Raw genomic sequence first — 55,644 nt, 5'->3', positions numbered from 1 at the left:
AAGCGGTCAAGCAAACCCTGAAAGCGGCTGGCGATGTACCGGCTGCCAAGGCTTCTGCGGCGCTGAAACAGCAACTGAAGAAGCCTGTGGTTGCCGCCAAGGCCAAGGCCGCTTTGGGGGTAGAAAACCGCACGGCAGCGGCCCCGGTGACTAAAGTTACGAAAGCCGACGCTCAACAGGCGAGTGCCGTGCAGGCGGCGCTGGTCCAGGGCTGTGAGACCACTCTGGATGTGAACCAGTTGTACACGGTCAACGGTGTGCAAACCGGCGACTTGCTGTGCTACCACTTCAACCTGCCGCAGAAGGCGCGGATCAATGCGCTGTTGGTCGGCCAGACGGCGGGCACCAACATGTCGTTGACCCTGTTCCAGGACGACGGCCAAGGCAACCCGATTCCCCTGGGTACTTCCGACAACCCTGGCACCGGTGATGAAAGCCTCGGTGGTGTGCTGCCGGCCGGTGATTACTACTGGTTCATGGAAGCCAATGCGGCGGTGGCGGGGTCGAGCTTCCAGTTCGGCGTGGCGGTGGATGCCAATCTCGATGCATTCGAGCCCAATGACACGCCGGACACGGCTTTCCAGCTGCCGGACACGCTCAACTACCTCAGCGGCAACGCCGACAGCGTCAACGATGTCGACTACTTCGATTTCAAGGCCGTACGTGGCCAGAGCGTGGGCTTTGCGTTGACTGCCGATGCCCGCAACAAGTGGATCCTGGAACGCCTGAACGGTAATCAGTGGGTCGTGGTGGACCCCAACCTCAAGTCGGACTCGGTGTCCAACCCGGGCGTTGGCGGCGTGGTCAAGTTGCGTGTGCGGCCGAACCCGAATGCCGCCTGGAGTGCGACGGGTAAATACAACCTGTCGTTTGGTTCCAACCCACGCATCAATACCTCGGATGTGAAAGGCGAGCCGAGCGTGATCCGCATCCCGTATTCGGCTTCCGATGTGGGCTACGGCTACATGACCACCCAGGCCTATCGGAACCTGACCTGGAACATGAGCCTGTCGGACAGCACCGGCATGCCACTGGTGGGGCTGCACCCGATTGTGTTCCTCGACCAACGTATCGACCCGGACAATGGCGACATCGTCTACCAGGCGTATTCGGCAGCCACCGACAGTGCCGGCGAGGCCGCTGGGACGATCAACGTGGGCACCTGCTCCGGTGATTTCCAGACCACCTTTGTCGATTACGCCCAGGGCTACAACAACACCTGGCGGACCTACTTCAACTACGGCGTATGGCGTATGGAAGTGCTGGAGTATCCAGGGATCGGCGTTGGTGGGGACAATGTTCCGTATGTGAGCTTTGGCCACTTGTGCACACAGACCTTGCTGAGCAGCAGCAAGGCCTAAGGCACTGACGCGTTAGACCCCAGGGCATACAGGCCTCGCGCCTGTATGCCCTTTTGGCGTTATGGCTCCAATGCCAGCGCCAACGGCAGGCGCGCCATGCTCGTACTCTTCAACGAGCCCAGGTACAGCCAGTTGCCATACTCGCGGGCGGTGGTGATCGGTGAGTAATTGCCGGCGCTGCCATCCTGCAGATTGGCGATGACCTTGCCCTCGGTATCCAGCCCCAGCACAAACGCTTTGCGCTCGATGGGCTTGGGCAGCACGAGCAGGGCGCGCACCATCACTTTGCGTAGCAGCGGGTAGCCGGCAAAGCTGTCCAGCAGTGGGTTGCGGGGTGAATACAAGGCCACCCAGAAGCGGTCCTGGCCGTTGAAACTGAGGTTGTCCGGCAGGCCGGGCAGGTTGTCGATAAACAGGTCGTGCTTGCCTGCGCGCTCGCCCTTGAGCCAATAGCGGCTGATGCGATAAGCGCCGGTTTCATTGACCAGCACGTAGTTTTCGTTCGGGCCGAGGGCCACGCCATTGGCGAATTGCAGCTGTTCCAACAGCACTTCGGTGGTGCCATTGCTGAAGTCATAGCGCAGCAGCCGGCCATCGCCGCCATGTTCGATCACCGCTTCGCCATCCTGGCCATACCCCCAGCGGCTCGACGCATCGCTGAAGTACGCATAACGCCCGGCGGCGTCCACGACCACATCATCGGTAAAGCCAAACGGCACGCTAGCGGCGGCGGTGCTCAGGGTGGTGATTTGGCGGCGGGTATCCAGCGCGAGCAGGCCTTTGATCCCGTCGGCAATGATCAGGCGCCCATCCGGGTGCAGAGCCATGCCCAGCGGGCGCCCACCGGTATTGGCCAGCACTTCCAGGCTGCGGCTGTCGGGCGAGGTGCGGATGATGCGTCCGTCATGCAGGCCGCTGATCAGGAACCCCTGGGCATCCAGCAGCAACGCCTCGGGCCCGGGGATGTCCTGGGCGCCGATTTTCTGCACGCCCTTGAGGCGTTGGTTTTCGGTGTAGGGCCCGTGCTTCATCGACGGCGCCTTGGGCGGCGTCCAGTTCACCGGTTGCACCTTGGTGGGCATCAACAACAGAAACGCGATCACGCCAAGCAGCAACACAAACATCAGGTGACGCAGTTTTTTTGGACGGGTACTCATGACGATTCCTGGTTGTCGTGGGGGCCCGGCTCCCAGTGCAGGGTGCCGAACAGGTAATCCATCAGCGGGAGGACGATATTGAAATTGCGCCCCTGCATCAGCTCGCGGCGATGATGCAGGGCATGCAGGTGGTGCATCTGGCGAATCCACGGCAGGCGCGCCACCGGGTGCGTGGCGGGCAGGTGTTCGCAGGCGTGGAAGACTTCGTAAAGCAGGTAGCCGAGGATCATGCAGCCGGCGAACAGGCCGGCTACGTTGGGGTTCAGGTGCTGGAGCAGCCACCAGGCGGGCAGGGTGATTACCAGGCTGTGGATCACGATGAGCCAGGCTGGGAAGAGGATCACGCGCCAGTCCTTGGGGCTGTCGAACGTCATGTGGCCGGGGGTAAAAAAGCTGTGGTGATCGCCGGTGTGGCGCGCATAAAACAACCGCGCCACGCGGTGTTTGTGATGGCCGAGATGGCGGTGCACGAGGTAAATGCACAGGTTGAAGAACACCAGGGTCACGGGCACGGTCAGCCATTGCAGGGCAGTGATCTGCGCCGTGGTGGACCAGGCCAGTGCGATGCATACGATGCCATAACCGAGCACGAAACCGGCGTGCAGCCAGGGGTTGTAACGGCGGCTGACGGCGGCGCGGTAGCGGTCGCGAAAGGTCTCGGTGGGGTGGGCCATGGCGGGTTGCTCGGTATTTTTTTGTTGGAGGGTGAGCTTAGTTGGTGGTGGGGAATGTGCGAGTTTTTACGCTGCGCATGAAACCCCTGTGGGAGCTGGCTTGCCTGCGATGCAGACACCGCGTTGTGTCAGGCACAGCGAGTGGATGCCATCGCAGGCAAGCCAGCTCCCACAGGGACCGCGTAACTTGAAGTGACCAGTGGGGGCTTGCACACCCCTCATTTCCTTGCTAGCTTCTCGCAAAATGTTAACGATAACATTTGCTCTAAAAATAAAAACAAAACAGAGACCCACGCCATGAAAATGCTCCCGAAAACCCTGTGTTTATTGGCTGTAAGCATCACCCTCGGCTCAACAACCGCTGTCTTTGCCGACGCCGCCAAACCGATCCGCATCGGCGCCTCGTTCCAGGAAATCAACAACCCCTATTTCGTCACCATGAAAAACGCCCTCGAAGAAGCCGGCGCGACCATCGGTGCGAAACTGATCATCACCGATGCCCGTCACGACGTGTCCAAGCAGGTCAGTGACGTCGAAGACATGCTGCAAAAAGGTATCGATATCCTGCTGATCAACCCGACGGATTCGGTCGGCGTGCAATCGGCCGTCAAATCCGCCCACGCTGCCGGCGTTGTGGTGGTCGCCGTGGACGCGCAGGCCGAGGGCCCGCTGGATTCCTTCGTCGGTTCGAAGAACTTCGACGCCGGTTTCCAGGCCTGTGAATACCTGGCCAAGAACATCGGCGACAAAGGCAATATCGCCATCCTCGACGGCATTGCCGTGGTGCCGATCCTGGAGCGTGTGCGCGGCTGCAAAGAGGCCGTGGCCAAGCATCCGGAGATCAAGATTGTCAGCATCCAGAACGGCAAGCAGGAACGTGACCAGGCGCTGACCGTCACCGAAAACATGCTGCAGGCACAGCCCACCCTCAAGGGCATTTTCAGCGTGAATGACAACGGCTCCCTCGGCGCCTTGTCGGCCATCGAAGCCAGTGGCCTGGACGTGAAACTGGTGAGCGTCGACGGCGCGCCGGAAGCGATCAAGGCGATCCAGAAACCCGGCAGCAAGTTCATCGCCACTTCCGCCCAATACCCCCGCGACCAGATCCGCCTTGCCCTGGGTATTGCCCTGGCCAAGAAGTGGGGCTCGCAAGTGCCCGCCACGATCCCGGTCGACATCACCTTGATCGACCAGGCCAAGGCCAAGGATTTCAGCTGGTAAATCGCCCAGGCCCCGCGTTACGCGCGGGGCTCAAGGATTCCTACTGAATACGAGGTCGGCGGTATGAGCAGTCTTTTGCAGCTGGAAAATATCTGTAAGCGTTACCCCGGGGTACAGGCCCTCAAGTCCATCAACCTGCAAGTGGAGCGCGGCGAGATCCATGCCTTGCTCGGGGAAAATGGCGCGGGCAAGTCCACCCTGATGAAGATCCTCGGCGGCGTCGAGCATCAGGACGAAGGGCAGATTCTGATCGATGGCCGGGCGCAGCACTTCGCAACTTACCGTGATGCGATTGCCGCCGGTATCGGCATTGTGTTCCAGGAGTTCAGCCTGATTCCCTACCTCACGGCGGTGGAAAATATCTTCCTCGGCCATGAGCTGAGCAACCGCTTCGGTCTATTGCGCAAGCGCGAGATGGTCGACGCCAGCGAGGCGTTGTTCAAGCGCCTGGGCGTGAGCATCGACCTGCAGTGCGCGGTCAAGCACCTGAGTGTGGCCGAGCAGCAATTTGTTGAAATCGCCAAGGCCCTGGCCCTGGATGCGCGCTTGCTGGTACTCGATGAGCCCACCGCAACCCTCACGCCGAGCGAAGCCGAGCTGCTGTTCGAGATCATGCGCGAACTCAAGCGCCAAGGCGTGGCGGTGATTTTTATCTCCCATCACCTGGAGGAAATTTTCCAGGTATGCGACCGCATCAGCGTGCTGCGCGACGGCGGCAATGTGGGGGTTACCGACGTGGCCGACAGCGATATCGATCGCCTGGTAGAAATGATGGTCGGCCGGCGCCTGGAATGCAGTTTTCCGCCCAAACCCAGCGCCGAAAAAGGCCAGTTGCTGCTGGAGGTAAAGGACATCCAGCTGGTGCGTAATGGCCCCCACAACAGCTTTAAATTGCACCAGGGCGAAATTCTCGGCTTTGCCGGGCTGGTCGGTTCCGGCCGCACCGAACTGGCCTTGGGCATGATGGGCGCGCTGCCGTCGGTGAGCAAAGACGTGTGGCTGCGCGGCGAGAAAATCACCCTCGACGACCCGGCCCAGGCGCTCGCCCATGGCATCGGCCTGCTGCCGGAAAGCCGCAAGAGCGAAGGGCTGATCACCGATTTCAGCATTCGCGAAAATATCTCCCTGAACAACCTGCCCAAGTACCAGAACGCCAGCGGCCTGATCGACAAGGCCAAGGAGTGCGCCAGCGTCGAAGACCTGATGCGTCAGCTGTCGATCAAGGCCCCGAGCGGCGAGAGTCGGGTGTTCAACTTAAGCGGCGGCAACCAACAAAAGGTGGTGATCGCCCGCTGGATCAACCACCACTGCGACGTGCTGGTGTTCGACGAGCCCACCCGTGGCATCGACGTGGGTGCCAAGGCGCAGATCTACGCCCTGATGCGCAGCCTTACCGAACAGGGCTACGCGATCATCATGATTTCTTCCGAACTGCCCGAAGTCATTGGCATGTGCGACCGCGTCGCGGTGTTCCACAAGGGCGCGATCGTCAAGGTTCTGGAAGCGTCCGCCGTCAATCCTCAAGAGGTCATGCGCCATGCAACAGGGGGCTCAAGTGAATACGTCCATTAACCGTGTCGACGCCAGCCGGCTGCGCCTGAACCTGGCGCGGCTGGTGCGCTCGCCGGCGTTTTACCCCTTTGTGGGGCTGGTGGTGGTGACCCTGGTGATGATCCTCGCCAGCGACACCTTCCTCACCGCCAGCAACCTGTCGAACATCGCCCGCCAGGTGTCGATCAACGCGATTATCGCGGTGGGCATGACCTGCGTGATCCTTACCGGTGGCATCGATTTGTCGGTGGGGCCGGTGATGGCGCTATCCGGCACCTTGACCGCCGGCTTGATGGTTGCCGGCGTGCCGCCCGGCCTGGCGATTGGTGCCGGGATGCTGGTGGGCGTGGCCTTCGGTATCGGCAATGGCTTGTTCGTCGCCTACCTGCACATGCCGCCGATCATCGTGACCCTGGCGACCATGGGCATCGCCCGTGGCTTTGGCCTGATGTACACCGACGGCTACCCGATTTCCGGGCTGCCGGACTGGTTCGCCTTCTTCGGCCGCGAGAGCGTGTTCGGCATCCAGGTGCCGATCCTGATCATGCTGCTTACCTACCTGGCGGCCTATGTGCTGCTGCAACACACGCGCATCGGCCGCTACATCTACGCCATCGGTGGCAATGAAGAAGCGGTGCGGCTGTCCGGGGTGCGCGCGGCGCGGTTCAAGTTGCTGGTGTATGGCATCAGCGGCTTGACCGCTGCGATTGCCGGGCTGGTGCTGACCTCACGGCTGATGAGCGGCCAGCCGAATGCCGGCGTGTCGTTCGAGCTGGATGCCATTGCCGCCGTGGTGCTGGGCGGTGCCTCGATTGCCGGTGGGCGCGGGGTGATCGTCGGCACCTTGCTCGGCGCCATGCTGCTCGGCGTACTCAACAACGGCCTGAACATGCTCGGCGTTTCGCCCTACGTCCAGAGCGTGATCAAGGGCGGGATCATTTTGCTGGCGATTTTTATCAGCCGTCAGCGCCATCGATAATTTCCTCTCAAGACAGGACCCAACACCATGGACAAGCACACCGAAATGCAAGCCGTCGTCTGCCACGGCCCGAAAGACTACCGCCTGGAACGCATCGGCAAACCCCAGGCGCGCCCGAATGAATTGGTGATCCGCATCGCCGCCTGTGGCATCTGCGCCAGTGACTGCAAGTGCCACTCCGGCGCGGCGATGTTCTGGGGCGGCGACAACCCCTGGGTCAAGGCGCCAGTCGTACCGGGCCATGAGTTTTTCGGCTACGTGGAGCAAGTCGGCGAGGGTGCCGAGGAGCACTTTGAGGTCGCGGTAGGCGACAAGGTGATCGCCGAACAGATCGTGCCGTGCGCCAAGTGCCGTTTCTGCAAGTCCGGCAAGTATTGGATGTGCGAAGTGCACAACATCTTCGGCTTCCAGCGTGAAGTGGCCGAAGGCGGTATGGCCCAGTACATGCGCATCCCCAAGACTGCCATCGTGCACAAGATTCCCGAGTCGGTGTCCCTGGAAGACTCGGCGCTGGTGGAGCCGATGGCCTGTTCGATCCACACCGTCAACCGTGGCGACATCCAGCTCGATGACGTGGTGGTGATCGCCGGTGCGGGCACGCTGGGGCTGTGCATGGTCCAGGTCGCGGCGCTGAAAACCCCGAAAAAACTGGTGGTGATCGACATGGTTGACGAGCGCCTGGAGCTGGCGAAAAAGTTTGGCGCCGACGTGGTGATCAACCCGTCCCGCGATAACGCTCGCGAGATCATCAACAGCCTCACTGACAGTTACGGCTGCGACGTGTACATCGAGACCACCGGTGTGCCGGCAGGTGTGACCCAAGGCTTGGACCTGATCCGCAAATTGGGGCGCTTCGTGGAATTCAGCGTGTTCGGCGCCGAGACCAGCGTGGACTGGTCGATCATCGGCGACCGCAAGGAACTCGATGTACGCGGCGCGCACCTCGGCCCGTATTGCTACCCGATTGCCATCGACCTGTTCGAGCGTGGGCTGGTCACCTCCAAGGGTATCGTCACCCATGACTTCCCACTGGATAACTTTGCCGAAGCGTTTGAGTTGGCCAACTCGACCAAATCGATCAAGGTGCTATTGAAGCCGGTGCTGTGATCATGGAATACGTGATGGGTGTCGATATCGGAACCCAGAGCACCAAGGCGCTGCTGGCGGATGGTCAAGGCCGGATCATCGCCCAGCACAGCCAGGGGTATCGCGTGGATACCCCCAAAGTGCGCTGGGCCGAGCAATGGCCACAGGTGTGGCTGGAGGCCGTGGAGGCGTGCGTGGCGCACTGCATGGCAAAGGCCGGGGTCGATAAAAACCAGGTCAAGGCGCTGTGCATCAGCAGCCTCTACGGCGGTTCGGGGATTGCCGTGGATGCGCAGATCACGCCGCTGCACCCATGCCTGATCTGGATGGACCGCCGTGCCGGCGAGCAGGTCGCGTGGGTGCGCGAGCATGTCGACCTGGAGCGGCTGTTCGCGGTCACCGGTAACTCGGTGGACAGCTACTACGGCTTCACCAAGATGCTCTGGCTTAAGCAGCATCAGCCGCAGGTATGGGCCGACGCGCGCTACCTGCTGCCGCCCAACAGCTACATCAACTGGTGCCTCACCGGTGAGTTGGCGGTCGACCATAGCAGCGCCGGCAATATCGGCGGCGTGTATGACGTGGCGGCACGCAGTTGGTCGGGGGAGATGCTCGAGGCCTTGGGCATACCGCAGGCGATGATGCCTGAGCGGCTGGTGCATTCCGGCGAAGTGGTCGGTGGGCTGCTTGAAAGCTGGGCCACGCGCCTGGGCTTGCAGGCGGGTATGCCGATCCTGGCGGGCGGGGTGGACGCGGCCATGGCGACCCTGGCGGCGGGCGTTACGCGGCCGGGCAACCATGTGGCGATGATTGGCACCAGCATGTGCTGGGGCTACCTGAACCAGCACGTGGATGCACACCATGGCCTGGTGAGTTTCCCCCACGTCTATAACGGCCATCAGGACCTGTATATCTTCGGCGGCGCGATCACCGCCGGGGCGTCGGTCAGCTGGTTTCGCGAGCAGTTCTGCCAGGCCGAAGAACAACAGGCCAAGGCCAGCGGCCAGGACAGCCTGGTGTTGCTGGAACAGAGCGCGATGCAGATCCCGGCGGGCAGCGAGGGCTTGCTGTTCCTGCCGTACCTGATGGGCGAACGCAGCCCGGTGTGGGACGACCGCGCCAGCGGCAGTTTCGTCGGGCTCAACCTCTACCACAGCCGCATCCACCTGTACCGCGCGGTGCTCGAAGGGGTGAGTTTTGCCTTGCGCCATAACATCGAGGCGGGTACGCGTGGCGCACATTCCCTCGACCCGCGGCTGATCGTGGTGGGCGGCGCGAGCCATTCGGATCTGTGGATGCAGATCATCGCGGATGTGACCCGGTACCCGGTGTACACCATCGTCCAGGAGGTCGAAGCGGCCTTGGGCGCGGCGCTGCTGGCAGCGCATACGGTGGGGTTGGTGAGTGACGGGGAGATGGACAAGGGTTGGGTGCAGCTGGCCTTGCGGGCTGAGCCGAATGCGGAAAATGTCGAGGCGTATGAGCGGGCGTTTGCCGAGTACCTGAAGCTGTACCCGGCGCTGAAACCGATCATGCATAACTTGCAAACCCACTGATTCAGCACCGTCCAAAAAAGTGGGAGCGGGCTTGCTCGCGAATGCGCAGTGTCAGTCACTGGATGCATGGCTGAACCACCGCATTCGCGAGCAAGCCCGCTCCCACAAGGGATCTTCATTGTTTTTGAGAGTGTCAGCCATGAACCCAGCCTTCACCTTCACCCACCAGCGCATTCTCGTCACCGGCGCCAGCAGCGGCATTGGCCGGGAAATCGCGCTGCAATTGATCGCCAGCGGCGCCGAAGTCTTCGCCTTGGGCCGCGACGCGCAGGCCCTGGCCCAACTCGGCTGCCACAGTCTGTGCGTGGACGTCGCCGACAGCGCCGCCCTCGATACCGCCCTGCAAGCACTGCCGCCGTTGCACGGCCTGGTCAACTGCGCCGGCATCTCTCGCCTGGAACCGGCGGCGGCGATCAGCGCCGAGGCGTTCGACCAGGTGATGCGCGTCAACGCCCGCGCTGCCGCGCAAGTCGCCAGCCGGGTGGCGGCCAAAATGATCGAAGCGAAGATCGCCGGCAGCATCGTCAACGTCTCCAGCCAGGCCTCGCTGGTCGCTTTGGACGATCACCTCAGCTACTGCGCCTCCAAGGCCGCGCTGGATGCGATCACCCGCGTGCAATGTGCCGAGTGGGGCCGCTTCGGGATTCGCGTCAACAGCGTCAACCCCACGGTCACGCTGACGCCGATGGCGACCATGGCCTGGTCCGACCCGGCCAAGCGCGACCCGGCGTTGGCGGCGATTCCGCTGGGGCGCTTCGCTGAAACCGTGGAAGTCGCACTGCCGGTGCTGTTTCTACTGAGCAGCGCCGCCAGCATGATCAGCGGCGTGAGCCTGCCTATCGACGGCGGCTACACCAGCCGCTAGCCGTTTTCCAGCTGACCGGCGATCACCACTTTGTCCCGTGGCTTGTACGGGTCTGCCAGGCGATCAAGCAGCAGGCGCACCGCGCTGCTGCCGGCCAGTGACGCATCGTGGGCCACGCAGGCGATGGGCACGCCGAAGATATCGGCAAAAGGCAGGCGGTCGATGCCGCAGATGGTCAGGCTGTCATGGGCAATGTTGTGCATGCGCAAGGCGCGCAGGGCACCCAGGGTGATCAACTGGTTGAAGCCCATGATCGCGTCCGGCGCCGAGTGTTCGGCCAGGTAGTCGAGGGTGTGCAGGTAGGACGGCATCAGCGTGTAGTCGCCGGCCTGGACTTCGAGGTGCACTTGAGGGTGTTCGGCGAACACCTCGCGCAAGCCCTTGAGGCGTTCCACCGTGATGCGTGAATGCTCGGGGCCGGTCAGCACCAGCAGGCGCTTGAGGTCGGGCGTCTGGCGTAGCAGGTAGTGCGCGGCCTGGATGCCACTGTGGTAGTTGTCGAGCACGACACGGCTGAACGGGCTGTCGTGGATTGTGCGGTCGAGCAGCACCACCGGGGTCTTGCCGTTGCCCAGGCGCTCCAGGTAGTCGGGCTGGTAGCTCGGCTCATCGGAGACCGGCGACAGGATGATCCCCGCCACGCGGTAACCCAGCAGGGTGTCCACCGCCTTGCTTTCCAGCTCCTCCAGCTCATCGGTGTCCACCAGCATGATGGTGTAGCCGTGCTGTTTGGCCTCGCGGGAAATCGCCTTGATCATCTCGCTGTAGAACGGGTTGTCGACTGACGCAGTGATCACGCCGATGATCAGGCTTTCACTGCGCTTGAGCCCGCGCGCGAACGCGTTGGGCACGTAATCCAGCTCCCGCGCCACTTCAAGGATGCGTTCCAGCGTGGCAGGCTTCACCAGGTCAGGTTTGCTCAGCGCACGGGACACGGTGATGGTGGTCATGCCGACGCGTTTGGCGATGTCGCTGATGGTGACGGATTTTTTCTTGTTCATCGGCAGGGGAAACCAGAAGAAAACAGTAGCAGGCTAACATGTGCCCGGCCTCAAATCACCGGATCCCAGCGCTGCGACCAATCCTTTTCCGCTTCGACGACCGTGCGCAGCAACCCCAGGGCCTGCTGCAAGACCGCCGAGTCCCGCGCCCGCGAATACACCAGGTACGTCGGGAAACTGAACTCCGGCGCCTTGGGCACGCGTTGCATCACGCCGCTGTCGAGGTAGCTTTGCACCACCCGCGTGCGGAAATACCCCGCCCCGCCATGCTCCAGGATGTACTGCAATGCCAGCGGCCCCAGGTTGAAACTCAACGCCGCACGAGCCCGGTCGGGCAGGGCGGCGTCATGCTGCTGGCGAAAGCCCTGGCCCCAGTCGATATACACGTAGGGTTCCGGCTTGCTCACCAACTGCACCAGGATCAGCTTTTCTTCGAGCACCTGCTCCACCTGCAACCCCGGCCAGTATTGCGGCTGGAACACCAGCGCGGCGTCGAGCACGCCCAGTTCCAGTTGGCGCAACAGGTACTCGCCCTCGCGGATTTCGGTGCGCAAGGCATGCCCGGGAATGTGTTCACGCAGGGCCTGGGCCCAGCCGAGCATCAGTGGGTTGCACAGGCTGACTTCGCCACCGATATGCAGCACATTGCGGTAGCCATCGGGCAGCGGCAGGTCGCGGCGCGCGGCTTCCCAGGTTTGCAGCAATTGGTTGGCGTACACCACGAAGGCCTCGCCGTCGGCGGTCAGGCGCGCACCGGCGCGGTTGCGGATGAACAGCGTGCTGCCGAGTTGGGTTTCGAGGTTTTTTACGCGGGCGGTGATGGCGGTTTGGGTGACGTGCAGTTTCTCGGCGGCGGCGGCGAGGCTGCCGCAACGGGTGATTTCGAGGAAGGTGCGTGCCAGTTCGATGTCCATGAAGCCCCCGGGGATGAATGCGGCATTCTAATCCCAACTGCCTGAATCAAGACAGCGCGTAGACGGCGGTGGCTGTTTACCGTAAACCAGAAAATCCCCGACCCATTGGTTGACGCACCCGGCACCGACAGTTGCAGGCCGAGTCGAGTCTTTGAGGCGTAATTGTTCAATGCCGAGACTGGCTGGCGCACCGCGCCCGGCGTTGACCAACACCATGCGTGCGACGTTCTCTGAGAACAGCGTGGCATAGCGGCTGCCCAACCGCGCGGCGGTGTCGTTGCCGAGGTAATAGAGCCGTGCCTCGCCCAGCTGCGCACGCACGAATTCCATATCGCGCGCCGCCTGCTCGATACCGTTTTCCTGGCTCAGGTCGCGAGGGCTCAGCTCGATGACGTCATACCGGTTGGTGAGTGTGCGGTAGGCCGGGGTGGCGTAGGACTTCCAACGGCTGACTAGGTGGATGACGAACGTTGCAGCCTGGCCTTTTTGAGGCTCGCCGCCCTGAATGAACACCACGCCTTCGCGGCTGAGCGGTTCACGCGCACCGACACGGGTCATGGCCAGGCGCACGCTGCCGCGCTTAGGCGCGGCATAGTCGCGGGGCACGCTCACACTGGCGCACTGGGTGCGTTCCAGCACCTCGGGGTCCGGTCGTGCGAAGCCGGAGAAGGGGCAGTCCAGCAACCAGTCAATCGCGGTGGGTGCAATCAGTGGGTTGGCAGGGGCGGGACTTGCTGTCAGCCACAGGCAGACAAACGTCAGGCTTTTTACCAGAACGCTGGGTTTCATCACGAGGTACCGGGCAGCCGTTTAGGGACGGCTTTTTACCAAGGACCTCGGGTCAAAGAATGTAGGATTTTAAGGCACGATTCGTGGGAAATCCGATTTTTTGTTAGGGCGTATCGGCACTCCAGCCCCCACCCAGTGCCTTGTACAGGGCAATGCTGGCCTGGAGTCGAGACAAGCGCAGCTGCACGTTCATATCCTGGGCCGTATACAGCGTGCGCTGGGTTTCCAGCACGCTGAGCAGATCTTCTGCCCCCGCCTGGTAGCGGCTTTCGGCGATTTCGAAGGCGTCCTGGGCGTGCTGCAGTTCTTCGGCCTGCCATTGGCGCTGCTGGTCCAGGCGCGTGATGCTGCTCAGCGCCTTTTCGACGTCGGCGAAGCCGTTGATGATCGCGCCGCGATAGGTTTCCAGCAGCTCGTCCTGGCGGGCGCGGGCCTTGTCGCGCTCGGCGCTTAGACGGCCATTGTTGAAGATCGGCCCGACCAGCCCGGCGGTCAGCGTGTAGTAAGGGCTGCGCAGGATTTCCACGGCCTTGTAGGCGTCGGAGCCCAAGGTGGCGCCCAAGGTGACGGCTGGCAGCATGGCGGCCCGCGCCACGCTGACGTCAGCCTGCGCCGCCGCCAGTTGCGCTTCGGCCTTGGCGATGTCGGGGCGGCGGCTGAGCAACTGGCTGGGCAGGCCGGCACCGATGCCCGGCCAGGTCAACGCCTGGAACGGCTCGGTGCCCAGGTCCAGCGCTTGCACCGGCTGGCCGAGGAGGGCGGCGAGGGTGATCGTGGACTCTTCGGCCAGTTGCTGGATCAACGGCAATTGACGCTGCTGGCTGGCCACCAGGCTTTTCTGTTGGGCCAGTTCCAGGGCGGTGGCCGACCCGGCGTCATAGCGCGTTTGCACCAGCCCGAGTACGTTGCGCGCGTTGGCCAGGTTCAGTTCGGCAATCTGCTGGCGCTGGCGCGCGGCAAGGGTTTGCGCGTAACGGTCGGCCACATTGCCGAGCAAGGTCAGTTCCACGGTCGCCTGGTCAAACTCGCTGGCGCGTAAACTGTGCAGGGCGCTATCACGCGCGGCGGCGCGGCCGCCCCAGAAGTCCACTTCATAACTGGCGGTAAGGTTGGCGCCGAAGCTGTCGGCCACGTCGTCGCTTTGTGTCGCATCCAGGTCCGGCCCGCCTTTGCCGCGCAGCAGTTTCTGGCGGCTGGCGTTGAGATTGAAATTGACCTCCGGCAACAACGGTGCGCCGGCGATCACCGCACTCGCCTGGGCCTGGCGCACCCGGGCTATGGCTGCGGCTACGTCGAAACTATCCCGCCGGGCCTGGTCGACCAGACGGTTGAGCTGCGGGCTGCCAAACTGCGTCCACCAGCGTTGGTTGGTGGCTTGGGCGGCGTCACGCTCGGCAAACTGCCAGGCGGTGGGCGGCGCGATACCACTGTCGACGCTGGCCGGGGGTGCGGCACAGGCACTGAGTAACAGGCACACGCTGAGCAGGGTCAGGTGCGTGGGCATGGATCGTTTATTCACTGGTCAACGCCTTAACCGGATCGAGCCGGGCAGCTTTACGGGCCGGCATAAAGCCGAATACGACACCGGTGACCAGCGCACAAGCAAATGCGCCCAGCACCGCCACCAGGGAAAACTGCACCGCCACCTTAGCCAACACGAGCACGCCGCCCACCAGCAGGGCCAGGGCGATACCGCACAGGCCGCCGACCACCGAGAGCATCACCGCTTCGGTGAGGAACTGACGCAGGATGTCGCGCTGCCGGGCGCCGGTGGCCATGCGGATGCCGATTTCGCGGGTGCGCTCGCGCACGGTCATCAGCATGATGTTCATCACACCGATGCCACCCACCAGCAGGGAAATCGCGGCAATCGAGCCGAGCATCAGCGACAGGGTGTTCTGGGTGTGGGCTTCGGCCTGGATCATCGCGGCGTTGTTGGTCAGTTCGTAGTCGCGCTTGCCGTTGTGCAGCCTTTGCATCAACTGGTCGATCGCCACTTCGGCTTCGTGGACCCTGCGCGCATCCGCTGCAGCAATCACCACGTACTCCGGGTCGTAGCTGCCGAACAGGCGTACGCTGGCGGCGGTGTAGGGGATGGCGATGCGGTCGTCGCTGTCCTTGTCGCCGGAGGCCGCGCCTTTTTCAGCGAGCACACCGATGACCTGGAACGGCACGTTCTCAATCAGGATGTATTGGCCGATCGGGTTGACCTGGCCCTTGAACAGTTTCTCGCGGATACGGTGGCCGATCACCGCCACGGTGGCGCCGCTGCGCTCGTCGGCGGCGGTGAAATAGCTGCCTTCCACCACCGGCCAATTGAAGATGTCCGGGAAGTTGGTGTCGTTACCGCCCACATACGCCAGGTAGTCGAGGTTGCCATAGCGCACGCCGGCCTTGCTGCCGTTGACCGGCATGATGCGCTTGACCTGAGGCAACGTCGCCAGTGCCGCGACATCGTTGAGGGTGACGATGCCCAAGGGGGTGCGCGGGTTGGGCGAGGCGCCGCTGAGGTAGAGGATATTGGAGCCAAAGGCGCCCATCTGCGCCATGACCTGGCGCTTGCTGCCTTCACCCACCGCCAGCATCACCACCACCGACGCCACGCCGATGATGATCCCCAGCAGGGTCAGCGCCGTGCGAAAACGGTTGATCCACATTACCCGCCAGGCCGCTTGCACCGCGTCTACCAGTTCGGCTTTCCACGCGCCGTTGTGTTCGGCGCCGTCGACCAGGCGCTGGCGCAGGTCCACGGCTTGCAGCGCCTGGCTATTGGCAGGGGCGGCAACGTAGGTTGCATGTTCGGCCGAGTCGCTGATGATCAAGCCATCGCGGATTTCGATGATGCGGTTGGCCCGTGCCGCCACTTCGCGGTCGTGGGTAATCAGGATGACCACGTGGCCCTGGCTGGCCAATTCGTCGAGCAGGGTCATGACCTCGGCACCGCTGTGGCTGTCGAGGGCGCCGGTGGGTTCATCGGCGAGGATGATATGGCCGCCGTTCATCAGCGCGCGGGCAATCGATACGCGCTGTTGCTGGCCGCCGGACAACTGGTGCGGACGGTTGGCGGTACGCTCGGCCAGGCCCAGGCGGGTGAGCAGGGCGCTGGCGCGGGCATGCCGTTCGGTGGCGCTGATACCGGCATAGATCGCCGGCATCTCGACGTTTTCCTGGGCCGAGCCCGACGGGATCAGGTGGTAGCCCTGGAACACGAAACCGAACGCTTCGCGGCGTAGCCAGGCCAGTTCGTCGCTGCCCAGGTGCGCAACGTTTTCCCCGGCGAACAGGTAGTCGCCGGTGCTCGGGCGATCGAGGCAGCCGAGGATATTCATCAGCGTGGATTTACCGGAGCCGGAGGCGCCGACAATGGCTACGAATTCCCCGGCATGGATCGACAGGTCGATGCCACGCAATACGTCGACCTGCGGGCTGTCGCCGCCGCCGTAGGATTTGCGGATGTGCTTGAGTTCGATCAGGGGCGTGCTCAACTCAGCCCCCATTGCCGTCGGCCGGGCCGATCAACAGGTGATCGCCTTCGTGCAGGCCGTCGAGCACTTGCACGCGCAGGCGGTCGCTGATGCCCAGGCGTACTTCGCGGGTTTCGATACGGCCGTTTTGCGCCACCACACGGGCGATCTGCCGGTCGGCATTCGCCGTCCCCTGCAACGCGGCGACCGGCACCGTAAGCGTGTCCCTGGCCTGGTCTGCGACAAAAAACACCTGGGTGGTCATTTCCGCCATCAAGGCGTTGTCGCTGTTGTCCACATCCAGCAGCACGGTGTACAGCACCACCCGGCCAGTGCCGCTTTTGCTGGAGCTGGTCGGGCTGCCGCTGCCCTGGGTCTCATTGAGCGGCTTGGGCGGGATCGGCAGGATCTGCCGGACGGTACTGGTCCAGCGCCGGTTGCCGCCGCTGAGGGTGGTGAAGTAGGCGGTCATGCCGGGTTTGACATGGCCGATATCGGCTTCGGAAACCTCCGCCCACACGGTCATCGGCGACAGTTTGGCGATACGCAGGATCAATGGCGTCTGCTGCTGGGCATTGAGGGTCTGGCCGACCCGCGCATCCACCGCCACCACGGTGCCGGTCATCGGCGCATAGATGCGCGTATAGCCCAACTCCGCCTCGTCACTGCGCAGGCTGGCTTGGGCCTGGAGGATCTGTGCACGGAACATCTCGACCCGGGCCTGGGTGGCGCTCAACTCGGCCTTGGCGGTTTGCACGTCTTCTTCGCGGGTCGCATTGCCGGCGGCCAGGCGCTGCTGGCGCTGGTATTTCTGGCGCGCCAGTTCGTGCTGGGCTTGCTGCTCCTGCAATTGAGCCTTGAGGTTTTCGATCGAATAGCGGCTGGCGTCAAGCTTGGCCTTTTGCGTAGAGGGGTCGATCTCGACCAGCAGTTGGCCTTCCTGGATCTGGTCGCCGGCCTCAACGTGGATCTTGCGGATCTGCCCGGACGCCTGGGCGCCCACATCGACATAACGGCGCGGTTGCAGGGTGCCCAGCGCGGTGACGCTGTTTTCGATATTGCCGCGGGTGACGGTGACGGTGGTCAGGCTGTCACGCCCGGGCGGCAGTACCTGCCAGGCAGCGACGGCGATGATGGGGACAAGGCACGCGACAACAAGCAGGGCGCGTCGGGCAGGTCGAGGGCGTTTCATGCTTAGGTTCCAGCCAGGAAAGTTCGGGCCGCAGGTGCGGGGAGCTGACTGTTAAACGAGAGAATAGTCCGGGGATTTAGGCTGTTACACACTGTGTAACAGGTGCAATACGTAAAAAAAAAACCACCGTTGACGCAAGACTTCTTTAAAAGTAGATGAGAATTACTATAAATTGCACTTACCCAAACTGCCACTATGCAATGGGCTGTCATTTTCAGACATTTAAGGAACGGATACCGCCCCTCTCCGGCGGTCGGGAGTCATGTTGGAAAACTACTATCGCGAGCTGGTGTGTTTCCTGAACGCCAAGCTGGGCAACCGCCAGGTCGCCGAAGATGTGGTGCATGACGCTTATGTCCGAGTGCTTGAGCGTTCCAGCGATATTCCCATCGAACAACCCCGCGCATTCCTGTATCGCACGGCATTGAACCTGGTGATCGACGGACACCGGCGCAACGCGCTGCGCCTGGTCGAACCGCTGGAGGTGCTGGACAGCGAAGAGCGCTTTGCTGCCTGTTCACCCCACACTACCCACGATCACGGCCAGCGCCTGGAAATGCTCGAGCGCGCCCTGGCCGAGTTGCCAGCGGTGTGTCGCGACAGCTTCCTGCTGCGCAAACTCGACGGTTTGACTCATCTGCAAATCGCCGAGCGCCTGAGTATTTCCCGCGCCCTGGTGGAAAAACACATCGTCAATGCCATGAAGCATTGCCGGGTACGGATGCGCGAGTGGGACGCGCACTGATCAGCGATTGGCTAAATTTTATTTCATTGTCCTCGTTTCCTATCAACACACGACCTGTTGTGCAGGTCTTGAAGGTATTCCCGCCCCACCGCCAAGGGGCTTATCCAGAGGACACTGGAATGACACAGGCAATTGCTTCGCCCGCGGTTCACGACCTTATCGGTATCGGTTTCGGCCCATCGAACCTGGCGCTGGCCATCGCCCTGCAGGAACGAGAGAAAACCCACGGCAAGCTGGACGCGCTGTTTCTCGACAAGCAGGCCGACTACCGTTGGCACGGCAATACCCTGGTGACCCAGAGCGAGCTGCAGATTTCGTTTCTCAAGGACCTGGTCACACTGCGCAACCCCACCAGCCCTTACTCGTTCGTCAACTACCTCAAGGCCCACGACCGCCTGGTGGACTTCATCAACCTGGGCACCTTCTACCCGTGCCGCATGGAGTACAACGATTACCTGCGCTGGGTCGCGGCGCAGTTCCAGGGCCAGGGTCGTTATGGCGAGGAAGTGCTGGCGATCGAGCCGATCCTGCATCAGCAGCACGTTGAGGCGTTGCGCGTGATTTCCCGCGATGCCGAGGGGGAGCAACATGTGCGCACCACCCGCTCGGTGGTGGTCAGCGCCGGCGGCACGCCGCGCGTACCCGAGGCGTTCAAGGCGCTCAAGGACGATAGCCGTGTGTTCCACCACTCCCAATACCTGGCGCGCATGGCACAGCAGCCGTGTGTCGAAGGCAAGGCGATGCGCATTGCGATCATCGGCGGTGGCCAGAGCGCGGCCGAAGCCTTTATCGACCTGAACGACAGCTACCCATCGGTGCAGGTCGACATGATTTTGCGCGGTTCGGCGCTCAAGCCCGCCGATGACAGCCCATTCGTCAACGAAGTGTTCTCGCCGGCCTTTACCGACCTGGTGTTCCAACAGGTCGGTGCCGAGCGTCAGCGCCTGGTCGCCGAATACCAGAACACCAACTATTCGGTAGTGGACCTCGACCTGATCGAGCGCATCTACGGCATTTTCTATCGCCAGAAGGTTTCCGGCATCGCCCGCCATGCGTTCCGCACCATGACCGTGGTGGAAAAGGCCGTGGCAGGCCCGCTGGGTATCGAACTGACCCTGCGCAACAATGCCACCGGCGAAATCAGCGTCAATCATTACGACGCGGTGGTACTGGCCACCGGCTACGAGCGCCAGATGCACCGTGAACTGTTGGCGCCGTTGGAAACCTATATGGGTGACTTCGAGGTGGCGCGTGACTACCGCATCGTGACCGATGAACGTTGCAAGGCGGGTATCTATATCCAGGGTTTCAGCCAGGCCAGCCACGGTTTGAGCGATACCTTGCTGTCCATCCTGCCGATTCGCGCCGATGAAATTGCCGCGTCGCTGTACGAAAACGACCGCCGCCACGGCAAGGGCCGTTCGGTGCAGGACCTGCTGTTGGCCACCGCCAGCTGACAGGCTGCACTTGTGACGCGGGGGGCTGCCTGATACTGTACAAAAAACCAGTATCGGTAGCCCCCCATGCAGTTGATTGAAAAACTCAGCATTCTCGCCGACGCCGCCAAGTACGACGCCTCCTGCGCCAGCAGCGGCGCGCCCAAGCGCAGCTCGGAGGGCAAGGCGGGGCTTGGCTCCAGCGATGGCATGGGTATTTGCCACAGCTATACCCCCGACGGGCGCTGTGTGTCGCTGCTCAAGGTGTTGCTGACCAACTTCTGCCTCTACGACTGCCAATACTGCGTCAATCGCCGCTCCAGTGACGTGCCCCGCGCACGCTTCAGCCCGGAAGAGGTGGTCAGCCTGACCCTGGATTTCTACCGGCGCAATTGCGTCAGCGGGCTGTTCCTCAGCTCCGGCATCATCCGTTCACCCGACTACACCATGGAGCAGCTGGTGCGAGTCGCCAAACTGCTGCGTGAAGAACATGACTTTCGCGGTTACATCCACCTCAAGACCATCCCCGAAGCCGACCCGGCGCTGATTGCCGAGGCGGGGCGCTATGCTGACCGCCTGAGCGTGAATATCGAACTGCCCACCGATGCCAGCCTGCAAACCCTGGCGCCGGAGAAGCAGATAGGCTCGATCAAGCAAGCGATGCACACCATCTATACCGGCGAACAGACCGTACTGAATGAACCGCGTGGCCCGCGTTTCGCGCCGGCCGGGCAGAGCACGCAAATGATCGTCGGCGCCGACGACACCGACGACAGCACCATCCTCCACGGTGCCCAGGCGTTGTATGGCAATTTCAAATTGCGCCGGGTGTATTACTCGGCGTTCAGCCCCATCCCCAATAGCCCGAAAAGCGTGCCCCTGGCCGCGCCGCCATTGATGCGCGAGCACCGCTTGTACCAGGCGGACTTCCTGCTGCGCAGTTATGGCTTCAGCGCCGGCGAACTGTTTGACGGCCCCGGTCACCTGGCCCTGGACATCGACCCCAAGCTGGCCTGGGCCCTGGAACACCGCGACGTCTTCCCCCTCGATTTGAACCGTGCCGAGCCGAACCTGATCGCGCGTATCCCGGGCATTGGCCTGCGCACCACCGAGCGCCTGGTGGACCTGCGCCGCGAACGCAAGATCCGTTTCGAAGACCTGGCCCGCATGCGTTGCGTGCTGGCCAAGGCCAAGCCGTTTTTCATTACCAGCGACTACCACCCGCAGCAGGCCGAAAGCACCAGTGTGCTGCTGCGCGAACAACTGCGTGACCGCCCGCAGCCGCAGCAGATGGGGCTGTGGGGATGATCAGCCTGGAATGCGACAACCTGTTCAACACCTGGCGCGAACAGGCGCGCTGGCTGCTCAGCCATCAGGTTGACCCCAGCCAGGTGAGCTGGGGCGAAGCTGAGGTGGCCGATCTGTTTGCCACCGACGAGCCGATACCTGCCGGGCTTGGCCCGTTCCAGACGCGAGTTCCCAAGGCATTGCTGGCGTTGCTGGAAGCGGCCGCCGGTTACCACGGCGACCAGCGCTGGAGCCTGTTGTATGAAGTGTTATGGCGCGTGAGCCATGGCGACCGCACTGCGATGCTGGCGGGCGACAAGCTAGGCAGCGAGTTGCAGCGGCGGATCAAGCAGGTGCGCCGCGAAGCCCATCACTTGCATGCGTTTGTGCGGTTCATTGCGTTGCCGGCCGAGGCGGGGCCGGAGCTGCCGGAGTACGTGGCCTGGCATGAGCCGGCCCACGATATTTTGCACTCCGCCAGCCAACACTTTATCGGGCGCATGGGCCGCCATCGCTGGATGATCGCCACGCCGCTGGATGGGGTTTATTACGATGGCGAACAGTTGATTCACCAGCGCGAATGCCCCGAGGCCTGGCAGCAATTGGCGCAAAATGTCGAAGACCCCCACAGCGCCATGTGGCTGACCTACTACAGCCACATCTTCAACCCGGCGCGGCTGAACCCCAAGGTGATGGAAGGGCATTTGCCGAGTCGGTTCTGGAAGAATTTGCCGGAGGGCAAGTTGATTCCGGGCTTGATCAGCGAAGCGCGGACGGGGAAGCAGAAGGATGGGCAGGCGAGGCTGATTGGGGCCAAGGCCGGTAAAAGAATCTCAAGCGGGCACGGTTAAAAATGTGGGAGCGGGCTTGCTCGCGAATGCGGTGTGTCAGTGAAACATTAAGTGACTGACACACCGCATTCGCGAGCAAGCCCGCTCCCACAGGGGTTATGCGGTGTTTGGTTAGTCGAGTTTCAGGCCAGCTCTGTGGCAGTGTTCTTGACGACCGCCAGTTCCGGATGCGCCACCAGCTTATCAATGTGCAATTCATCGTTGTTCAGCCAGGTTTCCGTCAGCACCCGGTAGTGCTCCATATCCCGGCAGCGCATGCGCAGGCTGTAGTCGAACGGCCCGCTGATCAGTTGGCATTCAAACACCTGGGGGCAGGCTTTTACGCACGCTTCGAAGGCCTTTTGCGCCGAACGCCCGCTTTGGTTGGACAAGGCCACCAGCACCAGCAGCGACAGGCCCGGTGAGACCATCTGCACATCGATGATCGCGCCGTAGCCACGGATTACCCCGCGCCGTTCCAACTTGCGCACGCGCTCCAGGCAGGGCCTGGGGGTCAGGTGCACCAGCGACGAGAGCTTTTCGTAGGTGATCCGCCCCTGGTGGCGCAACACATCGATGATCGCCTCATCGATGCGATCCAGTGCGGGGGAGCTATGGGGTCCGTTGGCCTTGGTATCCATGGGTTTCACTTCAAACGGTTGGAAAGAAATTGCTGCAAGCGCTCGCTGTTGGGGTGGTCAAGAATCTCGGCGCCGCCTTGTTCCTCGACCCGGCCCTGATGCAAGAACAGCACTTGGCTGGACACCTGGCGGGCAAAGCCCATTTCGTGGGTGACCATCAACATGGTACGACCTTCTTCGGCCAACGTCTGTATGACTTTAAGCACTTCTCCTACAAGCTCCGGGTCCAGCGCCGACGTCGGTTCATCGAACAAAATGATTTCCGGCTCCATCGCCAACGCTCGCGCAATGGCCACGCGCTGCTGTTGGCCGCCGGACAGGAACGCCGGGTATTGATCGGCCACTCGGCCTGGCAGGCCGACTTTATCCAGGTACAGGCGTGCACGCTTTTCTGCCTCGGCGGCGCTCACCCCCAGCACCCGGCGCGGGGCCATGGTGATGTTTTCCAGCACGGTCATGTGGCTCCACAGGTTGAAGTGTTGGAACACCATGGCCAGGCGTGTGCGCAGGTTTTGCAGTTGCGCCTGGTGCGGCGCGCGCGTGCCGGCGCGGCCTTGCTGCATCTCGATGCTGATACCGTCCAGGGTGATCACCCCGGCGTCCGGCTGTTCGAGGAAGTTGATGCAACGCAGCATGGTGCTTTTGCCCGAGCCGCTGGCGCCGATCAGGCTGATCACATCACCGTTGCGGGCATTGAGGGACACGCCCTTGAGTACTTCGTGTTCGCCGTAGCGTTTATGGATGCCTTCAACTTGCAGCTTGATGGCGGCCGTTGCGGTGTTGGCAGCGGGGATATCCACCGGATAAGGGGCCAGGGCCTGCGCGGACTGGTTCATGGGTTAGCCTCGGGTAGGAACAAGAAAACGCATCCAGCGACGTTCGGCCAGTCGGAACAGGCCCACCAGTGCAAAGGACAGCAGCATGTACAGCAGGGCGGCGATGCCAAAGGCCTGGAACGTCAGGAACGTCTCGGCATTGGCGTCGCGGGCCACCTTGAGGATGTCGGCGACGGTGGCGGTAAACGCCAGCGAGGTGGCGTGCAGCATCAGGATCATTTCATTGCTGTAGGCCGGCAGCGCACGGCGCAGCGCGGCGGGTACCACCACAAACAGGTTGAGCCGCCAGCCATGCAGGCCATAGGCGCGCGCTGCTTCGATTTCGCCGTGGGGGATATTGCGGATCGCCCCGGCAAAGATTTCCACGGTGTACGCGCAGGTGTTGAGCACAAACGCCAGCAGGGTGCAGTTGAGCGCATTGCGGAAAAACTGGTTGAGCAACACGTTGTCCTGCACCAGCTCCAGGCTGTAGAGCCCGGTGTAGCAAATCAGCAGTTGGATATACAGCGGCGTGCCGCGGAACAGGTAGGTGTAGACCTCCACCGGCCAGCGCAGCCAGAAGTGTTCGGATACACGGGCCAGCGCGAGTGGGATCGACAGAAAAAAGCCGAACACTACCGAGACAATGAACAGCCACAGGGTCATTGCCACGCCGGACAGCCCCACGCCATCGCTGAACAGGTAGGCCAGGCCGTATTGCTGGAACAGTTCGATCATCGCGCCATCCCCTTGATGCCGAGGTTATAGCGCCGTTCGAGGCGCTTGAAGATGCGGTTGGAGAGGGTGGTGATCACCAGGTAGACCAGGCCCGCGAGGATCAGGAAGTACAGGGGCTCGTTGGTGGTCTTGCCGGCGTTCTGCGCGGCTTTGACCAGGTCGGACAAACCGATGATCGACACCAGCGCCGTGGACTTGAGCAGCACCAGCCAGTTATTGCCCAGGCCCGGCAGGGCGAAGCGCATCAGTTGCGGGAACAGCACCAGGTGAAATCGCTGCCAGCGGCTCAGGCCATAGGCCGTCGCGGCTTCCAGCTGGCCGACCGGCACGCTGAGGATGGCGCCACGGAAGTTTTCGGTGAAATACGCCCCGTAGATAAACCCCAGGGTGATCACCCCGGCGGTAAACGGGTCGATTTCAAAGTAGTCCCAGCCGAACACTTCGCTCAGGTCGTTGAGCCACAGTTGCAGGCTGTAGAAAATCAGCAGGATCAGCACCAGGTCCGGCACGCTGCGGATCAGCGTGGTGTACAGCGTGCCCGGCACCCGTAGCCATTTGGCGCTGGAAAGCTTGGCGCCGGCGGCGATCAGGCCCAGGGACAGGCTCAGGGCCAGCGCGAGGAACGCCAGCTTGAGTGTCATCCAGGCACCCTGGGCCAGCATCGGGCCGTAGCCTTGCAGGTTGAGGAGTTCGTTCATGGGTGGAGATCTCTAAGGAGCGCAGATCTTCCCCTGTGGGAGGTGCTTTTGTGGGAGGGGGCTTGCCCCCCGATTGCGGTGGGTCAGTCAATAAATGTGTCGACTGGCTCGGCCTCATCGGGGGCAAGCCCCCTCCCACAAAAGCACCTCCCACAGGGGCTGGCGTTGGCTTACTCGTTGTAGATATCTTGGTCGCCGAAGTATTTCTGCTGGATCCTGGCATAGGTGCCATCGGCCTGGACGGCGGCGATGCCCTTGTTGATCAGCGCGCGCAGTTCCTGGTCGTTCTTGCGCAGGCCCATGGCGATGTCGAGCGGCAGGGTCGGGTCCTTGAAGGCCGGGCCGGTCTTGAAGTCGGCGCCTTCCGGCTTGGACAGGAAGTTGAGCTGGGCTTCGAGCTTGTCGGTCAGGGTGGCGTCGAGGCGACCGTTTTGCAGGTCGGCGTAGTTCTGCTCCTGGGACTGGTACGCCTTGATCTGGGCGCCGAGCTTGGCCAGGTGCGCGCGGGCATAGGCTTCCTGCAACGAGCCTTGCAGCACACCGACCTGCTTGCCTTTGAGCGATTCGGGGGTGTCGCCGAATTCGGCGCTCTTGCGGGTGATCACCGAGGTAGGGCTGAGGAACAGGCGGTCGGTGAAGTCGATGACTTTTTCGCGGGCCGGGGTCACGGCCATGGACGACATGATGGCGTCGAACTTGCGCGCACGCAGGGCCGGGATCATGCCGTCGAATTCGTTATGCACCCAGGTGCATTTGACGTCGAGCTTGGCGCAGATCGCGTTGCCCAGTTCGATATCGAAGCCTTGCAGGCTGCCGTCGGCGGCCACGGATTCAAAGGGCGGGTACTCGGGAAATACGCCGAAGCGGATCTCTTTCCAATCCTGGGCGTGAGCGGCGCTGGCGCACAGTGGCAACAGCAATGCAGCGAAGAGTGATCGCAATGGAGTCATCTGTAGGTCCCTATATTTTGTAATTGATGTCAGGGCAGTAAAAGGGTGCAGCTTGCATTCATATGCTGACTCTTTGGTCGGGCTCAGAATGCTTCATGGTGGTGCGTTTTTTGTGTCGTTTAGCGGGTAGCCAAAGCGCAAATTGCGCTGTTAAAAACGCCAATGCAGCGGAATCGGCTGTGACACCCGCTGAATCGGCTTTTCATTCACAAAAAACTGGCCTGCCCTCGACGCAAAGCGGCAGGCCAGAGCGGTTTCAAGCGCGCTTTTTCTGCTGTACGGCCGGCGCCTGGGCCAGGCGTGCAAACAGGTCTTTGGGGTCGGCGAGGTCCGGTACCAGCTCAAGGGTGCTGCCGATATCCAGAGCCTTGGCCACGTCCAGCACATAGCGCAGGGCCGAGTAGTCTTCGATGGCGAAACCCACCGAGTCGAACAGGGTGACCTGGCGCGCGTTCTCGCGGCCGGGTTGCTGGCCGTTGATCACCTGCCACAGCTCGGTCACTGGCGAGTCTTTGGGCATGTGCTGGATTTCACCTTCGATGCGGCTTTGCGGTTCGTACTCGACGACCACTCGCGCCCGCTCGACGATTCGTCGGTCCAGCTCGGTCTTGCCCGGGCAGTCGCCGCCGACGGCATTGAGGTGCATGCCGGGTTCGATCATGTCGTCGGTGAGGATGGTGGCGTAGGCCTTGTCGGCGGTCACGGTGGTGACGATATCCGCGCCTTTGACCGCTTCGGCCACGCTGCCGGCCAGGACCACCTTGATCGCCGGGAAGGCCTTGAGGTTGGCGGCGAGCTTGGCGGTGGCCTTGGCGTCGATATCGAACAGGCGGATTTCGTCGATGCCGAGCATGGCGTGGAAGGCCAGGGCCTGGAATTCACTCTGCGAGCCGTTGCCGATCAGCGCCATGCTGCGGCTGTTTTCGCGGGCCAGGTAGCGGGCAACCAGGGCCGAGGTGGCCGCGGTGCGGATCGCGGTGGTCAGGGTCATTTCCGCCAGCAGCACCGGCTTGCCGGTGTCCACATCGCCCAAGGCGCCGAAGGCCATCACGGTGAGCATGCCGGCCTGGGTGTTTTTCGGGTGGCCGTTGACGTATTTGAACGCGTACAGCGCGGCGTCGGACACGGGCATCAGCTCAATCACGCCGTCCGGCGAGTGGTTGGCCAGGCGTGCGCATTTTTCGAAGTCCTGCCAGCGCAGGTAGTCGGCACGAATGTATTCGGCCATTTCGCTGATGCAGGTTTGCAGGCCTTTTTGCGAGACCAGGTAGCTGAGGTCGTTGACGTCGATGTAACGGGTCATGGCAAGACTCCTTATTGAAATGAGGGGCGGGCAGGCAGGTGCACTTCCGCCAACATGCAGCGGGCACTGCCGCCGCCGATGCGTTCGATGTTGTCGATGTTCACCACCACCGGCCGGGTGTGGCGCTCTACGTGCTGGCGCTGGGCCGGTTGCAGGGCGGCCCAGGCGCTGGCGGACATCACCAGCAGCGGCTGGCCATCGCGGTCGTGGACTTCAAGCATGTTGCCGGCGAAGGCTTCGAGCTGGTCGAAGTCGAGGGCCAGGATGTCCTTGCCGGTGTCACGCAGGGAGCGTTCCAGGGCCTGGCGTTCATCGGTATCCGGCAGGGCTTGCAGGCACACCACCGAGAGGTCGCGGCCGACGCTCATCATCACGTTGCTGTGGTAGATCGGCGCGTGGTGGCGGTCGACGGCGTGGAACACGCAGAGCTGGTAGTCGAGGCGTTCGGCGAACTGGCGCAGGGCGTCGTGGTGGGTGCGCCCGGAATGGCAGGCGTAGCTGATGCGGTGCTGGCGGTCGAGCACCATGCTGCCGGTGCCTTCGAGGAAGATGTTTTGTTGTTCCAGGTGGCTGAGGTCGATGGTGCTGTTGATCGCAAAGCGTTGCTCGAGTACTTGCAGCACGCCCTTGTCTCGTTCCAGTCGGCGGTTCTGGCCTTCCATCGGGTACAGCACCAGGCTGCCGTCGGCGTGGCTGCTCCACCAATTGTTGGGGAAGATCGAGTCGGGGGTGTGGGGCGCCGGGGTGTCTTGCACCACCAACACTTCGACGCCGTGCTTGCGTAGGGTGTCGACATAGCCATCGAACTCTTCCAGCGCTTTCTGCTGCGCCGCGAGCGGGTCGAGCGGTTGGCGCTGGAAGCGGTTGTTGATCGCGGTGTCCGGGTTGAAGGCAAAGCGCGCCGGGCGAATCATCAAGACGGTGTTGGTGGTTTGCATGGGGGCACGGGTCCATGGGTAGGTCGGTAAAGAACGATGCAGTGGGGCTATTTTGTGCGTTGTGGCGGGGGAATCCCGGCTGAAACAGCGAGGTGGCTCAGCCGGGAAAGCTGAAAAGGGGGGCAGGGCAGCCGAATCGGCTGCTGGCGTGAAATGCATTCAAAATGTAGGAGGGGGCTTGCCCCCGATAGCGGTGGATCAGCCAGAAAATCTATATCTGAAAGATTGCTATCGGGGGCAAGCCCCCTCCTACATTGGTATTGTGGTGGTTGGGGAATGTGTTTCTGCCAGGAGGAATTATGTCTACCGTCGTTCGTCTCGCCCAAACCGCCGATGCCGAGGGCATCAGCCAGGTCATCCTGGCGGCCTTGCACAGCAGCAATGCACGGGATTATCCGGCGGAGGTGATTGCGCGGGTGGCGGGCAACTTTACCCCCGAGGCGGTGCTGGAGTTGCTCACGCGTCGCGTGGTGCTGGTGGCTATTCAAGGCGAGGAGATCGTTGCCACCGCTGCCCTCGACGCTAATGTGGTGCGCTCGGTGTTCGTCAATCCGACGCTGCAAGGGCTGGGGATTGGTCGGCTATTGATGATTGAAATCGAGTTGCGCGCCCGTGAAGCCGGGGTAACGGTGCTGAGTGTGCCGTCTTCGCTGACTGCCGAGCCGTTCTATACCAAATTAGGTTTTCATACGGTGCGCGACGTTTACCACGGCAGCGAGCGCACATTGGTGATGGAGAAGATCTTGTCTTCTCGCCATCCCATCGGGCCGTATCGCGACCGCCAACATCGCGCGCAAGTGGTCGCGTTGTGGCAGCAGGCGTTTGGTTATGACACGGCGCATAACCTGCCGAGCCTGGCGATCGATAAGAAGTTGGCGGTGAATGACGGGTTGTTCTTTGTCGCGACGGATAAAAAAACCGTGATCGGGACAATTCTTGCCGGCTACGACGGCCATCGCGGCTGGCTGTATTCGGTGGCCGTACACACTGACTATCGGCGCCATGGCCTGGGTTCTTCGCTGGTGCGGTATGCGGAACAGGCACTGACGGCGTTGGGCTGCATGAAAATCAATCTGCAGATCACCAGCGGCAATGATGCGGTGGCGGGGTTTTACGAGGCATTGGGGTATGGGGCGGAGCCGAGGATCAGCATGGGCAAGAAGATTGTCGTGAATATCCCCAAAGATGCTTGAACACATCGCAAAGCAAATGTGGGAGGGGGCTTGCTCCCGATGGCGGTGGCTCAGTCAACAGATTTATTGACTGATCCACTGCCATCGGGGGCAAGCCCCCTCCCACAGGGTATTGCAGTGTTGCTGGATTAGACTTTTACGATCCAACCGGCTGGCGCTTCGACGTCGCCGGTCTGCACGCCGGTCAGCTCTTTGTAGAGCTTCTGGGTGATCGGGCCCACTTCGGTTTCGCTGTGGAACACGTGCAGCTTGCCGTTGTACTGGATGCCGCCGATGGGCGAGATCACGGCGGCTGTACCGCAGGCACCGGCTTCCTTGAAGTCGGCCAGTTTGTCGATGAACACTTCGCCCTCGACCACTTCCAGGCCCAGGCGGGTCTGGGCCAGTTCGATCAGCGACAGGCGGGTGATGCCTGGCAGCACCGAAGGCGACTTCGGCGTGATGAACTTTTTGTCGTGGGTGATCCCGAAGAAGTTGGCCGAGCCGACTTCTTCGATTTTCGAGTGAGTCATCGGGTCCAGGTAGATCGCGTCGGCGAAACCAGCTTTTTTCGCTTCCGACCCCGGCATCAGGCTGGCGGCGTAGTTGCCACCAACCTTGGCCGCACCGGTGCCTTGTGGCGCGGCGCGGTCGAAGGTGGAGATCTGGAAGTTGTGCGGCACCAGGCCGCCCTTGAAGTAGGCACCGACCGGGATTGCGAACACCGAGAAGATGAACTCCGGCGCGGTACGCACGCCGATATTGTCACCGGTGCCGATCACGAACGGACGCAGGTACAGCGCGCCGCCACTGCCGTACGGCGGGATGAACCGCTCATTGGCCTTGACCACTTGTTTGCAGGCATCGATGAACACGTCGGTCGGCACATGCGGCATCAGCAGGCGCGCGCAGCTGCGTTGCATGCGGGCGGCGTTCTGGTCCGGGCGGAACAGGTTGATCGAGCCGTCCTTGCAGCGGTAGGCCTTGAGGCCTTCGAAGCACTGCTGGCCATAGTGCAGGGCAGTGGAGCCCTCGCTGATGTGCAGCACGTTGTCGTCGGTCAGGGTGCCTGCTTGCCACTCGCCGTCTTTAAAGGTCTGGATAAACCGTTTGTCGGTCTTGATGTAGTCAAAACCCAGCTTGTCCCAATTGATGCTTTCGTTACCCATGACACCCTCTATCGTTGGTCAAGTCGGTTTTTTTCTGGATGGGCGCAACAATACTTCATTCTTGGCTTGTGTGGGAGCCACTGGGTGGACGCCTTCAGCCTCTATATTGACCGATCCACCGCTATCGGGGGGCAAGCCGCCTGCCACATTTGCAATGCATTGCCCTGTGGGAGGGGCGGTGCGACGATTCGACTTGCCCCCGATGGCCTCACCGCGGTTTTACAGGTGCAACGCGTGGCCCAATGCGCGCAACGCAGCTTCCTGCACCGCCTCGCCGAGGGTCGGGTGGGCGTGGATAGTGCCGGCCACGTCTTCCAGGCGCGCACCCATTTCCAGGCTCAGGCCGAACGCGGTGGACAGTTCGGACACGCCAACCCCCACGGCCTGCCACCCGACGATCAGGTGATTATCGCGCCGCGCCACCACGCGCACGAAGCCGGTTTTCGACTCCAGGGTCATGGCCCGGCCATTGGCCGCGAACGGGAAACTCGAGACGATGCAGTCCAGGCCCGCCGCCTTGGCGTCGTCCGGGGTCTTGCCGACCACCACCAGTTCCGGGTCGGTAAAGCACACCGCCGGGATCGCTGCCGGGTTGAATTCGCGGGATTTACCGCTGATCAGTTCGGCGACCATTTCGCCTTGGGCCATGGCGCGGTGCGCCAGCATCGGCTCGCCGCTCAGGTCGCCAATGGCATACACGTTGCGCATGCTGGTTTGGCAACGGCTGTCGATCCTGATCGCCGCGCCGTTCATGTCCAGGTTCAGCGCTTCCAGGTTCCAGCCTTGGGTATTGGGTTTGCGACCAACGGCCACCAACACCTGATCGGTGGCCAGCGACACGCTGTCGCCATTCGGGTCGCGTACTTGCAGGCTGCCATCGGCAAACCCGGTGACGCTGTGCTTGAGGTACAGCTTGACCCCCAGTTGCTTGAGGGATTCATGCACCGGCGCCGTCAGCTCGGCGTCGTAGGCGGGCAGGATGCGATCCTGCGCCTCGACCACGCTGACCTCTGCGCCGAGCTTACGGTAGGCAATCCCCAGCTCCAGACCGATATAACCGCCGCCCACCACGATCAAGCGCTTGGGCACACGTGTGGGCGCCAGCGCTTCGGTGGACGAGATAATCGGCCCGCCAATCGGCAGCATCGGCAGGTTGACGCTTTTCGAGCCGGTGGCCAGCAGCAGGTGTTCGCATTGGATGCGCTGGTCGCCGACGTCGACGGTCTTGCCGTCCACTACCTTGGCCCAACCGTGGATCACCTGCACTTTATGCTTCTTCAGCAGTGCAGCGACGCCGGTGGTCAGCCGGTCGACGATGCCGTCTTTCCATTCCACGCTTTTGCGAATGTCCAGGGTCGGCACATCCACTTCGATGCCCAGTTGCGAGCCCTGGCTGTGGTGGATGGTTTGCTGGAATTGCTCGGCCACATGGATCAAGGCCTTGGATGGGATACAGCCGATATTCAGGCAGGTGCCGCCCAGCGCCTGGCCTTCGACCAGGATAGTGGGGATGCCCAGTTGCCCGGCGCGAATCGCCGCGACATAGCCGCCAGGCCCGCCGCCGATAATCAGCAGAGTGGTATTCAACGTCATGACTTACTCCAGGAACAGGCTGGCGGGTTGTTCGAGCAGACCGCGTATGGCCTGGATGAATTGCGCCGCGTCCATGCCATCGACCACGCGGTGATCGAAGGAGCTGGAGAGGTTCATCATCTTGCGCACCACGATCTGCCCCTTGATCACCATCGGCCGCTCAACGATGCGGTTGACGCCGACAATCGCCACTTCCGGCAGGTTCAGCACCGGCGTACTGACGATGCCGCCCAATGCACCCAGGCTGGTCAGGGTGATGGTCGAACCGGACAACTCATCACGGCTGGCCTTGCCATTGCGTGCGGCTGTGGCCAAGCGTGCGATTTCCTCGGCATTACCCCATAGGCTGCGGGCTTCGGCGTGGCGCACTACCGGCACCATCAGGCCCACGTCGCTCTGGGTGGCGACGCCCACATGCACCGCGCCGAGGCGGGTGATGACCTGGGCTTCGTCGTCGTAGCGCGCGTTGATCTGCGGGAAGTCACGCAGCGCCACCACCATGGCGCGCACGATAAACGGCAGCAGCGTCAGCTTGCCGCGCGTGGCTCCATGCTTGTCGTTGAGGTGCACGCGCAGCTCGTCCAGTGCGGTGACGTCGATTTCTTCCACATAGCTGAAGTGCGCGGCGCGGCGGGTGGCGTCCTGCATGCGCTGGGCGATCTTGCGGCGCATGCCGATCACTGGGATCTGTTCTTCGCTGTTGCGTTCGGCGTAGGGGTTGGCGGCGGTTGGGTTTTGCGTCGGACTCTGGAGCAAGAAAGCCTCCAGATCTTCGTGCAGAATCCGGCCCGCCGGGCCAGAACCCTGCACCAGGCGCAGTTGAATCCCGGCATCCAGCGCATGCTTGCGCACGGCCGGGGAGGCCAGCGGGCGTTCATCGGCCTCGCGGGCAACCGGCGCAGCCGCCGGTTTAGCCGCCGGTTTCGCCTGCGGTTTTGCTTCGGCAACCGGCGCCGGCTTGGCTTCCACCACCGGGGCAGGCGCGACCTCTACAGGTTCAGCCAGCGCCGGCGCGTCCTTGGCGTTACCGGCGCCTTCCACTTCAATGCTGATTAAAATACTGCCCACGGCCATGACTTCACCCGGCTCGCCGCCGAGGGAAATGACTTTGCCGTGCACCGGCGAGGGAATATCCACCATCGCCTTGTCGGTCATCACATCCGCCAGCACCTGGTCCTCTACCACCAGGTCGCCGACCTTGACGTGCCATACCGACAATTCAACTTCTGCGATGCCTTCGCCAATGTCCGGCATCTTGATAACGTGCGTGCCCATTCAGACCTCCATAACCCGTTTCAACGCCGCGCCCACTCGGGTCGGCCCTGGGAAATACGCCCATTCCTGCGCGTGCGGGTAGGGGGTGTCCCAGCCGGTGACGCGTTCGATCGGCGCTTCCAGGTGGTGGAAGCAATGCTCCTGCACCAGCGACACCAGCTCGGCCCCAAAGCCGCAGGTGCGCGTGGCTTCATGCACGACCACGCACCGGCCGGTTTTTTTCACCGACTTGACGATGGTTTCCAGGTCCAGCGGCCACAGGCTGCGCAGGTCGATGACTTCGGCGTCGATGCCGGTTTCTTCGGCGGCGACTTGGGAGACGTACACGGTGGTGCCGTAGGTCAGCACGGTCACGGCCGAGCCCGGGCGCACGATGGCCGCCACGTCGAGGGGCACGGTGTAGTAACCGTCCGGCACTTGTGCTTGCGGGTGTTTCGACCATGGGGTGACAGGGCGGTCGTGGTGGCCATCAAACGGGCCGTTGTACAGGCGCTTGGGCTCGAGGAAGATCACCGGGTCGTCGTTTTCGATGGAGGCAATCAGCAGACCCTTGGCGTCATAGGGGTTGGACGGCATCACCGTGCGCAGGCCGCAGACTTGGGTGAACACCGCTTCGATACTCTGGCTGTGGGTCTGGCCGCCGTAGATGCCGCCGCCGCACGGCATGCGCATGGTCAACGGCGCGGTGAACTGGCCGGCCGAGCGATAACGCAGGCGTGCCGCTTCGGAGATGATCTGGTCGGTGGCGGGGTACACGTAGTCGGCAAACTGGATTTCGGCGACCGGGCGCAGGCCATAGGCGCCCATGCCCACGGCCACGCCGACAATGCCGCTTTCCGAGATCGGTGCGTCAAACACCCGCGAGCTGCCGTACTTGGTCTGCAAGCCTTCGGTGCAACGGAACACGCCGCCGAAGTAACCGACGTCCTGGCCAAACACCACCACGTTGTCGTCACGCTCAAGCATCACATCCATGGCCGAGCGCAGGGCCTGGATCATGGTCATGGTGGTGGTGGTCATGGCGGTTTCCACTTCAATGCTGTTGTTGTGATCGTTCATGTCAGATCCCCAACTCTTGACGCTGGCGCTTCAAGTGCTCCGGCATCTCTTTATAGACGTCTTCGAACATGGTCGCGGCGCTTGGAATCTGGCCGCCGGCAAGGGTGCCGTACTGTTCGGCTTGTTTTTGCGCGGCAATCACTTCGGCTTCCAGCTCGGCACTGACCGCCGCGTGTTCCTCTTCGGACCACTGGCCAATCTTGATCAGGTGCTGCTTGAGGCGGGCAATCGGGTCGCCCAACGGGAAGTGGCTCCAGTCGTCGGCGGGGCGGTATTTGGACGGATCGTCCGAGGTGGAGTGTGGGCCGGCGCGGTAGGTGACCCATTCGATCAGTGTGGGCCCGAGGTTGCGGCGTGCACGCTCGGCGGCCCAGGCGGAGGCGGCGTACACCGCAATAAAGTCGTTGCCATCCACACGCAGGGAGGCGATGCCGCAGCCGACGCCGCGTCCGGCGAAGGTGGTGGCTTCACCACCAGCGATGGCCTGGAAGGTGGAGATCGCCCATTGGTTGTTGACCACGTTAAGGATGACCGGCGCGCGGTACACGTGGGCGAAGGTGAGGGCGGTGTGGAAGTCGGACTCGGCGGTGGCGCCGTCGCCGATCCAGGCCGAAGCGATCTTGGTATCGCCCTTGATCGCCGAGGCCATGCCCCAGCCCACGCCTTGTACGAATTGGGTGGCGAGGTTGCCGGAAATGGTGAAGAAGCCGGCCTCTTTTACCGAATACATGATCGGCAGCTGGCGGCCCTTGAGCGGGTCGCGCTCGTTGGACAGCAGTTGGCAGATCAGGTCCACCAGCGGCACGTCGCGGGCCATCAGGATGCTTTGCTGGCGGTAGGTGGGGAAGCACATGTCGTCGATGTTCAAGGCCAGGGCCTGGGCGCTGCCGATGGCTTCTTCGCCAAGGCTTTGCATGTAGAACGACATTTTCTTCTGACGCTGGGCGACCACCATGCGGTTGTCGAAGATGCGCGTCTTGAGCATGGCGCGCATGCCTTTGCGCATGATCTCCACGGACACGTCTTCAGCCCAGGGGCCGAGGGCCTGGCCCTGGTCGTCGAGCACGCGGATCAGGCCTTTGGCCAGGTCGGCGGTGTCGGCGGGTTCTACGTCGATGGCGGGTTTGCGCACCAGGCCGGCGTCGGTCAGGCGCAGGTAGGTGAAATCGGTCTTGCAGCCTGGTCGGCCCGAGGGTTCAGGGACGTGCAGGCGCAGTGGTTCGTACTGCTGGGTCATGGCTTCTACGCTCGATCTTGTGAATTTCTTGTAGTGGGCGCGCTAGCTGACAGTCAGTCTTCGGGTAGAAGAAATCTTGTCCTACAACAATCATAGGCGTGGCGTAGAAGAATATTTATCTGTGTTTCATTGCACTGGGGACCATTTGCGGATAAAAAAACTGCATAAACATAATAAACAGGTGATTTTGTCTCATGCGCAAACTGGACCGTACCGATATCGGCATTCTCAACGCCCTGCAGGAGAATGCCCGGATCACCAACGCCGACCTGGCCCGCTCGGTCAATTTGTCGCCCACGCCGTGTTTCAACCGGGTGAAGGCGATGGAAGAGCTGGGGCTGATCCGCGAGCAGGTCACCCTGCTCGACGCGGATTTGCTCGGGCTGCACGTGAATGTGTTCATCCATGTGAGCCTGGAAAAGCAGAACGAGCTGGCGTTGCAGCAGTTCGAAGGGGCGATCTCGGACCGGCCCGAGGTGATGGAGTGCTACCTGATGGCCGGCGACCCGGACTATTTGATCCGGGTGCTGGTGCCGACGATCCAGTCGCTGGAGCGCTTCATGATGGACTTTTTGACCAAGGTGCCGGGTGTGGCCAATATCCGCTCCAGCTTTGCGCTCAAGCAGGTGCGCTACAAGACGGCGCTGCCCCTGCCGGCCAATGGCATCAGCCTCGGCTCCTGAATACCACCGAACCCATGTGGGAGGGGGCAAGCCCCTCCCACATTTATTAACTGTATTTCACAGTTGGTTGAGCGGGATCTTGAGGTAAACCACCCCATTCTCTTCCGCCGGCGGCATATTCCCCGCCCGCACATTCACTTGGATCGCCGGCAACAACAACGTCGGCATCCCCAACCCCGCATCACGCTGCGTACGCATCGCCACAAACGCGGCCTCATCCACCCCATCATGCACATGGATATTCCCCGCCCGCTGCTCGGCCACGGTAGTCCGGCACTTGGCCTCGCGACCCTCAGGCGGATAGTCATGGCACACATACAGCTCGGTCTCAGGCGCAAACGCCAACAGCTTGCGCATCGACGCATACAACTGCCGCGCATCACCGCCGGGGAAATCACAACGCGCCGTGCCCACGTCGGGCATGAACAGCGTGTCGCCCACCAGGATCAAGCGGTCGTCGATCAGGTAGGCCATGTCCGCCGGAGTATGGCCGGGCACATGCAGTGCCTGGGCCTTTAGGGTGCCGATATGGAAGATTTCGTCCGGCGCAAACAGGTGATCGAACTGCGAACCATCGGCGCGGAACTCCGGCTCCAGGTTGAACAGGTTCTTGAACACCCCTTGCACCTTGCTGATGGACTCACCGATGGCAATCTTGCCGCCCAAGGTGCGGCGCAAATACGGCGCGGCGGACAGGTGGTCGGCATGGGCATGGGTCTCCAGCAGCCACTGCACCTGCAGGCGGTGTTCGCGCACGTAGGCGATCACTTTGTCAGCCTGGCGTGTGTCGGTGCGCCCGGACGCCGGGTCGTAGTTGAGTACCGAGTCGACGATGGCACACGGGCCATCATCGGACTCATGTAGGACGTAGGTGTAGGTCGACGACGCCTCGTCCAGAAAGGCTTGAATCAACGCAGGCATGGCGGCGGTCCTTGGTGGTGGATTGCGGCTTACATTCGAGATGTTTTCCACATAGGCTTGCGAGCTTAAGGGAAAAAAACGGTCCGCGGCAAAGGATCGACCTGTAACGGGGCGTGACGCCATACGGCAACGACCCTTGTGTGCATTGACCATAAAAGGCAAAAGACCATGACCGACCAACACTGGGGCCCTACCATCAGTGGCGATATCGTAGTCATCGGCGGCGGTTCGGCAGGCATTGGCCTGCTGGCAAGCCTGCTCAAGCGCGACCCGCAGCTGCATATCATCCTGATCGAGCCCAGCGACTATCACTGCTACCAGCCGGCCTGGACCCTGGTGGGCGGCGGCGCCTACGACGTGACAAAGACCCGGCGGCGCCTGGCCGACGTGCTGCCCAACGGTGTCACTTGGGTGCAGACGGCGGTTGCTGAACTGCTGCCCGACGAGCACACCCTGGTCCTCGACAATGGCCAGCGCGTGAGCTGGAACAACCTGGTCGTTTGCCCCGGCCTGCGCCTGGCCTGGGAAAAAATCCAAGGCCTGCAAGACACCCTCGGCCAGCACGGTGTCACGTCCAACTACAGCTATGAACATGCCGCCTATACCTGGCAGCTGGTGCAGCAGTTGCAGGGCGGCAAGGCGCTCTTCACCCAGCCAGCCATGCCGATCAAATGTGCTGGCGCGCCGCAGAAGGCCCTGTACCTGTCCTGCCACCACTGGCTCAAACAGGGTGTTCTGAAAAACATCGACGTCGAATTCAACCTCGCCGGCGCAGCATTATTTGGCGTGGCGCACTTTGTGCCGCCGCTGATGAAATACGTGCAGAAATACAACGCGCGCCTGGCCTTCAACGCCAACCTGGTGAAAGTCGACGGGCCGGCGCACAAGGCCTGGTTTGAGGTGAAGGACGCCGATGGCAACGTCACCGTCGAGGAAAAATCCTTCGACTTGCTGCACGTGGTCCCACCGCAAGTGTCCCCGGAGTTCATCCGCCAAAGCCCGCTGGCCGACGCTGCCGGCTGGTGCGAAGTGAACCCCCACAGCCTGCAACACCTGCGCTACCCGCACATCTTCGGCTTGGGCGATGTGTGCGGTACCAGCAACGCCAAGACTGCCGCCGCTGTGCGCAAGCAAATTGTGGTGGTTGCCGAAAACCTGCTGGCCCTGCGTAAACAGGCGCCACTGCCGCTGAAATACGACGGCTACGGCTCCTGCCCGCTGACGGTGGAGAAGGGCAAGGTGGTGCTGGCCGAGTTCGGTTACGGCGGCAAGCTGCTGCCGACTTTTCCCCTGGACCCGACCCAGGCACGCCGTTCGATGTGGTTCCTCAAGGCCACGCTGCTGCCGTGGTTCTACTGGAACGGCATGCTCAAGGGCCGTGAGTGGCTAACCCGTCTGAGCAAGGTGGACTGAATGCTGCTGGCAAGTGTTTTAGGCCTGTTGATGGGCCTGGTCATGGGCCTGACCGGCGCCGGTGGCGGCATCCTTGGGGTGCCGGCGCTGGTGCTGGGGTTGGGGTTGACGATGACCCAGGCGGCGCCGGTGTCGCTGCTGGCGGTGGGCGCGGCGGCGGCCGTCGGTGCGCTCGATGGGTTGCGCCACGGCCTGGTGCGCTATCGCGCCGCGTTGCTGATCGCCTTGCTTGGGGCGCTGTTTTCGCCGCTGGGGGTGTTCCTCGCCCACCAGATGTCCGAGGCGGTGTTGATGGGGCTGTTCAGCGCGCTGATGGTGCTGGTGGCCTGGCGCATGTTGCAGCGCGAAAAACGTGAGGCCGGGCCAAGTGACCACGGCGCCGCGTCCTGGGGCCAGAAAAACTGCATGCTCGACCAGCAGACCGGGCGCCTGGCCTGGACCGCCAAGTGCAGCGCCACCCTGGCCGCGCTGGGCGCCGTGACCGGTGCGGTGTCCGGGCTGCTCGGCGTGGGTGGCGGCTTCCTGATCGTGCCCGCGTTCAAGCAACTTACCGACGTGCAGATGCGCGGCATCGTCGCCACCTCGCTGATGGTGATCAGCCTGATCTCGCTGATCGGCGTGGTCGGCGCGTTCCATGCCGGCGTGCGCATCGAGCCGCTGGGCTGGGTATTTATCGGCGCGAGCATCGTCGGCATGCTGGTCGGTCGGCGCCTGTGCTCGGTGATCCCCGCGCGCGCCTTGCAACTGGGGTTTGCCAGCCTGTGTGTAATCGTGGCGGCGGGCATGCTGTTCAACGCATTACTCTGAACCTTGTGGGGTGGGCCTGCAGCGCCGCGTGTTGATACCCGTCAATACCTGCTGCGCTGTATTGCCCCATGCTGTCAGCCTGATTTGAAGGCCGACGGAGCCCCCCATGAGCGCCCCCGCAACAACCGCAGCATCCTTCAAATTACCCCTGGGCCTGGTGGTCGCCGTACTGGTGATGGCCGGGGTGCTGCTGTTACCGCTGCCCGCTGATTTGCCGGTGGCCGGGCATCGCATGCTGGCGATCCTGGCGTTTGCCGTGGTGGTGTGGATCACCGAGGCGGTGTCCTATGAAGCCAGCGCGATCATGATCACCTCCTTGATCGCCTTTCTGCTGGGCACCGCGCCGTCGCTGCAAGACCCCACACACCTGATCGGCTCCAGCCCGGCGATCGGCATGGCCCTCACCGGGTTTTCCAACCCGGCGCTGGCGCTGGTGGCGGGCGCATTGTTTATTGCGGCGGCCATGACCCACACCGGGCTGGACCGGCGCATCGCCCTGGTGACCCTCAGCCGTATCGGCACCAGCACCCGGCGCATCCTGTTGGGCGCCATCGCCGTGACCATCCTGCTCAGCCTGGTCGTGCCCAGCGCCACGGCGCGCAGTGCTTGTGTGGTGCCGATCATGATGGGGGTGATCGCGGCATTCGGCGTGGATAAGCGCTCCAATATTGCCGCCGGGATCATGATCGTGGTGGCCCAGGGCACCAGCATCTGGAACGTCGGCATTCAGACCGCTGCTGCGCAGAACCTGCTGACCGTGGGGTTTATGGACAAGATGCTCGGCCAGCGGGTGTCGTGGATCGACTGGCTGATTGCGGGCGCGCCGTGGGCGTTGATCATGTCGGTGGTGTTGCTGTTTCTGGTGCTTAAACTGCTGCCGCCGGAAAGCGATAGCATCCCCGGTGGCAAAGAGGCGGTGGCCCAATCCCTGGTGGACATCGGCCCCATGACCGGGCCACAGAAACGCTTGCTGTGCGTGTCGGTGCTGCTGTTGTTGGCCTGGGCTACGGAAGGGCGCCTGCACAGTTTCGACACCACCTCGACCACCTATGCCGGGCTGGTATTCCTGCTGTTGCCGGGGCTTGGTGTGATGACCTGGAAGGATGTGCAGTCGCGCATTCCGTGGGGCACGGTGATTGTGTTCGGCGTCGGCATCAGCCTCGGCACGGCACTGCTGACCACCCAGGCGGGGCAGTGGCTGGGCGCGCAAGTGGTGGCGCACACCGGGTTGGACCAGGTCGGGCCGCTGGGCGTGTTTGCGATCCTGGGCGCGTTTTTGATCGTGATCCACCTGGGTTTTGCCAGCGCCACGGCGTTGACCTCGGCCTTGCTGCCGATTTTGATTGCGGTGTTGCAGACCTTGCCCGGGGACTTCAGCCGGTTGGGGATGACCATGCTGCTGGGGTTTGTGATGAGCTACGGGTTTATCCTGCCGATCAATGCGCCGCAGAACATGGTGTGCCTGGGGACCGGCACGTTTACGGCGCGCCAGTTTGCCAAGGTGGGGCTTCTGGTGACGTTGATCGGCTACCTGCTGATGCTGGTGTTCGCCGCCACTTATTGGAGTTGGCTCGGCTGGCTCTGAGCTAGGATTTGGTTTTCAGGGCGAGCGCGGTTCAATGTGGGAGGGGGCTTGCCCCCGATGACGGTCTTCCGGTGTGCATCTCCATTGTTCAGGTATTGGCGGCTTATGCTTCCGCTCTTACAACGGGTCACTTTTGGCAAACGCCCGGAATGCCGGCCCAGCGACTGATTTTGATTGGCCCATGCAGGCTTGGTCATATGACCTTGACGACGACCTTACCCTTGGCCCGGCCCCGTTCGACGTAGCTCAATGCCTCAGCCGTTGATTCGAAAGGGAAGACCCGGTCGATGACGGGGGTGATCACTCCTGACTCGACCAGCGCGGTGATTTCCTGCAATTGAACGCCGCTCGCCCGCATGAACACGAACGCATAGCTGATGCCCCGCTTGCGGGCTTTTCTACGTATGCCGCTGCTTAACAAACGCATTACCCAGCCCAGGCCCCAGAACAGTTTTTGCTCTTGTGCAAACTCTGCGGTGGGGGGCCCTGAGATGGAGATGAGTTGGCCACCTGGCTTGAGAATGTTGAGGGATTTTTCCAGCTCGACCGGGCCCAGGCTGTTCAATACCACGTCGTAGTCGCGCAACACGGTGTCGAAGTCTTGCTGTTTGTAATCGATGACCACGTCTGCACCCAACGCCTTGACCCACTCCACGTTACTGGTGCTGGTGGTCGTGGCAACAAAAGCGCCCAGGTGTTTTGCCAACTGGATGGCAACGCTGCCGACACCACCGGAGCCCGCGTGGATAAAGACTTTTTGCCCCGGCTTCACCCGGGCGGTTTCCACCAGCACCTGCCAGGCTGTCAGTGCAACCAAGGGCAGGGACGCGGCGTGTTCCAGGTCGATGTTTTTGGGTTTAAGTGCGAGGGCACTTTCCTCAATCGCAATCAATTCGGCAAAGCCCCCGATACGCGCCTGGGGCGGCCGGGCATACACCTCGTCACCGGGCTTGAAGTTGCGCACGCCTGAGCCCACGCGAACGACCACGCCGGCAAAGTCATTACCCATGATCAGCGGCAATGTGTAAGGCAGGATCAGTTTGAATTCACCTTTGCTGATCTTCGAATCCAGCAGGTTGACGCTGCTGGCATGCACCTTGACCAGGACGTCGTTGATGCCCGGTTCGGGTTCCGGTACCTCGTCAATACGTCCAGGATTTTTGCCGTAACGGTCGATCACGAAGGCTTTCATGGTTCAATTCTCATGGTTTTGCGCGACTGTCACGCCTGGGCTTGATAGCGCTCGGCAACCACCGACTGGCGAATCTCGGCCAGTAAACCCTGGCGGGCAGCCTGCAACGCATCCCAACGGGCGGCGTCTTGTAACGGTGGAATGGTCACCGGCTCGCGACGATCAAAACCAACCAGTGCAGCATCGACCAGATCGTCCACGCCCATGACTTCGCTCAAGGTGTTGATGTCGATGCCTGCGCGTTCCCAGATTTCCGTGCGGGTGGCCGCAGGCAGAACAGCCTGCACGTAGACACCTTTGGGCGAGAGTTCGAGGCTCAGCCCTTGGGATAGAAACAGCACAAACGCCTTGGTTGCACCGTAGACGCTCATGCCGAATTCCGGTGCCAGCCCCACCACCGAGCCAATGTTGATGATCGCGCCATTGCCAGCGTGGGCCAGGCGGGGAGCGATTGCGCTGGCGAGGCGCACCAGCGCGGTGGTGTTGAGCGCGACCAGGTTGGCAACACTGTCGGTGGATTGCTCGATGAAGCTACCGGATTGGGCGGCGCCGGCATTATTCACCAGGATGCCGATACGGGCGTCATCCCGCAGGCGAGCTTCGACGGTGGCCAAATCAGCGGGTTGCGTCAGGTCTGCCTGGATCACGTCGATGGAAACCGCGTGTTTCTCACGCAGTTGGGCGGCGAGTGCGTCCAGCCGGCTTTTGTCGCGGGCAACCAGCACCAAGTTGTGCCCGCGCTGGGCAAAACGCTCGGCGTAGGTCGCGCCAATGCCTGTTGAGGCGCCGGTAATCAGTACGGTTTCTGGGGTGCTCATGAGTAGATGCTCTTGATGGCTGGGGATAAGCAAGGCTGTTCAGTGGTTTTTATGATGTCGATCATAATCAAAACTGTCAACTGTTTTGATTATGATCGACATCAGAGTATAGTCAGGCCATTGTTTATGCGGTTCAGGAGCGCGCAATGAAGATCACCAAAACGCAATCACTCTCCAACCGCGCTCATATTGTGGATACGGCGTCGGAGCTGTTTCGTGAGCGTGGCTATGAGGGTGTGGGGGTAGCAGAACTCATGGCCAAGGCTGGATTTACCCAGGGCGGCTTCTATAAACACTTCGGCTCCAAGGCCGACTTGATGGCGGAAGCGGCCGAAAACAGCCTGGCAAAATCGCTGTCGAGTACCTGCGATGTAGACGTGCCGGGATTTGTAAACCTGTACGTGTCCAGGGACCACCGGGACGGCCGAGGAACCGGCTGCACCCTGGCCGCCCTGTGTGGTGACGCCGCCCGCCAGTCCGGTGATCTGAAGGCGACCTTTGCCAGCGGGGTTGAAAACACGCTGGCAGCGCTTGAGCACAAGTACACGCAGGGTTTGGATGTAACAGAGCAAGAGGCACGCGCGAAAATGATCGATCTGCTCGCCCACGCAATCGGTGCGGTGATGCTGTCGCGGGCGTGTCCGGATGACTCGCCTCTCGCGGATGAAATTCTGGAAACGTGCCGCGCTGAGCTATTGGCATCACTGCAGTCGAGTCAAGCAAGCCGCGTATAAATGGCTGGAAGGGGGCTAACCGATACGCCCAAGATGGCAAGATGAACTCCGCTCAGGTTTACTGTCTCTGAGTAATGGTTTACCGACGTCCCCCGTCGGGTCATCAAGGTCATCGAATGGACAAGTACACCCCCCACGCCTGGGAGCCCCACGAGCGTCCGAGCCTGCCGGGCTCGCCGTCGACGCCGCTGCACCCCACGCACAAGCGCTGGCTGTTCGCGTTGGTAGGCGTGTTGGTGGCAATCACCGGCGGGCTCGGTAATGGCCTGGTCATCGCCAACCTGCAATACCTGCAAGGCGCCCTCGGGGCGACCACCGCCGAAATGGCCTGGCTGCCCGCCGCCTATGTAATGACCAACGTGTGCATGAACCTGCTGTTGGTGAAGTTCCGTCAGCAATTCGGCCTGCGTGCGTTTACCGAGGTGTTCCTGGTGTTGTATGCGCTGGTGACCTTTGCCCACTTGTTCGTCAACGACCTCAATTCGGCCATCGCTGTGCGGGCCGCCCACGGCATGGTGGGGGCCGCGCTGAGTTCGTTGGGTTTGTACTACATGATCCAGGCGTTCCCGGCCAAATGGCGGCTCAAAGCTTTGGTGCTGGGCTTGGGCACGGCGCAGTTGGCCTTGCCGCTGGCGCGGCTGTTTTCCGAAGACCTGCTGCAAATTGCCGAATGGCGCGGCCTGTACCTGTTCGAATTGGGCATGGCGCTGATCTGCCTGGGCTGCGTGTTCCTGCTCAAGCTGCCGCCGGGCGACCGCTTCAAGACCTTTGAAAAACTCGACTTCCTCACCTTCGCGATCCTCGCCAGCGGCGTGGCCTTGCTCTGTGCGGTGCTGTCCCTGGGGCGCATCGACTGGTGGCTGGAAGCACCGTGGATCGGCGTGGCCTCGGCCTGTTCCCTGGTGTTGATCATGGCCGGCCTGGCCATCGAGCATAACCGCGCCAACCCAATGCTGATGACCCGTTGGCTGGGCAGCGGCACCATGATCCGCCTGGCGCTGGCGGTGATCCTGATTCGCATGGTGCTGTCCGAGCAATCCACCGGCGCGGTGGGGTTCATGCAGATGCTGAACATGAGCTACCAGCAGATGCACACGCTGTACGTGGTGATGCTGGCCGGGGCGATCAGCGGGCTGGTGGTCAGTGCGCTGACCATCAACCCGGCGCACCTGTTGATGCCGCTGATCATCTCCCTGGCGCTGATGGCCGTGGGCTCGGTGATGGACAGTTTTTCCAGTAACCTGACCCGCCCGCAGAACCTGTATATCAGCCAGTTCCTGCTAGGCTTCGGTGGCACCTTCTTTCTGGGGCCGACCATGGTGCTGGGGACGAAAAACGTGCTGACCAACCCGCGCAACCTGGTGAGTTTTTCGGTGATGTTCGGGATCTGCCAGAACCTCGGCGGCCTGATCGGTGCGGCGTTGCTCGGCACCTTCCAGATCGTGCGCGAGAAGTACCACTCCAGCATGATCGTCGAACACCTGACCCTGCTCGACCCGAGCGTGGCCGCACGCGTGCAGAGCGGCGGCTCGGCCTATGGCGGTATCATCGCCGACCCCGAGCTGCGCAACCTCGTGGGTATCCGTAGCCTGGCCACGGCGGCGACCCGTGAGGCGAACGTGATGGCCTACAACGATGTCTTCATGCTGATCGCGATCATCGCGATCCTGACCATGATCTGGATCTTTATCCGCAGTCTGTGGCTGATGAGCACCACCAAAGCAGCAGCCACTCCCGTTCAACCCAGCGGCGCAACTTCATGACCGAACCTTCGACAACCACCACTACCGCCATCGCTTCCACCCCTGAAGGCAGCACGCCCCCCGGCGCCGTGCCCACCGAGCTGCGGCCGCTGCGGGTGCGCATTCTTTCGTCCCTGGGCTTTGCCGCGATTGCCATCGTCGGCGTGTTGATCGTGCTGTACGCCTGGCAATTGCCGCCGTTCAGCAGCGCGGTGGAGACCACCGAAAACGCGCTGGTGCGCGGCCAGGTCACGATCATCGGCCCGCAGCTCAGCGGCTATGTGTTCGAGGTGCCGGTGCAGGACTTCCAATACGTCAAGGCCGGCGACCTGCTGGTGCGTCTCGATGACCGCATCTACAAGCAGCGCCTTGACCAGGCCCTGGCACAACTGGCGGTGCAGAAGGCCGCACTGGCGAATGTGGTGCAGCAGCGCAACAGCGCCGAAGCGACGATCAAACTGCGTCAGGCCGCGCTGGTGGACAGCCAGGCCCAGGCGCGCAAAAGCACCGCAGATTTGCGCCGTAATGAAGAGTTGATCAGCGACGGCTCGGTGTCCAGGCGCGAGCTGGACGTGACCCGCGCCGCCAATGCGCAGACCATTGCGGCGGTGGCCCAGGCCCAGGCCAACCTGGATATCGCGCGGCAGGATCTGCAAACGGTGATCGTCAATCGAGGTTCATTGGAAGCGGCGGTAGCCAGTGCCGAGGCGGCGGTGGAGTTGGCGCGTATCGACCTGTCCAATACGCGCATCACCGCGCCGCGTGACGGCCAGTTGGGGCAGATTGGCGTGCGCCTGGGCGCCTACGTCAACTCCGGCGCGCAGTTGATGGCGCTGGTGCCGCCGCAGCTGTGGGTGATCGCTAATATGAAAGAAACCCAGATGGATAACGTGCAGGTCGGCCAGCCGGTGACCTTTACCGTGGATGCGCTCAACCATCGCAAGTTTCACGGCACGGTGCAGCGTATTTCCCCGGGGACCGGGGCGGAGTTCGCCCTGTTGCAGGCGGATAACGCGACGGGCAACTTTGTGAAGATTGCCCAGCGCGTGCCGGTACGGATCACGGTAGATCCGGACCAGGTTGAGAGCGAGCGGTTGCGGCCGGGGTTGTCTGTAGTCGTCAGCATCGACACTGCCGGGCGCCCGAAAAACAGCCCGCCTTGAAACCACTGACACAATGCAGATCAAAATGTGGGAGGGGGCAAGCCAGCTCCCACAGGTATTTGTGGTGTTACAGAGCTTGGTATTTCAGGGTGAAATCGAGTTGGGTTGACTGGCCTTGTTCCAGCAACTTCAACCCGGGCCTACCCAACAAGTGATGCGCATTCACCGGATGACTCACCGGCTCAATGCAAAAGAACCCCAACCCCGGCGGGCAGAACAACAGGAAGTAATCGGCCCCAGTCGCCTGGCATTCCAGCGTATACCCAAGCTCCGGTTGTTCGATCACACAATGCCCGTCCCATTGGCAAAACCCATTGTCCACCAGGCCCTCCGGGAGTGCCTTGGGCTGGCTGAAATCCCAATCCGCCGGGATTGACGTCAGCCCCGTGGGCAGCTTCGATGCATCACTCAACCACACCTGTGCAGCCTTGGCCTGCAAGCGTGTACCCGGCCGACGCGGCAGGTAGGGATGCAGCCCCAGCCCGTGCCAAGCGGGCTTTTCAGCCAGATGCGTGACGCGCAACTGGATACTCAGTTCACCGTCGTGCAGGCGAAACCGCTGCTCAGCGCGATAGGCGAACGGCGTGTCGCACACGACCTCCAGCACCACTTCATCCGCCGCCTGGCTGACCACCTGCCACGCCTGTTGCCAGGCCGAGCCATGAATCGGCAGCGGGTCGAGCGGGTTGTTGGGCGTCAGCGCCAGCCAACCGTCGGGGTTGTCGAAACCGCCTTCGGCAATCCGGTTGGACCACGGTGCCAAGGGGTAGCAGCCCAGCTTGCCCGGCAACCCGGTATGGATCGCGTGCTCATCGCTGTGGCGCAACAGCGGCTGGCCGGTGGCACGCACCGTCCAGTTGACGATGCTGCCGCCCACAGCGGGCGCCAGGGTGAGGTGGGTGAATTGATCTTGGAGTTCGACGAAGTTCGAAGACATGCTGTTCCGCCGTATGAAATAGAACAAAGCTTGGTGTTCAAAAGTGGGAGCGGGCTTGCTCGCGAAAGCGCTGTGTCAGACGGTAAATCCTTTACCGGTGTATCGCTTTCGCGAGCAAGCCCGCTCCCACATTTGATCTTTGTTGTCTTGAAGAAAGGTTTACAGCACCAGTCCTGGCAGCCACAGTGACAAGGCCGGAATGTAGGTCACGGCCATCAACACCAGGAACAATACCCCATAGAACGGCAGCAATGCCTTCACGGTTTTCTCGATGCTGACCTTGCCCACCGCCGCGCCCACAAACAGCACCGCGCCCACCGGTGGCGTAATCAAACCGATGCCGAGGTTGACCAGCATGATCATGCCGAAGTGCACCGGGTCGACGCCGATGCCGAGGACCACCGGCAGCAGGATCGGCGTCAGGATCAAGATCAGCGGCGCCATGTCCATCACCGTGCCGAGCAACAGCAGCATGGCGTTGATGCACATCAGGATCACGTAGCGGTTGTCCGACAGGGTCAGGAACAGCGTGGTGATCTTCGCCGGGATCTGCATCAACGTCATGATGTAGCCGAAGCTGGCGGCGAAGGCGATCAGGATCATCACGATGGAAATGGTGCGCACCGTGCGGTGCATCAGCTTGGGCAGCTCGCGCCATTTGTAGTCGCGGTAAATGAACATGGTGACGAAGAACGCCCAGAGCACGGCGATCGCGGCGGACTCGGTGGCGGTGAAGATGCCCGAGAGGATACCGCCGAGGATGATCACCATGGCCATCAGGCCCCAGAGCGCATCGGCGGCGATTTTCAGCGCCTGCTTGAGGGGGATGACTTCGCCTTTGGGGTAATTGCGCTTTTTCGCGAAAATCAGGCACAGCACCATCAGGCACGCACTCATCAGCAGCCCTGGCACAACCCCTGCCATGAACAGCGAGGCGATGGACACCGTGCCGCCGGCCGCCAGGGAGTAGAGCACCGAGTTATGGCTGGGCGGGGTCAGCAACGCCTGCACCGAGCCGCTGACGGTGACCGCCGTGGCGAATTCGCGGGGGTAACCGCGACGCTCCATCTCCGGGATCAGTACCGAGCCGACCGAGGCGGTGTCGGCCACCGACGAGCCGGAGATCGCGCCAAAGAACGTCGAGGCCATGATGTTGACCAGCGACAGACCGCCGCGCACAAACCCCACCAGCACGCCGGCAAATGCCACCAGCCGCCGCGACATGCCGCCCTCGGCCATGATCGCACCGGCCAGCACAAAGAACGGAATCGCCATCAGCGAGAACTTGTTCACCCCGCCGGCCACCTGAATCATCAAGGCCTGGAACGGGATGTCGATCCACCATGCGCCGATCAGCGCCGACAGCCCGAGGGCGTAGGCCACCGGCATGCCGATCAGGATCAAGGCGATAAAGCTGCCCAACAGAATCAATGCGTCCATATCAGGCAGCCCCTTCGTTTTCTTCCACCAGGTCAAAGCGCACCACGCGCCGGTTGCTCTGGTCACCGAGCAGGAGTTTTTCCAGCACAAACACCAGGGTCAGCACGCCACCAATCGGGATGGGCATATAGGTAATGCCCACCCGCAGGGTCGGGATGGCGCTCATGAACTGGTTCCAGGTGGACAGGCACAGCTTGGTGCCCCAAATGGCCATGAACAGGCAGATGGTCGCCATCAGCAGTTGGGAAACAATGCCGACGATCCGGCGTTGGGGGGGAGACAAGCGGTCAGTGACAACGGCCACCGACATATGCGCCCCGGCGCGGTAGCTGGCGGCGGCGCCGACAAAGGTGAATACCAGCATCAGCAGGATCGCGGTGGGCTCCGGCCAACTGGAGCCGGCGCCGAGGATGTAGCGGGCGAAGATGCCCCAGGGAATGATCAGCGCCACCCCGAGCACCGAGAGGCCGGCGACCCAGATGCAGGTCATGTAAATGCGGTCGTTGATGCGCAGCAGCAAATTCTTCATGGCGTTCACCGTAACCGGGCGCGTCGATGCGGACCGCGCCGGGCCTTGCTAAAGGGGAGGGTGATTACTCGACGGCGTCGATGCGCTTGATGATGTCGGCGTAGGCCGCACCGTATTTGGCGCGAACCGGAGCGGTGGCGTCATAGAAGGGTTTTTTGTCGACGGTGATGAACTCGACGCCGGCGGCCTTGAGCTTTGCCTCGCTGCTGGCGGACTTGGCGTCCCACAGCACGCGCTCGTCAGCCTGGGCGGCCTTGGCGGCGGTTTTCACCATGTCCTGCTGGGCGGGGGTGAGTTTGTTCCAAGTGATTTTCGACATCACGATGGGCTCGGGCAGGATCAAGTGTTCGGTGAGGGTGTAGTACTTGGCGTTCTGGAAATGGTTGTGTTCGAGCAGGGTCGGCGGGTTGTTTTCGGCACCGTCGATAACCCCGGTCTGCAAGGCGCTGAAGATCTCGCCGGTGTCCATGGCGATACCGTTGGCGCCCATTTCATTGAAGGCTTCGATGAACAGCGGGTTGCCCTGTACGCGAATCTTCATGCCCTTGAGGTCTTCAATTTTGCGTACCGGCTTCTTGGTGTAGAGGTTGCGCGTGCCACCGTCCATCCAGGCCAGGGCCACCAGGCCGAATTCGGAGTTGGTGATTTTGCCGAGGATCTCGTCGCCGATCTCGCCATCGATGACCTTGCGCATGTGCGCCTGGTCGCGGAACACGAACGGCAGGTTGAACACGTTCACGTCCGGTACCACCGGGCCGACGATGCCGAGGCTGACGCGGGTCATCTGCACCGCGCCGACCTGGGCCTGTTCGACCACTTCTTTTTCGGAGCCCAGCACGCCGCCGGGGAAGTATTTGAAGGTCAGCTCGCCGTTACTTGCCTTGGTCAGGGCCTTGCCCATGTTTTCTTCGGCGACGACGGTGGGGTAGCCGGCGGGGTGGATGTCGGCGAATTTGATTTCCAGCGCGTGGGCCGCGCTGCTGAGGGTGAACATTGCGGCGACGAGCAAGGTGCGTTTGAAGTCCATGAGGTGTCACTCCTGTGTTTTATTTTTGTTGTATTCAAGGCACGGCGGTGTAACTAGACGGTGAACGTGGGCTCCGGCAATCCGCTGACGCCGGGGTTGAGGGCAAACACGCCACCGGCCAGCGACTGTTCACTGTGGTCATCACGGATCGAAGTGACGAACAGGGTGTCCAGGCGGCTGCCGCCAAAGGCGCACATGGTGGGTTTTTTTACCGGCACAACCAGAGAGCGGTCCAGGCGGCCATCGGGGGTGAAACGGTGGATCAGGCCGGCGTCGTTGGCGCAGATCCAGTAGCAACCGTCGGCGTCCACGGCCGCACCGTCGGGGCGCCCGAGGTGCCGGTGCATGTCAACGAACACGCGGCGGTTGGACGGCGTGCCGGTCTCGGTGTCGTAGTCGAACGCCCAGATCTGTTGGACCAGCGGGTGTGAGTCCGAGGCATACATGGTGCGGCCATCGGGGCTGAAGGCCAGGCCGTTGAGGGTGATAAAGCCGTCGAGCAGCGCCTGGGGCGGCGAACCTGCCGCATAGCGGTACAGAATGCCGTCGGCGGCGTTCAGGCCCATGTTCAGCACCATGCTGCCAGCCCAGAAGCGGCCCTGGCGATCACAGCGGCCGTCGTTCAGGCGCATGTCTGCGCGTGGGTGCGCCAGAGCGGCCAACGCCGTGGTGTCGAGGCTGCCGTCGTTGTGCGGGGTGAGTTGGAAAAAGCCGCTTTCCATCCCCGCGACCCAGTTGCCCGCGCTGGTGCGGGCAATACAGGCGAGCATCTGCGGGGCTTTCCACGCCGCCACATGCCCGTTGGCGGCACTCCAGCGTTGCAGGCCGCCGTTGGGGATATCCACCCAGTACAGCGCGTTTTCCTCGGGCACCCACACCGGGCATTCGCCCACGGCATTGCGGGCGTCGACAATCAATTCAGCAGTCATGGCCACTCATTCCTTTGGGCTGGTCGGTATCAATCACCGAACGGGCCGGCCGCGCAGAACGCACCGCCCTGATAGACCTTGGCCGGGTCGTTGTCAGCCACCGGCGGTTGGGCTTCGACCTGGGCGCGGAACACTTCGGAGCTGTCTTTGGGGGCATAGCCCAGGTGGGCGGCGTAGCGGTTGTCCCACCAGATGCCCAGGTTATCCGACATGCCGTAGACCACGGTGTGGCCGACATTCGGCGTGTACAGCGCGCGCTCAAGCAGTTGGGTCAGGTCGTCGAAACTCAGCCAGGTGTGCATCATCCGGCGGTTCTGCGGTTCCGGGAACGAGGAGCCGATACGGATGCTCACGGTTTCGATGCCGTAGCGATCGAAGTAGAAACTGGCCATGTCTTCGCCATAGGACTTGGACAGGCCGTAGTAGCTGTCCGGGCGGCGTGGCGAGTGGGCGTCGATGGTTTCGGTTTGCTTGTAGAAGCCGATCACGTGGTTGGAACTGGCGAAGATCACGCGTTTTACCCCATGGCGACGGGCGGCTTCGTAGATATGAAAGGTACCGCTGATATTGGCACCGAGCACTTCTTCAAACGGGCGCTCCACCGACACACCGCCAAAATGCAGGATGGCATCGACACCTTCCACCAGGTGGTGCACCGCCTGTTTATCGGCGAGGTCGCAGGGTTGCACTTCTTCGTGGGCACCGGCCGGGGCCATGTCGGCGATATCCGACAGACGCAGCACATTGGCGTACGGCCGCAGGCGCTCGCGCAGGACTTTGCCCAGGCCGCCGGCGGCACCGGTGAGCAGCAGGCGGTTGAAGGGAGCAGGCGTGGTTGTGGTGGTCATGGGAATTCCAAATTTTTGTTGTAGGTTGTCGTATGACTATAGCGAAGTATTGTTAGGGATTCCCCAGGTTGTCAACGTTCTCCAGATGACCGCGTTCAAATGTGGGAGGGGGCTTGCCCCCGATGAGAGACTGTCAGTAGATGAATGTGTGACTGACCCACCGCCATCGGGGGCAAGCCCCCTCCCACAGGGGATTTTTTGTGGCTGGAAGATTGAGTCCTACAACAGTGAGATCGGGTAGCTGATAAAGATCCGGTTCTCATCAAACTCGTTGTTGCTGAAATCCCGACGCATGGTCGAGTTACGCCACTTCAGGTTCAAGTCCTTCAGCGCACCGCTCTGCACCGTGTAGGCGAGTTCCGATTCGCGGCCCCATTCCTTGCCGTCGGTGATCGCCCCGGTATGCACGTTACTGCCGCTGATATAGCGGTTCATCATCGTCAACCCGGGAATGCCCAGCACCACGAAGTTGAAGTCGTGGCGCACCTGCCAGGATTTTTCCTTGGCGTTGTCGTAGCTGGCGTTGTAGCTGTCGTTGGCCAGGGTGCCGCCGCTGGTGCCGTTGACGCGCATCCACACGCTGTCGCCGGTGAGTTTCTGCAGGCCCACATAGAAGGTGTTGCCTAGGTATTTGGCCGAGAGCAGGGCGAATGCGGTTTTGTTGTCGAGGTCGCCGGCCAGGGCGCTGCCGTCTTCCTTGCCGGTGAAGTAGCCCAGGTTGGCGCCCAGGGTCCAGTCGCCCACGGGTTGGCTGTGGGTCAGGTTGAAGTAGCGTTGCTGGTAGATGTCGCTCAATTCGGCGTACCACACGCCGACCTGGGTGCGTTTGTCATTGAAGCTGTATTCGCCGCCGCCGAAGTTGAACCGGTCTGAGGTGAACGCGGCTTTACCGTTCATGAACATGTCTTCCATGCTCGCGTCGTTGCGCGGGCTGTTGCCGCGAAACTGCCCGCCATAGAGGGTCAGGCCCGCGATTTCACTGGACGTCACCTGGCCGCCACGAAAGGTCTGGGGCAGGGAGCGGCCATCGTCGGAACGCAGGATCGGCAGCACCGGCATCCATTCGCCGACTTTCAATTCGGTCTTCGACAGCTTGGTTTTCAGCGCCACGCCCAGGCGCCCGAAGTTGTCGGCCGGGCGGCCATCGTCGTGGATCGGCAGCAGTTGCGTGCCGCCGGTGCCTTTGCCGCCATCGAGCTTCTGCGAGTACAGGCCCAGCACATCAATCCCGAAGCCGACGGTGCCCTGGGTAAAGCCGGACTTGGCGTCGAGAATGAAGTTCTGCGTCCACTCTTCCGCCTTGCCCTGAGGATTGCTCGGGTTGGTGAAGTTGCGGTTGAAGTAGGCGTTGCGCAGGTTCAGCGTGGCCTTGGCATCGTCGACAAACCCATCGGCCTGGGCGGCGAGGGGAAGGGTGAAGGCGAGGCTGCTGAGGCTGATGAGACCGAGACGAGAGGAGGAATTGCGGGCGAATTGACTCACAGTGAAGCTCCCTTTTCTTTTGTTGTTTTTATTATTTGTTATACGTCGTCGTACAACATTGGGGCTGATATTTGCGAGGTTTTCGTGGGGTGTCAAGCGGAAGTTATACGATGACCAGGTCGCGGCGATGTGAAGTGAGCACAATCAATGTGGGAGGGGGCTTGCCCCCGGTAGCAGTGTGTCAGTCAACATGAGTACTGCTGACACTCCGCTATCGGGGGCAAGCCTCCTCCCACACTGAGCGCATTTCAAGAGAAGGTTATCAGTGGGGGATGACCATGGGCGGAAGTGTGCCAAGCAGCGACACGGCCGCCACCGCTGAAACACCTAGTAGCCATTCCACCATCACACTGGTCTTCAAGGCACCCACCCTGTCTTCGCAGCGCTCCACGCGCAATCGATTCAGCAAGGCCAACGCCAACATGCCCAGCACCAACATCGCCTTGATCAGCAAAATCAGGGCAAAACCATTGAACAACGGGGTGGGCCACAACTGCCCGGTGAGCACGCGCACGTTGATCAAGCCGGTCACCAGCAACCCGGCGACCAAGCCATAACCCACGCCGCTGAAGCGTCGCAGAATCGGCTCCAGTGCAAAACCCTGCGGCTGCCGGAGGATCAACACCAGCAGCAACAGCCCGCCGAGCCAGGCGCCCACGCATACCAGATGCACCACCTGGTTGAGGATCAGCAATTGCCCGCTCAGCCCATCGAGCATAGCGCCGTGGCCGACCGGGGCCAGCGTCGCCAGCAGCAGGGCGGTCAACGGCAGGCGCAGGGCCGGCCAGGGTTTGGCCAGCACCATCACCAGTAGCAGGTTGAGCAACAGGTGCCAGACCCACACCTGGCCAAAAAAGGTTTTGCCCAGCAACAATTGCACGGTGGCGGGTTGCAACGCGGCGTCCCAACTGCCGGCCATGCTTGCCGTGATCAACAACAGCCAGGCGACGCCGGAAAGCAGCCCCACCCAGGCCAGGCCACGGTTGATGCGCAGCAACTGCCGGTCCAGCGCTGGCTGGGCGCCCGTGCCGAGCAACCAGGGCCTGAACACACAGGCCCCGAACATCAGCAACACGACTACAAAATGCACGAACCGGCACAGCACCAGCAGGGTCGCCATGGGTTATTGGCCGACCTTGAAGCTGTATTCACCGTTGCTCTTGTGGGTGTCGACCGACACCGCGTTCCACACCACCTTGTAGGTGCCGGCGGCCAGCGGCGCGGCAGGCGTGACCACCAGCACTTTTTTGTCGGCGTCCGGGGTTTCCAGGCCCTTGATGGCGAGTTCGGTGCCGTCCTTGCTCAGGGACACCTTGGTGAACGTGGCCTCGACGCCTTCGCTGAAGGTCAGGCGCAGATCCGCAGGCGCGGCGACGCTGCTGTCGGCCGCCGGCGTGGCGCCGGTGAGGTGGGCGTGGGCAAAGGCCGTCGAAGCCCCCAGCAGGGAGGCAAGCAGGGCAAGGGTGGTGAGGGTTTTCTTGATCAACATTGTGCAATACCAATCAATGGTTAGGAGCGGGCAGTGTACGAAGTTTCGGCTCAGCCTGTCGCCCCGATCTAGAGCGGATGGTAGTCTTTGAGCCACGTAGTTGTCAGGGAGCCCTTATGGGCAATCACAAGATCGGAATTCGTCGGAACAACGTCGAAAAAATCCTGTTGGCGGCGGAGAAAATCTTCGCCGAGAAAGGCTATGGCAGC

At 62.1% G+C, this 55,644-nt stretch carries 52 protein-coding genes (2 of these 52 running past the window's edge); 20 read left to right on the top strand and 32 right to left on the bottom strand.

The features are described 5' to 3' along the window. Window positions 1-1,361 carry the 3' portion of a hypothetical protein gene (locus CXQ82_RS20030; RefSeq protein ID WP_101271949.1) on the top strand. It extends 100 nt beyond the left edge of the window, so only the last 1,361 of its 1,461 coding nucleotides appear in the window; its start codon lies beyond the left edge, outside the window; it ends in the stop codon at window positions 1,359-1,361. A 59-nt stretch (window positions 1,362-1,420) separates the two neighbouring features. Here the strand turns inward: CXQ82_RS20030 and CXQ82_RS20025 are convergent, their stop codons facing one another. Then, entirely contained in the window at window positions 1,421-2,518 is a 1,098-nt protein-coding gene (locus CXQ82_RS20025) for an SMP-30/gluconolactonase/LRE family protein (protein ID WP_101271948.1), read from the bottom strand. Continuing rightward, complete coding sequence (locus tag CXQ82_RS20020) at window positions 2,515-3,192, bottom strand: sterol desaturase family protein (RefSeq protein ID WP_101271947.1); 678 nt, start codon at window positions 3,190-3,192, stop codon at window positions 2,515-2,517. Before CXQ82_RS20020 ends, CXQ82_RS20025 begins: the two co-directional genes overlap by 4 nt. Before the next feature lie 297 nt (window positions 3,193-3,489). Here CXQ82_RS20020 and CXQ82_RS20015 point away from each other — a divergent pair, with 297 nt between their 5' ends. The 6 genes from CXQ82_RS20015 to CXQ82_RS19990 all read left to right on the top strand — a co-directional run bounded on the left by CXQ82_RS20015 (window position 3,490) and on the right by CXQ82_RS19990 (window position 10,450). Next, on the top strand, window positions 3,490-4,413 hold the full coding sequence (locus tag CXQ82_RS20015) for a substrate-binding domain-containing protein (protein WP_101271946.1): 924 nt from the start codon (window positions 3,490-3,492) through the stop codon (window positions 4,411-4,413). A gap of 63 nt (window positions 4,414-4,476) precedes the next feature. Next, window positions 4,477-5,985, top strand: coding sequence for a sugar ABC transporter ATP-binding protein (locus CXQ82_RS20010; RefSeq protein WP_101271945.1), 1,509 nt, complete (start codon window positions 4,477-4,479; stop codon window positions 5,983-5,985). Further along, window positions 5,951-6,943 (top strand): ABC transporter permease, encoded by a 993-nt coding sequence (locus tag CXQ82_RS20005; protein WP_101271944.1) that lies wholly within the window; start codon window positions 5,951-5,953, stop codon window positions 6,941-6,943. The genes CXQ82_RS20010 and CXQ82_RS20005 overlap by 35 nt, the downstream gene beginning before the upstream one ends. Window positions 6,944-6,970: 27 nt before the next feature. Continuing rightward, entirely contained in the window at window positions 6,971-8,050 is a 1,080-nt protein-coding gene (locus tag CXQ82_RS20000) for an alcohol dehydrogenase catalytic domain-containing protein (protein WP_101271943.1), read from the top strand. A gap of 2 nt (window positions 8,051-8,052) precedes the next feature. Further along, window positions 8,053-9,585: an FGGY-family carbohydrate kinase gene (locus CXQ82_RS19995; protein ID WP_101273835.1), complete on the top strand. Its 1,533-nt coding sequence runs from the start codon at window positions 8,053-8,055 to the stop codon at window positions 9,583-9,585. Between the two features lie 139 nt (window positions 9,586-9,724). Further along, window positions 9,725-10,450, top strand: a complete 726-nt coding sequence (locus CXQ82_RS19990; RefSeq protein ID WP_101271942.1) for an SDR family oxidoreductase — start codon at window positions 9,725-9,727, stop codon at window positions 10,448-10,450. Here the strand turns inward: CXQ82_RS19990 and CXQ82_RS19985 are convergent. The 6 genes from CXQ82_RS19985 to CXQ82_RS19960 all read right to left on the bottom strand — a co-directional run bounded on the left by CXQ82_RS19985 (window position 10,447) and on the right by CXQ82_RS19960 (window position 17,810). Next, a complete protein-coding gene (locus CXQ82_RS19985) occupies window positions 10,447-11,451 on the bottom strand; it encodes a LacI family DNA-binding transcriptional regulator (RefSeq protein WP_101271941.1) in 1,005 nt (334 codons plus the stop codon). The genes CXQ82_RS19990 and CXQ82_RS19985 overlap by 4 nt on opposite strands. Window positions 11,452-11,501: 50 nt before the next feature. Then, on the bottom strand, window positions 11,502-12,365 hold the full coding sequence (locus CXQ82_RS19980) for a LysR family transcriptional regulator (RefSeq protein ID WP_101271940.1): 864 nt from the start codon (window positions 12,363-12,365) through the stop codon (window positions 11,502-11,504). A gap of 27 nt (window positions 12,366-12,392) precedes the next feature. Continuing rightward, entirely contained in the window at window positions 12,393-13,154 is a 762-nt protein-coding gene (locus CXQ82_RS19975) for an alpha/beta fold hydrolase (protein ID WP_101271939.1), read from the bottom strand. A gap of 103 nt (window positions 13,155-13,257) precedes the next feature. Beyond that, entirely contained in the window at window positions 13,258-14,658 is a 1,401-nt protein-coding gene (locus tag CXQ82_RS19970; protein ID WP_101271938.1) for an efflux transporter outer membrane subunit, read from the bottom strand. A 7-nt stretch (window positions 14,659-14,665) separates the two neighbouring features. Then, a complete protein-coding gene (locus CXQ82_RS19965) occupies window positions 14,666-16,651 on the bottom strand; it encodes a MacB family efflux pump subunit (RefSeq protein ID WP_177409919.1) in 1,986 nt (661 codons plus the stop codon). After that, window positions 16,641-17,810, bottom strand: coding sequence for an efflux RND transporter periplasmic adaptor subunit (locus tag CXQ82_RS19960; RefSeq protein ID WP_101271937.1), 1,170 nt, complete (start codon window positions 17,808-17,810; stop codon window positions 16,641-16,643). The genes CXQ82_RS19965 and CXQ82_RS19960 overlap by 11 nt, the downstream gene beginning before the upstream one ends. Before the next feature lie 262 nt (window positions 17,811-18,072). Here CXQ82_RS19960 and CXQ82_RS19955 point away from each other — a divergent pair, with 262 nt between their 5' ends. From CXQ82_RS19955 to CXQ82_RS19940, 4 genes are all read left to right on the top strand, one after another. Beyond that, the gene (locus tag CXQ82_RS19955) at window positions 18,073-18,555 is read left to right on the top strand and encodes a sigma-70 family RNA polymerase sigma factor (protein WP_101271936.1); all 483 of its coding nucleotides are present in this window, start codon (window positions 18,073-18,075) and stop codon (window positions 18,553-18,555) included. A gap of 119 nt (window positions 18,556-18,674) precedes the next feature. After that, a complete protein-coding gene (locus CXQ82_RS19950; protein ID WP_101271935.1) occupies window positions 18,675-20,012 on the top strand; it encodes a lysine N(6)-hydroxylase/L-ornithine N(5)-oxygenase family protein in 1,338 nt (445 codons plus the stop codon). Window positions 20,013-20,078: 66 nt separating this feature from the next. After that, complete coding sequence (locus CXQ82_RS19945) at window positions 20,079-21,299, top strand: putative DNA modification/repair radical SAM protein (RefSeq protein WP_101271934.1); 1,221 nt, start codon at window positions 20,079-20,081, stop codon at window positions 21,297-21,299. Then, window positions 21,296-22,129, top strand: a complete 834-nt coding sequence (locus tag CXQ82_RS19940; protein ID WP_101271933.1) for a TIGR03915 family putative DNA repair protein — start codon at window positions 21,296-21,298, stop codon at window positions 22,127-22,129. The genes CXQ82_RS19945 and CXQ82_RS19940 overlap by 4 nt, the downstream gene beginning before the upstream one ends. 122 nt (window positions 22,130-22,251) lie before the next feature. On the opposite strand, the gene CXQ82_RS19935 is transcribed toward CXQ82_RS19940, so the two are convergent. The 7 genes from CXQ82_RS19935 to ctlX form a co-directional block, all read right to left on the bottom strand. Continuing rightward, complete coding sequence (locus tag CXQ82_RS19935; protein ID WP_029296543.1) at window positions 22,252-22,749, bottom strand: Lrp/AsnC family transcriptional regulator; 498 nt, start codon at window positions 22,747-22,749, stop codon at window positions 22,252-22,254. Window positions 22,750-22,754: 5 nt separating this feature from the next. Continuing rightward, complete coding sequence (locus CXQ82_RS19930; protein ID WP_256581818.1) at window positions 22,755-23,585, bottom strand: ABC transporter ATP-binding protein; 831 nt, start codon at window positions 23,583-23,585, stop codon at window positions 22,755-22,757. 3 nt (window positions 23,586-23,588) lie between these two features. Beyond that, window positions 23,589-24,302 carry an ABC transporter permease gene (locus CXQ82_RS19925; protein ID WP_101271932.1) on the bottom strand — a complete coding sequence of 238 codons (714 nt, stop codon included), beginning with the start codon at window positions 24,300-24,302 and terminating at the stop codon, window positions 23,589-23,591. Continuing rightward, window positions 24,299-25,000, bottom strand: a complete 702-nt coding sequence (locus tag CXQ82_RS19920; protein WP_101271931.1) for an ABC transporter permease — start codon at window positions 24,998-25,000, stop codon at window positions 24,299-24,301. The genes CXQ82_RS19925 and CXQ82_RS19920 overlap by 4 nt, the downstream gene beginning before the upstream one ends. Before the next feature lie 170 nt (window positions 25,001-25,170). Continuing rightward, window positions 25,171-25,950 carry an ABC transporter substrate-binding protein gene (locus CXQ82_RS19915; RefSeq protein WP_101271930.1) on the bottom strand — a complete coding sequence of 260 codons (780 nt, stop codon included), beginning with the start codon at window positions 25,948-25,950 and terminating at the stop codon, window positions 25,171-25,173. 256 nt (window positions 25,951-26,206) lie between these two features. Then, window positions 26,207-27,253, bottom strand: a complete 1,047-nt coding sequence (locus CXQ82_RS19910) for an ornithine cyclodeaminase (protein WP_101271929.1) — start codon at window positions 27,251-27,253, stop codon at window positions 26,207-26,209. An 11-nt stretch (window positions 27,254-27,264) separates the two neighbouring features. Further along, window positions 27,265-28,191, bottom strand: coding sequence for a citrulline utilization hydrolase CtlX (gene ctlX / locus CXQ82_RS19905; RefSeq protein ID WP_101271928.1), 927 nt, complete (start codon window positions 28,189-28,191; stop codon window positions 27,265-27,267). Window positions 28,192-28,490: 299 nt separating this feature from the next. Here ctlX and CXQ82_RS19900 point away from each other — a divergent pair, with 299 nt between their 5' ends. Beyond that, the gene (locus CXQ82_RS19900; RefSeq protein WP_101271927.1) at window positions 28,491-29,384 is read left to right on the top strand and encodes a GNAT family acetyltransferase; all 894 of its coding nucleotides are present in this window, start codon (window positions 28,491-28,493) and stop codon (window positions 29,382-29,384) included. A gap of 128 nt (window positions 29,385-29,512) precedes the next feature. Here CXQ82_RS19900 and CXQ82_RS19895 read toward each other — a convergent pair whose 3' ends face one another. The 5 genes from CXQ82_RS19895 to CXQ82_RS19875 all read right to left on the bottom strand — a co-directional run bounded on the left by CXQ82_RS19895 (window position 29,513) and on the right by CXQ82_RS19875 (window position 35,696). Further along, window positions 29,513-30,532: a branched-chain amino acid aminotransferase gene (locus tag CXQ82_RS19895; protein ID WP_101271926.1), complete on the bottom strand. Its 1,020-nt coding sequence runs from the start codon at window positions 30,530-30,532 to the stop codon at window positions 29,513-29,515. A gap of 219 nt (window positions 30,533-30,751) precedes the next feature. Continuing rightward, window positions 30,752-32,125 (bottom strand): dihydrolipoyl dehydrogenase, encoded by a 1,374-nt coding sequence (gene lpdA, locus CXQ82_RS19890; RefSeq protein ID WP_101271925.1) that lies wholly within the window; start codon window positions 32,123-32,125, stop codon window positions 30,752-30,754. A gap of 3 nt (window positions 32,126-32,128) precedes the next feature. Continuing rightward, complete coding sequence (locus CXQ82_RS19885) at window positions 32,129-33,400, bottom strand: dihydrolipoamide acetyltransferase family protein (protein WP_101271924.1); 1,272 nt, start codon at window positions 33,398-33,400, stop codon at window positions 32,129-32,131. Next, entirely contained in the window at window positions 33,401-34,459 is a 1,059-nt protein-coding gene (locus CXQ82_RS19880) for an alpha-ketoacid dehydrogenase subunit beta (RefSeq protein ID WP_101271923.1), read from the bottom strand. A 1-nt stretch (window position 34,460) separates the two neighbouring features. Then, window positions 34,461-35,696, bottom strand: a complete 1,236-nt coding sequence (locus CXQ82_RS19875) for a 3-methyl-2-oxobutanoate dehydrogenase (2-methylpropanoyl-transferring) subunit alpha (protein WP_101271922.1) — start codon at window positions 35,694-35,696, stop codon at window positions 34,461-34,463. Window positions 35,697-35,890: 194 nt separating this feature from the next. Here CXQ82_RS19875 and bkdR point away from each other — a divergent pair, with 194 nt between their 5' ends. Further along, window positions 35,891-36,379, top strand: coding sequence for a Bkd operon transcriptional regulator BkdR (gene bkdR, locus CXQ82_RS19870; protein ID WP_003174877.1), 489 nt, complete (start codon window positions 35,891-35,893; stop codon window positions 36,377-36,379). Window positions 36,380-36,436: 57 nt separating this feature from the next. Here the strand turns inward: bkdR and CXQ82_RS19865 are convergent, their stop codons facing one another. Further along, window positions 36,437-37,300: an MBL fold metallo-hydrolase gene (locus tag CXQ82_RS19865; protein WP_101271921.1), complete on the bottom strand. Its 864-nt coding sequence runs from the start codon at window positions 37,298-37,300 to the stop codon at window positions 36,437-36,439. A 168-nt stretch (window positions 37,301-37,468) separates the two neighbouring features. Here CXQ82_RS19865 and CXQ82_RS19860 point away from each other — a divergent pair, with 168 nt between their 5' ends. From CXQ82_RS19860 to CXQ82_RS19850, 3 genes are all read left to right on the top strand, one after another. Further along, complete coding sequence (locus CXQ82_RS19860; protein ID WP_101271920.1) at window positions 37,469-38,713, top strand: FAD/NAD(P)-binding oxidoreductase; 1,245 nt, start codon at window positions 37,469-37,471, stop codon at window positions 38,711-38,713. Further along, complete coding sequence (locus CXQ82_RS19855) at window positions 38,714-39,520, top strand: sulfite exporter TauE/SafE family protein (protein ID WP_101271919.1); 807 nt, start codon at window positions 38,714-38,716, stop codon at window positions 39,518-39,520. A 106-nt stretch (window positions 39,521-39,626) separates the two neighbouring features. Beyond that, window positions 39,627-41,105, top strand: a complete 1,479-nt coding sequence (locus CXQ82_RS19850; RefSeq protein ID WP_101271918.1) for a DASS family sodium-coupled anion symporter — start codon at window positions 39,627-39,629, stop codon at window positions 41,103-41,105. Between the two features lie 193 nt (window positions 41,106-41,298). Here CXQ82_RS19850 and CXQ82_RS19845 read toward each other — a convergent pair whose 3' ends face one another. Both CXQ82_RS19845 and CXQ82_RS19840 read right to left on the bottom strand, forming a co-directional pair. Next, a complete protein-coding gene (locus tag CXQ82_RS19845) occupies window positions 41,299-42,297 on the bottom strand; it encodes an NADP-dependent oxidoreductase (RefSeq protein WP_101271917.1) in 999 nt (332 codons plus the stop codon). A gap of 29 nt (window positions 42,298-42,326) precedes the next feature. After that, window positions 42,327-43,115 (bottom strand): SDR family oxidoreductase, encoded by a 789-nt coding sequence (locus tag CXQ82_RS19840; RefSeq protein ID WP_101271916.1) that lies wholly within the window; start codon window positions 43,113-43,115, stop codon window positions 42,327-42,329. 146 nt (window positions 43,116-43,261) lie between these two features. On the opposite strand from CXQ82_RS19840, the gene CXQ82_RS19835 reads away from it, so the two are divergent. The 3 genes from CXQ82_RS19835 to CXQ82_RS19825 all read left to right on the top strand — a co-directional run bounded on the left by CXQ82_RS19835 (window position 43,262) and on the right by CXQ82_RS19825 (window position 46,754). Then, entirely contained in the window at window positions 43,262-43,849 is a 588-nt protein-coding gene (locus CXQ82_RS19835; RefSeq protein WP_101271915.1) for a TetR/AcrR family transcriptional regulator, read from the top strand. Between the two features lie 116 nt (window positions 43,850-43,965). Further along, complete coding sequence (locus tag CXQ82_RS19830; RefSeq protein WP_101271914.1) at window positions 43,966-45,612, top strand: MFS transporter; 1,647 nt, start codon at window positions 43,966-43,968, stop codon at window positions 45,610-45,612. Beyond that, window positions 45,609-46,754 (top strand): HlyD family secretion protein, encoded by a 1,146-nt coding sequence (locus CXQ82_RS19825; protein WP_101271913.1) that lies wholly within the window; start codon window positions 45,609-45,611, stop codon window positions 46,752-46,754. The genes CXQ82_RS19830 and CXQ82_RS19825 overlap by 4 nt, the downstream gene beginning before the upstream one ends. Before the next feature lie 67 nt (window positions 46,755-46,821). On the opposite strand, the gene CXQ82_RS19820 is transcribed toward CXQ82_RS19825, so the two are convergent. From CXQ82_RS19820 to copC, 9 genes are all read right to left on the bottom strand, one after another. Continuing rightward, window positions 46,822-47,691 carry an aldose 1-epimerase gene (locus tag CXQ82_RS19820; protein ID WP_101271912.1) on the bottom strand — a complete coding sequence of 290 codons (870 nt, stop codon included), beginning with the start codon at window positions 47,689-47,691 and terminating at the stop codon, window positions 46,822-46,824. A 159-nt stretch (window positions 47,692-47,850) separates the two neighbouring features. Further along, on the bottom strand, window positions 47,851-49,131 hold the full coding sequence (locus tag CXQ82_RS19815) for a TRAP transporter large permease (RefSeq protein WP_101271911.1): 1,281 nt from the start codon (window positions 49,129-49,131) through the stop codon (window positions 47,851-47,853). Window position 49,132: 1 nt separating this feature from the next. Next, entirely contained in the window at window positions 49,133-49,660 is a 528-nt protein-coding gene (locus CXQ82_RS19810; RefSeq protein ID WP_101271910.1) for a TRAP transporter small permease, read from the bottom strand. Between the two features lie 64 nt (window positions 49,661-49,724). Beyond that, complete coding sequence (locus CXQ82_RS19805) at window positions 49,725-50,687, bottom strand: TRAP transporter substrate-binding protein (RefSeq protein ID WP_101271909.1); 963 nt, start codon at window positions 50,685-50,687, stop codon at window positions 49,725-49,727. A 53-nt stretch (window positions 50,688-50,740) separates the two neighbouring features. After that, entirely contained in the window at window positions 50,741-51,616 is an 876-nt protein-coding gene (locus CXQ82_RS19800; protein ID WP_101271908.1) for an SMP-30/gluconolactonase/LRE family protein, read from the bottom strand. Window positions 51,617-51,645: 29 nt separating this feature from the next. Next, entirely contained in the window at window positions 51,646-52,464 is an 819-nt protein-coding gene (locus CXQ82_RS19795) for an NAD(P)-dependent oxidoreductase (protein WP_101271907.1), read from the bottom strand. Window positions 52,465-52,683: 219 nt separating this feature from the next. After that, window positions 52,684-53,946: an OprD family porin gene (locus CXQ82_RS19790; RefSeq protein WP_101271906.1), complete on the bottom strand. Its 1,263-nt coding sequence runs from the start codon at window positions 53,944-53,946 to the stop codon at window positions 52,684-52,686. Window positions 53,947-54,208: 262 nt separating this feature from the next. Continuing rightward, window positions 54,209-55,066: a copper homeostasis membrane protein CopD gene (gene copD / locus CXQ82_RS19785; protein WP_101271905.1), complete on the bottom strand. Its 858-nt coding sequence runs from the start codon at window positions 55,064-55,066 to the stop codon at window positions 54,209-54,211. Between the two features lie 3 nt (window positions 55,067-55,069). Then, window positions 55,070-55,435, bottom strand: coding sequence for a copper homeostasis periplasmic binding protein CopC (gene copC / locus CXQ82_RS19780; protein ID WP_101271904.1), 366 nt, complete (start codon window positions 55,433-55,435; stop codon window positions 55,070-55,072). Window positions 55,436-55,551: 116 nt separating this feature from the next. Here copC and CXQ82_RS19775 point away from each other — a divergent pair, with 116 nt between their 5' ends. Continuing rightward, on the top strand, window positions 55,552-55,644 hold the 5' end (the start) of the coding sequence (locus tag CXQ82_RS19775) for a TetR/AcrR family transcriptional regulator (protein WP_101271903.1). 528 nt of this gene lie beyond the right edge of the window; only the first 93 of its 621 coding nucleotides appear in the window; the start codon lies at window positions 55,552-55,554; the stop codon falls past the right edge of the window.

Source organism: Pseudomonas sp. S09G 359, assembly GCF_002843605.1.
Lineage (GTDB): Bacteria > Pseudomonadota > Gammaproteobacteria > Pseudomonadales > Pseudomonadaceae > Aquipseudomonas.
Note: the sequence above shows the minus strand (reverse complement) of the source record. Positions and strands in the feature narration are given on the sequence as shown.

Excerpts from the sequence above, each read along its gene's own strand:
- CXQ82_RS20025 (WP_101271948.1), bottom strand. The coding sequence starts at position 2,518 with ATGAGTACCCGTCCAAAAAAACTGCGTCACCTGATGTTTGTGTTGCTG.
- CXQ82_RS20020 (WP_101271947.1), bottom strand. The coding sequence starts at position 3,192 with ATGGCCCACCCCACCGAGACCTTTCGCGACCGCTACCGCGCCGCCGTC.
- CXQ82_RS20015 (WP_101271946.1), top strand. The coding sequence starts at position 3,490 with ATGAAAATGCTCCCGAAAACCCTGTGTTTATTGGCTGTAAGCATCACC.
- CXQ82_RS20010 (WP_101271945.1), top strand. The coding sequence starts at position 4,477 with ATGAGCAGTCTTTTGCAGCTGGAAAATATCTGTAAGCGTTACCCCGGG.
- CXQ82_RS20005 (WP_101271944.1), top strand. The coding sequence starts at position 5,951 with ATGCAACAGGGGGCTCAAGTGAATACGTCCATTAACCGTGTCGACGCC.
- CXQ82_RS20000 (WP_101271943.1), top strand. The coding sequence starts at position 6,971 with ATGGACAAGCACACCGAAATGCAAGCCGTCGTCTGCCACGGCCCGAAA.
- CXQ82_RS19995 (WP_101273835.1), top strand. The coding sequence starts at position 8,053 with ATGGAATACGTGATGGGTGTCGATATCGGAACCCAGAGCACCAAGGCG.
- CXQ82_RS19990 (WP_101271942.1), top strand. The coding sequence starts at position 9,725 with ATGAACCCAGCCTTCACCTTCACCCACCAGCGCATTCTCGTCACCGGC.
- CXQ82_RS19985 (WP_101271941.1), bottom strand. The coding sequence starts at position 11,451 with ATGAACAAGAAAAAATCCGTCACCATCAGCGACATCGCCAAACGCGTC.
- CXQ82_RS19980 (WP_101271940.1), bottom strand. The coding sequence starts at position 12,365 with ATGGACATCGAACTGGCACGCACCTTCCTCGAAATCACCCGTTGCGGC.
- CXQ82_RS19975 (WP_101271939.1), bottom strand. The coding sequence starts at position 13,154 with ATGAAACCCAGCGTTCTGGTAAAAAGCCTGACGTTTGTCTGCCTGTGG.
- CXQ82_RS19970 (WP_101271938.1), bottom strand. The coding sequence starts at position 14,658 with ATGCCCACGCACCTGACCCTGCTCAGCGTGTGCCTGTTACTCAGTGCC.
- CXQ82_RS19965 (WP_177409919.1), bottom strand. The coding sequence starts at position 16,651 with ATGGGGGCTGAGTTGAGCACGCCCCTGATCGAACTCAAGCACATCCGC.
- CXQ82_RS19960 (WP_101271937.1), bottom strand. The coding sequence starts at position 17,810 with ATGAAACGCCCTCGACCTGCCCGACGCGCCCTGCTTGTTGTCGCGTGC.
- CXQ82_RS19955 (WP_101271936.1), top strand. The coding sequence starts at position 18,073 with ATGTTGGAAAACTACTATCGCGAGCTGGTGTGTTTCCTGAACGCCAAG.
- CXQ82_RS19950 (WP_101271935.1), top strand. The coding sequence starts at position 18,675 with ATGACACAGGCAATTGCTTCGCCCGCGGTTCACGACCTTATCGGTATC.
- CXQ82_RS19945 (WP_101271934.1), top strand. The coding sequence starts at position 20,079 with ATGCAGTTGATTGAAAAACTCAGCATTCTCGCCGACGCCGCCAAGTAC.
- CXQ82_RS19940 (WP_101271933.1), top strand. The coding sequence starts at position 21,296 with ATGATCAGCCTGGAATGCGACAACCTGTTCAACACCTGGCGCGAACAG.
- CXQ82_RS19935 (WP_029296543.1), bottom strand. The coding sequence starts at position 22,749 with ATGGATACCAAGGCCAACGGACCCCATAGCTCCCCCGCACTGGATCGC.
- CXQ82_RS19930 (WP_256581818.1), bottom strand. The coding sequence starts at position 23,585 with ATGAACCAGTCCGCGCAGGCCCTGGCCCCTTATCCGGTGGATATCCCC.
- CXQ82_RS19925 (WP_101271932.1), bottom strand. The coding sequence starts at position 24,302 with ATGATCGAACTGTTCCAGCAATACGGCCTGGCCTACCTGTTCAGCGAT.
- CXQ82_RS19920 (WP_101271931.1), bottom strand. The coding sequence starts at position 25,000 with ATGAACGAACTCCTCAACCTGCAAGGCTACGGCCCGATGCTGGCCCAG.
- CXQ82_RS19915 (WP_101271930.1), bottom strand. The coding sequence starts at position 25,950 with ATGACTCCATTGCGATCACTCTTCGCTGCATTGCTGTTGCCACTGTGC.
- CXQ82_RS19910 (WP_101271929.1), bottom strand. The coding sequence starts at position 27,253 with ATGACCCGTTACATCGACGTCAACGACCTCAGCTACCTGGTCTCGCAA.
- ctlX (WP_101271928.1), bottom strand. The coding sequence starts at position 28,191 with ATGCAAACCACCAACACCGTCTTGATGATTCGCCCGGCGCGCTTTGCC.
- CXQ82_RS19900 (WP_101271927.1), top strand. The coding sequence starts at position 28,491 with ATGTCTACCGTCGTTCGTCTCGCCCAAACCGCCGATGCCGAGGGCATC.
- CXQ82_RS19895 (WP_101271926.1), bottom strand. The coding sequence starts at position 30,532 with ATGGGTAACGAAAGCATCAATTGGGACAAGCTGGGTTTTGACTACATC.
- lpdA (WP_101271925.1), bottom strand. The coding sequence starts at position 32,125 with ATGACGTTGAATACCACTCTGCTGATTATCGGCGGCGGGCCTGGCGGC.
- CXQ82_RS19885 (WP_101271924.1), bottom strand. The coding sequence starts at position 33,400 with ATGGGCACGCACGTTATCAAGATGCCGGACATTGGCGAAGGCATCGCA.
- CXQ82_RS19880 (WP_101271923.1), bottom strand. The coding sequence starts at position 34,459 with ATGAACGATCACAACAACAGCATTGAAGTGGAAACCGCCATGACCACC.
- CXQ82_RS19875 (WP_101271922.1), bottom strand. The coding sequence starts at position 35,696 with ATGACCCAGCAGTACGAACCACTGCGCCTGCACGTCCCTGAACCCTCG.
- bkdR (WP_003174877.1), top strand. The coding sequence starts at position 35,891 with ATGCGCAAACTGGACCGTACCGATATCGGCATTCTCAACGCCCTGCAG.
- CXQ82_RS19865 (WP_101271921.1), bottom strand. The coding sequence starts at position 37,300 with ATGCCTGCGTTGATTCAAGCCTTTCTGGACGAGGCGTCGTCGACCTAC.
- CXQ82_RS19860 (WP_101271920.1), top strand. The coding sequence starts at position 37,469 with ATGACCGACCAACACTGGGGCCCTACCATCAGTGGCGATATCGTAGTC.
- CXQ82_RS19855 (WP_101271919.1), top strand. The coding sequence starts at position 38,714 with ATGCTGCTGGCAAGTGTTTTAGGCCTGTTGATGGGCCTGGTCATGGGC.
- CXQ82_RS19850 (WP_101271918.1), top strand. The coding sequence starts at position 39,627 with ATGAGCGCCCCCGCAACAACCGCAGCATCCTTCAAATTACCCCTGGGC.
- CXQ82_RS19845 (WP_101271917.1), bottom strand. The coding sequence starts at position 42,297 with ATGAAAGCCTTCGTGATCGACCGTTACGGCAAAAATCCTGGACGTATT.
- CXQ82_RS19840 (WP_101271916.1), bottom strand. The coding sequence starts at position 43,115 with ATGAGCACCCCAGAAACCGTACTGATTACCGGCGCCTCAACAGGCATT.
- CXQ82_RS19835 (WP_101271915.1), top strand. The coding sequence starts at position 43,262 with ATGAAGATCACCAAAACGCAATCACTCTCCAACCGCGCTCATATTGTG.
- CXQ82_RS19830 (WP_101271914.1), top strand. The coding sequence starts at position 43,966 with ATGGACAAGTACACCCCCCACGCCTGGGAGCCCCACGAGCGTCCGAGC.
- CXQ82_RS19825 (WP_101271913.1), top strand. The coding sequence starts at position 45,609 with ATGACCGAACCTTCGACAACCACCACTACCGCCATCGCTTCCACCCCT.
- CXQ82_RS19820 (WP_101271912.1), bottom strand. The coding sequence starts at position 47,691 with ATGTCTTCGAACTTCGTCGAACTCCAAGATCAATTCACCCACCTCACC.
- CXQ82_RS19815 (WP_101271911.1), bottom strand. The coding sequence starts at position 49,131 with ATGGACGCATTGATTCTGTTGGGCAGCTTTATCGCCTTGATCCTGATC.
- CXQ82_RS19810 (WP_101271910.1), bottom strand. The coding sequence starts at position 49,660 with ATGAAGAATTTGCTGCTGCGCATCAACGACCGCATTTACATGACCTGC.
- CXQ82_RS19805 (WP_101271909.1), bottom strand. The coding sequence starts at position 50,687 with ATGGACTTCAAACGCACCTTGCTCGTCGCCGCAATGTTCACCCTCAGC.
- CXQ82_RS19800 (WP_101271908.1), bottom strand. The coding sequence starts at position 51,616 with ATGACTGCTGAATTGATTGTCGACGCCCGCAATGCCGTGGGCGAATGC.
- CXQ82_RS19795 (WP_101271907.1), bottom strand. The coding sequence starts at position 52,464 with ATGACCACCACAACCACGCCTGCTCCCTTCAACCGCCTGCTGCTCACC.
- copD (WP_101271905.1), bottom strand. The coding sequence starts at position 55,066 with ATGGCGACCCTGCTGGTGCTGTGCCGGTTCGTGCATTTTGTAGTCGTG.
- copC (WP_101271904.1), bottom strand. The coding sequence starts at position 55,435 with ATGTTGATCAAGAAAACCCTCACCACCCTTGCCCTGCTTGCCTCCCTG.